The sequence below is a fragment of the Ruminococcus sp. zg-924 genome (assembly GCF_024433635.1).
Classification (GTDB): Bacteria; Bacillota; Clostridia; order Oscillospirales; family Acutalibacteraceae; genus UBA7067.
The window spans coordinates 1-57671 of the sequence record NZ_WNJZ01000002.1 but is presented as its reverse complement, the minus strand read 5'-3'; the positions used below and the strand labels follow the sequence as shown (position 1 = coordinate 57671).

The 57671-nt window shown below is 39.3% G+C and carries 59 protein-coding genes, 2 tRNA genes, 1 other RNA gene and 1 pseudogene; 22 read left to right on the top strand and 41 right to left on the bottom strand.

The window, feature by feature from the left end; all coding sequences use genetic code 11:
- Positions 1-181: 181 nt before the first annotated feature.
- The 6 genes from GMA13_RS01450 to GMA13_RS01425 all read right to left on the bottom strand — a co-directional run bounded on the left by GMA13_RS01450 (position 182) and on the right by GMA13_RS01425 (position 3413).
- Positions 182-1300 (bottom strand): nucleotidyltransferase family protein, encoded by a 1119-nt coding sequence (locus GMA13_RS01450; RefSeq protein WP_255882414.1) that lies wholly within the window; start codon positions 1298-1300, stop codon positions 182-184.
- Between the two features lie 122 nt (positions 1301-1422).
- Entirely contained in the window at positions 1423-2052 is a 630-nt protein-coding gene (gene upp, locus GMA13_RS01445; RefSeq protein ID WP_255882413.1) for a uracil phosphoribosyltransferase, read from the bottom strand.
- Between the two features lie 296 nt (positions 2053-2348).
- Positions 2349-2522, bottom strand: a complete 174-nt coding sequence (locus GMA13_RS01440) for a chorismate--pyruvate lyase (RefSeq protein WP_255882412.1) — start codon at positions 2520-2522, stop codon at positions 2349-2351.
- A gap of 121 nt (positions 2523-2643) precedes the next feature.
- Positions 2644-2720 (bottom strand) — tRNA-Arg (locus tag GMA13_RS01435).
- Between the two features lie 3 nt (positions 2721-2723).
- Positions 2724-2797, bottom strand: a tRNA-Gly gene (locus GMA13_RS01430).
- A gap of 208 nt (positions 2798-3005) precedes the next feature.
- Positions 3006-3413 carry a hypothetical protein gene (locus tag GMA13_RS01425; protein ID WP_255882411.1) on the bottom strand — a complete coding sequence of 136 codons (408 nt, stop codon included), beginning with the start codon at positions 3411-3413 and terminating at the stop codon, positions 3006-3008.
- Between the two features lie 184 nt (positions 3414-3597).
- Between GMA13_RS01425 and GMA13_RS01420 the strand changes: the two genes are divergently transcribed.
- Entirely contained in the window at positions 3598-4098 is a 501-nt protein-coding gene (locus GMA13_RS01420) for a pyridoxamine 5'-phosphate oxidase family protein (RefSeq protein WP_255882410.1), read from the top strand.
- A gap of 470 nt (positions 4099-4568) precedes the next feature.
- Positions 4569-5507, top strand: coding sequence for a calcium/sodium antiporter (locus tag GMA13_RS01415; RefSeq protein ID WP_255882409.1), 939 nt, complete (start codon positions 4569-4571; stop codon positions 5505-5507).
- A 195-nt stretch (positions 5508-5702) separates the two neighbouring features.
- Here GMA13_RS01415 and GMA13_RS01410 read toward each other — a convergent pair whose 3' ends face one another.
- Together GMA13_RS01410 and udp are read right to left on the bottom strand one after the other, a co-directional pair.
- Complete coding sequence (locus GMA13_RS01410; protein WP_255882408.1) at positions 5703-6437, bottom strand: N-acetylmuramoyl-L-alanine amidase; 735 nt, start codon at positions 6435-6437, stop codon at positions 5703-5705.
- 56 nt (positions 6438-6493) lie between these two features.
- Positions 6494-7261 (bottom strand): uridine phosphorylase, encoded by a 768-nt coding sequence (gene udp / locus GMA13_RS01405; protein WP_255882407.1) that lies wholly within the window; start codon positions 7259-7261, stop codon positions 6494-6496.
- A gap of 74 nt (positions 7262-7335) precedes the next feature.
- Here udp and GMA13_RS01400 point away from each other — a divergent pair, with 74 nt between their 5' ends.
- The 3 genes from GMA13_RS01400 to feoB all read left to right on the top strand — a co-directional run bounded on the left by GMA13_RS01400 (position 7336) and on the right by feoB (position 9962).
- Entirely contained in the window at positions 7336-7500 is a 165-nt protein-coding gene (locus GMA13_RS01400) for a hypothetical protein (protein WP_255882406.1), read from the top strand.
- A gap of 74 nt (positions 7501-7574) precedes the next feature.
- Entirely contained in the window at positions 7575-7814 is a 240-nt protein-coding gene (locus GMA13_RS01395) for a ferrous iron transport protein A (protein ID WP_370687035.1), read from the top strand.
- A gap of 108 nt (positions 7815-7922) precedes the next feature.
- Positions 7923-9962 carry a ferrous iron transport protein B gene (gene feoB / locus GMA13_RS01390; protein WP_255882405.1) on the top strand — a complete coding sequence of 680 codons (2040 nt, stop codon included), beginning with the start codon at positions 7923-7925 and terminating at the stop codon, positions 9960-9962.
- A gap of 113 nt (positions 9963-10075) precedes the next feature.
- On the opposite strand, the gene GMA13_RS01385 is transcribed toward feoB, so the two are convergent.
- The 4 genes from GMA13_RS01385 to GMA13_RS01370 form a co-directional block, all read right to left on the bottom strand.
- On the bottom strand, positions 10076-10663 hold the full coding sequence (locus GMA13_RS01385) for a hydrolase (RefSeq protein ID WP_255882404.1): 588 nt from the start codon (positions 10661-10663) through the stop codon (positions 10076-10078).
- Positions 10663-11220, bottom strand: coding sequence for a TIGR01440 family protein (locus tag GMA13_RS01380; protein ID WP_255882403.1), 558 nt, complete (start codon positions 11218-11220; stop codon positions 10663-10665). Before GMA13_RS01380 ends, GMA13_RS01385 begins: the two co-directional genes overlap by 1 nt.
- Before the next feature lie 69 nt (positions 11221-11289).
- Positions 11290-12993, bottom strand: coding sequence for a cell wall metabolism sensor histidine kinase WalK (locus GMA13_RS01375; protein ID WP_255882402.1), 1704 nt, complete (start codon positions 12991-12993; stop codon positions 11290-11292).
- Positions 12990-13661, bottom strand: a complete 672-nt coding sequence (locus GMA13_RS01370) for a response regulator transcription factor (RefSeq protein ID WP_255882401.1) — start codon at positions 13659-13661, stop codon at positions 12990-12992. The genes GMA13_RS01375 and GMA13_RS01370 overlap by 4 nt, the downstream gene beginning before the upstream one ends.
- Positions 13662-13814: 153 nt before the next feature.
- On the opposite strand from GMA13_RS01370, the gene GMA13_RS01365 reads away from it, so the two are divergent.
- The 7 genes from GMA13_RS01365 to GMA13_RS01335 all read left to right on the top strand — a co-directional run bounded on the left by GMA13_RS01365 (position 13815) and on the right by GMA13_RS01335 (position 21450).
- Positions 13815-15200 carry an ABC transporter substrate-binding protein gene (locus GMA13_RS01365; protein WP_255882400.1) on the top strand — a complete coding sequence of 462 codons (1386 nt, stop codon included), beginning with the start codon at positions 13815-13817 and terminating at the stop codon, positions 15198-15200.
- Positions 15201-15208: 8 nt separating this feature from the next.
- Positions 15209-16630 (top strand): ABC transporter substrate-binding protein, encoded by a 1422-nt coding sequence (locus GMA13_RS01360; protein WP_255882399.1) that lies wholly within the window; start codon positions 15209-15211, stop codon positions 16628-16630.
- A gap of 11 nt (positions 16631-16641) precedes the next feature.
- The gene (locus GMA13_RS01355; protein WP_255882398.1) at positions 16642-17493 is read left to right on the top strand and encodes a carbohydrate ABC transporter permease; all 852 of its coding nucleotides are present in this window, start codon (positions 16642-16644) and stop codon (positions 17491-17493) included.
- Between the two features lie 104 nt (positions 17494-17597).
- Positions 17598-18335 carry a carbohydrate ABC transporter permease gene (locus GMA13_RS01350; protein WP_255882397.1) on the top strand — a complete coding sequence of 246 codons (738 nt, stop codon included), beginning with the start codon at positions 17598-17600 and terminating at the stop codon, positions 18333-18335.
- Between the two features lie 8 nt (positions 18336-18343).
- Complete coding sequence (locus GMA13_RS01345; protein ID WP_255882396.1) at positions 18344-18757, top strand: hypothetical protein; 414 nt, start codon at positions 18344-18346, stop codon at positions 18755-18757.
- A 4-nt stretch (positions 18758-18761) separates the two neighbouring features.
- Complete coding sequence (locus GMA13_RS01340) at positions 18762-19895, top strand: ABC transporter permease (RefSeq protein WP_255882395.1); 1134 nt, start codon at positions 18762-18764, stop codon at positions 19893-19895.
- Positions 19896-20118: 223 nt separating this feature from the next.
- On the top strand, positions 20119-21450 hold the full coding sequence (locus GMA13_RS01335; protein ID WP_255882394.1) for an FAD-dependent oxidoreductase: 1332 nt from the start codon (positions 20119-20121) through the stop codon (positions 21448-21450).
- Between the two features lie 56 nt (positions 21451-21506).
- On the opposite strand, the gene GMA13_RS01330 is transcribed toward GMA13_RS01335, so the two are convergent.
- Positions 21507-21920: a potassium channel family protein gene (locus GMA13_RS01330; RefSeq protein ID WP_255882393.1), complete on the bottom strand. Its 414-nt coding sequence runs from the start codon at positions 21918-21920 to the stop codon at positions 21507-21509.
- Between the two features lie 1163 nt (positions 21921-23083).
- Here GMA13_RS01330 and GMA13_RS01325 point away from each other — a divergent pair.
- The 7 genes from GMA13_RS01325 (at position 23084) to GMA13_RS01295 (ending at position 26981) form a co-directional block, all read left to right on the top strand.
- Positions 23084-23395, top strand: a complete 312-nt coding sequence (locus tag GMA13_RS01325; protein WP_255882392.1) for a DUF1292 domain-containing protein — start codon at positions 23084-23086, stop codon at positions 23393-23395.
- A 6-nt stretch (positions 23396-23401) separates the two neighbouring features.
- Positions 23402-23589: non-coding RNA, 6S RNA (ssrS, locus tag GMA13_RS01320), on the top strand.
- 84 nt (positions 23590-23673) lie between these two features.
- Positions 23674-24036: a sulfite exporter TauE/SafE family protein gene (locus tag GMA13_RS01315; protein ID WP_255882391.1), complete on the top strand. Its 363-nt coding sequence runs from the start codon at positions 23674-23676 to the stop codon at positions 24034-24036.
- Positions 24006-24416 carry a sulfite exporter TauE/SafE family protein gene (locus tag GMA13_RS01310; protein WP_255882390.1) on the top strand — a complete coding sequence of 137 codons (411 nt, stop codon included), beginning with the start codon at positions 24006-24008 and terminating at the stop codon, positions 24414-24416. Before GMA13_RS01315 ends, GMA13_RS01310 begins: the two co-directional genes overlap by 31 nt.
- Positions 24417-24483: 67 nt before the next feature.
- On the top strand, positions 24484-25452 hold the full coding sequence (locus tag GMA13_RS01305) for an NAD(P)H-dependent glycerol-3-phosphate dehydrogenase (RefSeq protein ID WP_255882389.1): 969 nt from the start codon (positions 24484-24486) through the stop codon (positions 25450-25452).
- A 112-nt stretch (positions 25453-25564) separates the two neighbouring features.
- Entirely contained in the window at positions 25565-26065 is a 501-nt protein-coding gene (locus tag GMA13_RS01300; RefSeq protein ID WP_255882387.1) for an RNA polymerase sigma factor, read from the top strand.
- Between the two features lie 97 nt (positions 26066-26162).
- Complete coding sequence (locus GMA13_RS01295) at positions 26163-26981, top strand: hypothetical protein (protein WP_255882386.1); 819 nt, start codon at positions 26163-26165, stop codon at positions 26979-26981.
- A gap of 100 nt (positions 26982-27081) precedes the next feature.
- Here GMA13_RS01295 and hpf read toward each other — a convergent pair whose 3' ends face one another.
- The 3 genes from hpf to GMA13_RS01280 all read right to left on the bottom strand — a co-directional run bounded on the left by hpf (position 27082) and on the right by GMA13_RS01280 (position 30204).
- A complete protein-coding gene (gene hpf, locus GMA13_RS01290) occupies positions 27082-27627 on the bottom strand; it encodes a ribosome hibernation-promoting factor, HPF/YfiA family (protein WP_255882385.1) in 546 nt (181 codons plus the stop codon).
- Between the two features lie 175 nt (positions 27628-27802).
- The gene (locus tag GMA13_RS01285) at positions 27803-29278 is read right to left on the bottom strand and encodes a GH25 family lysozyme (protein WP_255882384.1); all 1476 of its coding nucleotides are present in this window, start codon (positions 29276-29278) and stop codon (positions 27803-27805) included.
- Between the two features lie 38 nt (positions 29279-29316).
- The gene (locus GMA13_RS01280; RefSeq protein ID WP_255882383.1) at positions 29317-30204 is read right to left on the bottom strand and encodes a DUF5640 domain-containing protein; all 888 of its coding nucleotides are present in this window, start codon (positions 30202-30204) and stop codon (positions 29317-29319) included.
- A 369-nt stretch (positions 30205-30573) separates the two neighbouring features.
- Here GMA13_RS01280 and GMA13_RS01275 point away from each other — a divergent pair, with 369 nt between their 5' ends.
- Together GMA13_RS01275 and GMA13_RS01270 are read left to right on the top strand one after the other, a co-directional pair.
- On the top strand, positions 30574-32289 hold the full coding sequence (locus GMA13_RS01275; RefSeq protein ID WP_255882381.1) for a phospho-sugar mutase: 1716 nt from the start codon (positions 30574-30576) through the stop codon (positions 32287-32289).
- Positions 32290-32384: 95 nt separating this feature from the next.
- Positions 32385-33380, top strand: a complete 996-nt coding sequence (locus tag GMA13_RS01270) for a DUF4003 family protein (protein WP_255882379.1) — start codon at positions 32385-32387, stop codon at positions 33378-33380.
- A 69-nt stretch (positions 33381-33449) separates the two neighbouring features.
- On the opposite strand, the pseudogene GMA13_RS10545 reads toward GMA13_RS01270, so the two are convergent.
- The 25 genes and pseudogenes from GMA13_RS10545 to infC form a co-directional block, all read right to left on the bottom strand.
- Positions 33450-34280, bottom strand: a pseudogene (locus tag GMA13_RS10545) (carbon-nitrogen hydrolase family protein).
- Between the two features lie 121 nt (positions 34281-34401).
- Positions 34402-34866, bottom strand: coding sequence for a CD1247 N-terminal domain-containing protein (locus GMA13_RS01255; RefSeq protein ID WP_255882376.1), 465 nt, complete (start codon positions 34864-34866; stop codon positions 34402-34404).
- A gap of 15 nt (positions 34867-34881) precedes the next feature.
- Complete coding sequence (efp, locus tag GMA13_RS01250; protein ID WP_255882375.1) at positions 34882-35439, bottom strand: elongation factor P; 558 nt, start codon at positions 35437-35439, stop codon at positions 34882-34884.
- A 103-nt stretch (positions 35440-35542) separates the two neighbouring features.
- Positions 35543-36637: an aminopeptidase P family protein gene (locus GMA13_RS01245; RefSeq protein WP_255882374.1), complete on the bottom strand. Its 1095-nt coding sequence runs from the start codon at positions 36635-36637 to the stop codon at positions 35543-35545.
- A gap of 8 nt (positions 36638-36645) precedes the next feature.
- On the bottom strand, positions 36646-37077 hold the full coding sequence (gene aroQ / locus GMA13_RS01240) for a type II 3-dehydroquinate dehydratase (RefSeq protein ID WP_255882372.1): 432 nt from the start codon (positions 37075-37077) through the stop codon (positions 36646-36648).
- A gap of 13 nt (positions 37078-37090) precedes the next feature.
- Positions 37091-37585 carry a YqeG family HAD IIIA-type phosphatase gene (locus GMA13_RS01235; protein WP_255882370.1) on the bottom strand — a complete coding sequence of 165 codons (495 nt, stop codon included), beginning with the start codon at positions 37583-37585 and terminating at the stop codon, positions 37091-37093.
- Between the two features lie 73 nt (positions 37586-37658).
- On the bottom strand, positions 37659-37835 hold the full coding sequence (gene rpsU, locus GMA13_RS01230; RefSeq protein WP_022263647.1) for a 30S ribosomal protein S21: 177 nt from the start codon (positions 37833-37835) through the stop codon (positions 37659-37661).
- A gap of 123 nt (positions 37836-37958) precedes the next feature.
- Positions 37959-40367 carry a leucine--tRNA ligase gene (leuS, locus tag GMA13_RS01225; RefSeq protein ID WP_255882369.1) on the bottom strand — a complete coding sequence of 803 codons (2409 nt, stop codon included), beginning with the start codon at positions 40365-40367 and terminating at the stop codon, positions 37959-37961.
- 25 nt (positions 40368-40392) lie between these two features.
- A complete protein-coding gene (gene rsfS / locus GMA13_RS01220) occupies positions 40393-40761 on the bottom strand; it encodes a ribosome silencing factor (protein ID WP_370687034.1) in 369 nt (122 codons plus the stop codon).
- Between the two features lies 1 nt (position 40762).
- Positions 40763-41332, bottom strand: a complete 570-nt coding sequence (yqeK, locus tag GMA13_RS01215) for a bis(5'-nucleosyl)-tetraphosphatase (symmetrical) YqeK (protein WP_255882367.1) — start codon at positions 41330-41332, stop codon at positions 40763-40765.
- Positions 41333-41355: 23 nt separating this feature from the next.
- The gene (gene nadD, locus GMA13_RS01210) at positions 41356-41955 is read right to left on the bottom strand and encodes a nicotinate (nicotinamide) nucleotide adenylyltransferase (RefSeq protein ID WP_255882365.1); all 600 of its coding nucleotides are present in this window, start codon (positions 41953-41955) and stop codon (positions 41356-41358) included.
- A 1-nt stretch (position 41956) separates the two neighbouring features.
- On the bottom strand, positions 41957-42262 hold the full coding sequence (locus tag GMA13_RS01205; RefSeq protein ID WP_255882363.1) for a YhbY family RNA-binding protein: 306 nt from the start codon (positions 42260-42262) through the stop codon (positions 41957-41959).
- A gap of 19 nt (positions 42263-42281) precedes the next feature.
- The gene (gene rdgB, locus GMA13_RS01200; RefSeq protein WP_255882362.1) at positions 42282-42878 is read right to left on the bottom strand and encodes an RdgB/HAM1 family non-canonical purine NTP pyrophosphatase; all 597 of its coding nucleotides are present in this window, start codon (positions 42876-42878) and stop codon (positions 42282-42284) included.
- 20 nt (positions 42879-42898) lie between these two features.
- Positions 42899-43816, bottom strand: a complete 918-nt coding sequence (gene ftsY, locus GMA13_RS01195) for a signal recognition particle-docking protein FtsY (protein ID WP_255882361.1) — start codon at positions 43814-43816, stop codon at positions 42899-42901.
- A gap of 17 nt (positions 43817-43833) precedes the next feature.
- Positions 43834-47403 carry a chromosome segregation protein SMC gene (smc, locus tag GMA13_RS01190; RefSeq protein ID WP_255882360.1) on the bottom strand — a complete coding sequence of 1190 codons (3570 nt, stop codon included), beginning with the start codon at positions 47401-47403 and terminating at the stop codon, positions 43834-43836.
- Positions 47404-47428: 25 nt separating this feature from the next.
- On the bottom strand, positions 47429-48427 hold the full coding sequence (locus GMA13_RS01185) for an elongator complex protein 3 (protein WP_255882359.1): 999 nt from the start codon (positions 48425-48427) through the stop codon (positions 47429-47431).
- The gene (gene rnc, locus GMA13_RS01180) at positions 48424-49107 is read right to left on the bottom strand and encodes a ribonuclease III (protein WP_370687033.1); all 684 of its coding nucleotides are present in this window, start codon (positions 49105-49107) and stop codon (positions 48424-48426) included. The genes GMA13_RS01185 and rnc overlap by 4 nt, the downstream gene beginning before the upstream one ends.
- A 17-nt stretch (positions 49108-49124) precedes the next feature.
- The gene (plsX, locus tag GMA13_RS01175) at positions 49125-50111 is read right to left on the bottom strand and encodes a phosphate acyltransferase PlsX (protein WP_255882357.1); all 987 of its coding nucleotides are present in this window, start codon (positions 50109-50111) and stop codon (positions 49125-49127) included.
- Between the two features lie 10 nt (positions 50112-50121).
- Entirely contained in the window at positions 50122-51441 is a 1320-nt protein-coding gene (gene trmFO, locus GMA13_RS01170; protein ID WP_255882355.1) for a methylenetetrahydrofolate--tRNA-(uracil(54)-C(5))-methyltransferase (FADH(2)-oxidizing) TrmFO, read from the bottom strand.
- A 3-nt stretch (positions 51442-51444) separates the two neighbouring features.
- The gene (topA, locus tag GMA13_RS01165) at positions 51445-53529 is read right to left on the bottom strand and encodes a type I DNA topoisomerase (RefSeq protein WP_255882354.1); all 2085 of its coding nucleotides are present in this window, start codon (positions 53527-53529) and stop codon (positions 51445-51447) included.
- A 14-nt stretch (positions 53530-53543) separates the two neighbouring features.
- Positions 53544-54782 carry a DNA-processing protein DprA gene (dprA, locus tag GMA13_RS01160; RefSeq protein ID WP_255882353.1) on the bottom strand — a complete coding sequence of 413 codons (1239 nt, stop codon included), beginning with the start codon at positions 54780-54782 and terminating at the stop codon, positions 53544-53546.
- Positions 54775-55563: an RNA methyltransferase gene (locus GMA13_RS01155; protein WP_255882352.1), complete on the bottom strand. Its 789-nt coding sequence runs from the start codon at positions 55561-55563 to the stop codon at positions 54775-54777. The genes dprA and GMA13_RS01155 overlap by 8 nt, the downstream gene beginning before the upstream one ends.
- A 72-nt stretch (positions 55564-55635) precedes the next feature.
- Positions 55636-55989: a 50S ribosomal protein L20 gene (rplT, locus tag GMA13_RS01150; protein WP_255882351.1), complete on the bottom strand. Its 354-nt coding sequence runs from the start codon at positions 55987-55989 to the stop codon at positions 55636-55638.
- A 36-nt stretch (positions 55990-56025) separates the two neighbouring features.
- A complete protein-coding gene (rpmI, locus tag GMA13_RS01145) occupies positions 56026-56223 on the bottom strand; it encodes a 50S ribosomal protein L35 (protein WP_255882350.1) in 198 nt (65 codons plus the stop codon).
- A 21-nt stretch (positions 56224-56244) separates the two neighbouring features.
- Positions 56245-56769 carry a translation initiation factor IF-3 gene (infC, locus tag GMA13_RS01140; RefSeq protein WP_255882349.1) on the bottom strand — a complete coding sequence of 175 codons (525 nt, stop codon included), beginning with the start codon at positions 56767-56769 and terminating at the stop codon, positions 56245-56247.
- A gap of 346 nt (positions 56770-57115) precedes the next feature.
- Here infC and GMA13_RS01135 point away from each other — a divergent pair.
- A partial coding sequence (locus GMA13_RS01135; protein ID WP_255910252.1) for a helix-turn-helix domain-containing protein occupies positions 57116-57671 on the top strand: 556 nt, incomplete at its 3' end.

The window sequence follows — 57671 nt, the reverse complement described above, 5'->3', positions numbered from 1 at the left end:
ATACTATAAAAAACATAGAAATTGATTTTTAAGGATAAATTACGCATACAGCTAAACCAATATTGGCACAAAAAAGTTCTTGTGAAAAAAACGACCTCCAAAAGTTAGTTTTTGGTCTAACTTTCGGGGGTCGGGTCAAACGTCTGTCGGTATCATTATATTTATAATGTATTTTATGATTTCATAGTTTTTTCACCACATTAATTTCATTCTTTAGCATTTTATGTTTATTAAATATACCGTTGTAGGCTCTTACAAGAAAGCATATGGGAATCAGAAACTTGTGCCTGTAAAAAAAGGGATAGAATTCCTTGTAAAATTCCATTGGCGGAAACATTCGTGATATAACATACTTTACTTTAACTTTAGTGCTAACTTCGCCGTTATCACCGAACTCCTTTACTCTATTATTTATTAGTTTTTCATATTTTCCGTAGGTTCCAGATAAAATTGAACATTTAATGAAGGACTCTTCTGATTCAGTAAGGATATCAAGCTGCATATCATTCAGTTTTTTGCAAAGCTGACGTTGAGCTAATTCAAAATCAGAAATTTTGAGCTTCTCAGTTTGAGAATCAATATATTTAAAATTTAGTTCTTCTCCAAATTTTTTCAGATAAACACAGCAATCAAGAATGGAACGAAGACCCGTTCCGGCAGCGGAATGGTGCTTGTATTGATGTGCTATCATATATGTATAAAAATCATCAATACCAAGATGATATCCGTTTTCTGAAGCGTCATCCTTTATCAACAGTTTGTCTAAACACACATAATAGCTGTAAAAAGGCTCTTTGATTTTGCTGAAAAGTGTTCTATGAAATTCAAAGTTATATACCGGTGCTTTATTATAGCAATCATGGTTCCCTCGTCCAAAGGATACCACAGTATACCCAAGCTTTATCATAAAATCTTTTATTTCATTAGCAAATGTTTTGTCATACCAAATATCATTGTCTGCCATCTGGCGCATACCAATCTTTGGGTAAAGCTCCTTTAGGTATACACCCTTAAGCGGCATATGCTTTATTCCGTTTTCATTCATAAACGATGTTATCTTACTTCGTTCTGCATCAAGAAGGAGATTTTTTCTTATAGCCTTCCCCTTTGCTTGAAGCCATTTTTGTTCAGATATTCCAACTTTTTCAAGAGCATAACATACAAGCGCTGAAAGGCTGTTTGACTGACACAATGTAAAGAGCGAATCAAGATTTATTTTTTCAACATACTCTCTGCTCGGCGTAATATTATTCAAAGCGCAAAGCGAAAGATAGAGCATATCATAGCAAATTTCAGTCATTTTTAATTTCTCTTTCCTTTAGATTTTATACAAGAACCCATTTCATTACACAAATGAAACATAACAAGGAAACAGTACTGTCACAATCATCAGCTAATTGCGACAGCCTACTTGCTTTCATATTATTTTGTTCCGAAAATTCTATCTCCTGCATCACCCAAGCCCGGAACGATATATGCGTTTTCATTAAGATGATCGTCAAGATATCCAACGTATATATCAATGTCGGGGTGAGCCTTCGTTAATGCTTCAAGACCCTCAGGAGCCGCAATTACACACATAAATTTTATGTTCTTGCAGCCTTTTGCCTTAATGAAGTCAACTGCTTGTATAGCTGAACCACCTGTGGCAAGCATTGGATCGGGCAGAATAACTAAACGCTCGTCAATATTTTCCGGAAGCTTACAGTAATATTCATGCGGTTCATGAGTGTCCTCGTCACGGTACATACCTATATGACCCACCTTAGCAGAAGGTACAAGCGCAAGTATTCCATTTACCATTCCCAATCCCGCTCTTAGGATAGGAACAATTGCGAGTTTTCTTCCTGCAAGTTTCGGAACCTTTGCCGTAGCAATTGGCGTTTTTACTTCTACAAGCTCTGTCGGCAAATCTCTTAATGCTTCATATCCCATAAGCATTGCAATTTCTTCAACAAGAACTCTAAAATCTTTTGTTCCGGTTTTTTCATCTCTCAACAGAGAAATCTTATGTTTAATAAGTGGATGGTCTGCAACTACTACTTTTCCCATTATAAATCCTCATTCTGTATTATTTTGTTATTCTCAGTATCTGCTCTGGGCATACCAACTATATTTCCAAGCAAGCCTAAAACAAGAACAACAACGAACAATCACAAAATATTGATAACTTGCGAACTGGCTGAAAGCATCACAGCGATTGTAATTCTGTTATTCTTTTAGCCTTATTAATTTAAGAAATAACATAAATCACTCTTTTATTCATACACACTAATTGTACCTTACTTCAGTTTACTTTTCAATATTTTATGTATAATATTGATAATATCATAAAAATTTGCAATTGCTTAATCAATTATGGTATAAACAAGATTCTCCCATTTCAGATTTGTGCTTATATCAATATCTTCCGGCAACAACGCTCTGGCTATTATCATTTCTTCATTATCTAATATATCTGTCCTTATTAGATAAGCATAATCGCCGTCAATTCTGTTTACCCTGTAATAATATGGGCCCATAGTATCACTCCTTATTTATAAGTTTGTTATTAATCACATTTTATTAACGACAAATGCAAATTAAAACAAAATAAAAAACACCCAAAAGGCGATATCAAAGCCATTTTTCGGGTGTTTTATTTGGCGCGCCAAAAGGGACTCGAACCCCTGACCTACTGCTTAGAAGGCAGTTGCTCTATCCAGCTGAGCTATTGGCGCATATGGAGCGGATGATGGGAATCGAACCCACACGATCAGCTTGGAAGGCTGAAGTTCTACCACTAAACTACATCCGCAGTTATATATTACCTAAGCAACGATAGATATTATATCACAGTGATCATGGAAAAGTCAATACCTAAAAGGAAAAAAGTGGGCAAATATTTCAATAAGAAATTAAAGCCTATTGTAATAAGGTTTATAACAAATAAAGCCGCAGAAACAGAAAATTAATCACATCAAACAATTAATGCTCTCCCCTGTTACTACGGCAATAATTTTATATTAAAACCATACTCTCATTTTGAAATCCTGCTTACATCTCGGACACGAAACAGTATGCTTGCCCTTTTTTCTCGGAAGGCGAAGTCTTGCCTTGCAGTGAGGACAGGTGTGAAAGCAATACGTTTTACTCTGCATTATTCTTGTTCTGATTGAAGTGAAGAAATATTTAATGTGATTAAATATTTTGTCAAAAACACGAGCTTCCTTTTGTCTTTGCACTATGTTACGTGAGAGCGTTCTGTAAACTGCAAAAGCCGCAATAAGCAAGGCAATGATTGTTACAATTACTGACCTTGTAAAAATATTTACCATACACAGCAAACAGTAAAGAATAAGTAAAAAGTAGCAGAATTTATCAATTCCGTAGCGTCCTTGAAAAAACTGAGCGATTCGATACATAAAGTTCATTGTGTTACACCTCTTTGAATCTAATTATATCGAATTATATTCAAAAATAAAGTTGAATTTTGAAAGTTAATACAAAATTTTCAAAAATTTAATACTCGTTGCGATTAAGCTAATAAATTATTGACGGATAATCGGTTTATGATATAATATAAAATCAAAGAAGCAAAATGAAAGAGGAGATTTTATGTTTCGTGAAATGAGAAGAAAAAAGCAGGAGCTTTCTTATGACGAAAATATACATATATTGAATAAAGCTACCTCCGGCGTGTTAGCGCTTGCCGGTGACGATGACTATCCATATGCTGTTCCGCTGAGCTATGTTTACAGCGACGGAAAGCTATTCTTCCACTGTGCAAAAAGCGGATACAAGCTCGACTCTATCAACCGAAACAATAAAGCGTCTTTCTGCGTTATTGCACAGGATATATTCGTACCTGAAGAATACGCAACCCTTTACCGCAGCGTAATCGTATTTGGAACAATTCGTATTATAGATGACGATAAGCAAAAGCGTGAAGCTATTGAAAAGCTTGCTATAAAATATGCTCCGCAGCACGATTTTCAAACACGTGATGCAGCAATAAAAAAAGATTGGGATCCGTTATGTATGCTTGAGATGACAATAGAGCATATCTCCGGCAAAGAGGCGCTTGGACTTGCAAAAGCAAGGCAGGATACAAAGTAAAACTCTGCCACTATTTGTTATACTGAGAAAGTTGAAAGAATGAGAAAATAATTTACTTTTGATTGCTTGAATTTACAGCAGTATGGATAACTGTCGCTTACTGTTTTATAATGTTGCCAAAAGTGGATTATGCTCTATTAACCTCTCTATTTTTGTGCGCAACATTATATTGTCAGCGATGATTATATGTCATCCCTCCGATTTTACGAGGTTATAGTATGTAATGGAACTGTTTGGCAACAAGCTGTTCCATTTTTTTACAAATTCCGTGTCAGATTAGTGAAAACCAAATGTATTTATCCGCCTTTGAATTTATTAAGAAAATCAAGGTAGGGTGCGAAGAATGGCGTGTGATATTTGTACCTTTAATACACTATTTTAATTAACTTTGACGTTTAAATAGACAATAAATTTAGTTTATGTTATTATATGAATAATTTGGAACTAAAAAACAGGAGTGAATTATAAGTATGGAAATAGTCTTTCAAATTTTTCTGCTCATAGTCGGCTTTGCTATGCTGATTAAGGGTGCAGACTGGTTCGTTGACGGTGCATCGGGAATTGCAGATAAGCTCGGAATCCCACAGATTGTAATTGGACTTACTATCGTTGCTATGGGAACAAGCGCACCAGAAGCGGCAATCAGTATATCGGCAGCCGTTAAGGGCAGTGCCGATATTGCCGTTGGCAATGTTCTCGGAAGTAACATACTAAATGTGCTTTTAATTCTGGGTATCACCGCAGTTATAACCCCAATAGCCGTCCAGAAGTCTACAATAAAATATGAAATTCCTTTTGTAATACTGATAAGTATTCTTTTCGGGATTTTAGGTCTTACCGATAACTTTATAGGTCGAATTGATGGAATTATTTTGCTGGCGCTATTTATTGCATATCTTGCATACCTTTTCTTTATGGCAAAAAAGGGAAAGCATGAGTCTGAGCAGGAAAAGCCTAAGGAAAGTACATTAAAATTGATAATCTTTGCATTAATTGGCGTAGCACTTATTATTTTCGGAAGCAACATTACTGTTGATGCGGCAACCTCACTTGCAAAGATTTTTGGAATGAGCGAGCGTCTAATAGGACTCACAATTGTAGCGTTCGGCACCTCACTGCCTGAGCTTGTCACAAGCGTTACAGCCGGGATTAAGAAGAAAGCCGATATTGCAGTAGGCAACATTGTAGGAAGTAATATTTTCAACATCCTGTTTGTTATAGGAATATCATCATTGATTACACCTGTTGCGTATCAATCAAACTTCTTGATTGACAGCATAGTTTGTGTTGCAACGTCAGCACTTCTTCTTGTTTGTGTTCTTAACAAAAGTAAGAAACTCAAACGCTGGGGCGGAATTATTATGCTTGCCGCCTACGCAGGATATTTTGTTTATCTTTTGTGCGTATAAATTTCAGGGCCTCCGATTTGCCTGTCTTTAACAGACAGAGTAACATCGGGGTCCTTATTTTTTAGCGGATCATACGGAAACAGAGCTAAGGCTGAATGTTAGTCTTAGCTCTGTATGATTTGCCCGGAATGGGCAGTAAATAGGGGGTGAGAGGTCGGCTACTCAATTAATGGGTAGCCTCCTACTCGAATTAGATTAATTATCTACTTTATTGTTTTGTTGGTTATAATATTTCATAAAGCCGTCAAAAATTGCTTTTGCAAGCTTGCTTTGGTATTCATCATTTTTAAGCAGTTCAAGCTCGTTACTGTTCGACAAGAAGCCACACTCAACAATAACAGCAGGATTTGTTGCGTTATATAATAGATATATATTTTTGTCGGCACTTTTACACTCCCTCGTATTATCAGGCTGAAGCTCAGACACAACAGCACTTTTAATGCACTGTGCAAGGTCGAAGCTCAAGAGATTGTTTTTAGAATAAAATATCTGCGTGCCGCTGTATTTACTCTGCGTAAATTTATTTTGATGAATACTTATTATGACATTATCAGGTGAGGAGTTAAAAATTTCAAGTCGATTTTTCATGTCGGATTTTTTACGCTGTTTTAAAGTGTCAAGTCCCTCATCACAAATTGATATGTCCTCGTCTCTTGTTGTAACAACCTTAATTCCATTTTTTTCAAAAAGTTTTTTGAGCTTTAAGGCTATTGACAGATTAATGTCCTTCTCAAGCGTTCCGTCAGGTGCAACAGCTCCCCCGTCTTCACCGCCGTGACCACTATCTATTACAACGGTAACAATGCCATCAGCCTGGGTATCAGCCATTTCTGACAAAGTATTAAACGCCGAAAAGGTCGAGATAAAAAACGCTACTGCACACACAAGCAGCAGAAACACACAAAGTAGCTTTTTAAAGCTTATTACCATAATACCACCGCCAGAATTTGAGTGGTAAAGTATATGATTTTAATCGTGTAATTATACTATCCATTTGCTTTGTCGGAAATAATAATACTCTCCATTGCCTTAACAGCGGCAATTATTGCAGGCTGTGTATCGGGGGATTCCTCATCGGTATAGCCGTTGTTTGCCCGTTCTTGATTCCATATGACCTTTAAAACAGCACCTGCTCTGATTTTACGGATTGAAGATACAACAAACAGAGTTGAACATTCCATTTCAGACGCTAAAACTCCGCATACCTTCCAAGCGTCCCATTTATTAAGAAGCTCACCGGATATAGCTGTGCTCTCCGGAGTGTGCTGACCGTAAAATGAATCCTTCGACTGAACCACTCCAACCTTATATTTATATCCTCTTATTTTGCAGGCTTCAGAGAGTGCTGAAGTAACGCTGTAATCTGCCGCAGCAGGGAATTCTATTGGTGCATATTCCTTTGTTGTTCCGTCCATTCTCACTGCGCTTGAAGCGACAACAAGCTCACCCGGAGCAATATCAAGCTGTATTCCGCCGCAGGTACCAACTCTTATTATAGTATCGACACCGATATGATTCAGTTCCTCAATTGCGATAGCCGCTGACGGACCACCTATACCTGTTGAGGTTACAAGCACTCTCTCACCCGACAAAGTGCCGCAGAATGTTTTAAATTCACGGTTTTGTGCTACAAAGCAAGGATTATTCATATGTGCCGCTATTGCTTCAACACGCTCAGGAGCACCGCAAATTATTGCATATTTTGAACTGTTTTCTTTTGTTAAGGCGATGTGATACTGCCTTTCTTTGTTCATAATATCATCTCCGATATGAAATATTATAGCATAATTTTTAAAATGTTGGCAACATTATTTACGAGGTGATTGAATTGACAAATTTAGAAAGCTTGGACAGCTCGGCAAGAGAATACTTCTATTCGCTGCCGCAGCTTATTCAGGAGCAGATTATTGAAAGCGGAGTGACTTTTTCATCAAAGCAAGAGCTTGAAAGCTACTATAACTCTGTTACAGAAAAAAAGAATATGAACAATTAATGATTCAGCTTTGTGTCAGCAATTTCTTCTGAGCATATGATGATAAAGAATATCAAAGAATAGAGATGATGATATTGGACAAAGAAGTCAGATTGCTCAGTTCTTTAAAAAAAGGGGAAAAATGCACTGTAAAGGAATTAAGAATGGACGGAAGGGAAAGGCGCAGGATGCTCGACCTGGGTCTGATCAATGATACACAGGTTGAAGCGGTTCTTGTAAGTCCCGCCGGAGGTCTGACCGCATATTATATCAGAGGAGCGCTGCTCGCAATAAGAAATGAAGATGCATCAAAGGTAGTAGTATCAATAAAATAAAATATTGCATTGCCCACAGTGTGTTCGCTGTGGGCTTTTTTGTAACATTTCAATAGTCAGGTGAATACTCTATTATAAGAGATTTCAGAAAATAACGGAGGTGTTTCCTTGACCAATAATCAATACACCGTTGCCTTCGCAGGTAACCCAAATGTCGGCAAAAGCACGGTTTTTAACAATTTAACGGGGCTTAATCAACACACCGGTAATTGGACGGGCAAGACAGTGTCAAATGCTTTTGGATGTATGCGATACAAGAACATTACCTACACATTGGTTGACTTGCCCGGTACCTACTCGCTGCTGTCAAGCTCTAAGGAAGAAACCGTTGCTCGTGATTATATTTGCTTTGAGCATCCTCAGCTTGTTGTGGTGGTGATTGATGCAACCTGCATTGAGAGAAATTTAAATCTTGTTATGCAAATTCTTGAAATAACCGACCGTGTTATAGTTTGTGTAAATTTAATGGACGAGGCAAGAAAAAAATCCATCTCTGTCAACATAAAGGAACTCTCAAGTTTATTAGGCGTTCCTGTGGTAGAGTCCAGCGCTCGAAGCGGCAAGGGCATGAGTGAGCTTAAGGAAATGATATATAAAATGACGGTGAACGAGAAGAAAACCTATGTTGAAAACATTAAATACAACAAAAAGATTGAAAATGAAGCTGAAAAAAACTACAAAAAAATAAGAAGTCACTGCATTAGTAACCGTGAGGCGAGATTTTACTCATTGAGACTACTTGAAAATGACGAAGAATTCAATTTATGTCTTGAACGACAATTAGGAATGAAGCTTTACGATAATGCTGTACATAGAGCAAGTTACAGGGACGAAATAGCACAGACAATTGTAAAAAAAGCAGAAGAAATATTCCTTAAAACTGTTACATTTAATAGGAATGACTATAACAAAAGCGACAGACGACTTGATAAGCTATTCACCTCAAAGCTTACAGGCATACCAATTATGCTTTTGATGCTTGGAATAATATTCTGGATTACAATAGTGGGAGCAAATTACCCGTCGCAATGGTTGTCTTCTTTATTCGGCAATATAAATGAGTGGCTCAGAAGCGGCTTAAACTATATAAACTCACCCGCATTTTTAACATCACTAATTTGTGATGGAATATTCAAAACCACATCTTGGGTTGTATCGGTTATGCTTCCGCCGATGGCAATATTCTTTCCTCTATTTACTATACTTGAGGACTTCGGCTACTTGCCGAGGGTTGCTTTTAACCTTGATAAATACTTCAAAAAATCAGGTGCACACGGCAAGCAGTCGCTTAGTATGTGTATGGGATTTGGTTGCAATGCCTGCGGTGTTACCGGATGCAGGATAATTGACTCGCCAAGAGAAAGATTGATTGCAATACTTACTAATGCGTTTGTTCCATGTAACGGGCGGTTTCCTGCACTGATTGCACTTATTACGATTTTTCTTACAGCTCCGATTATTATGCCGTTTCAGTCTGTATTCTCTGCTATAATTCTGTTAGGGTTTATCGTCTTGTCGGTTCTGATGACTATGGCAATGTCAAAGCTTTTATCTGTAACATTGCTTAAGGGCGAAAGCTCATCATTTGTTTTGGAGCTTCCTCCCTACCGTGTTCCTCAAGTCGGCAAGGTTATAGTTCGCTCGGTTATGGACAGAATATTGTTTGTTCTGTGGAGAGCTGTTGTAGTTGCGGTGCCGGCGGGAATGATAATATGGCTGCTTGCGAATATAAGCGTTGGCGGCAATTCGCTGCTAAACCATTTCACAAGCTCACTTGACGGGTTTGCACATATATTCGGATTGGACGGAGTAATACTTGCCGCATTCATTCTCGGATTTCCGGCAAACGAGATTGTGATACCGATAATGATAATGGCTTACACCGCAAATTCATCATTAACTGAGTACGAAAGTCTGTTAGAACTACACAGCCTGTTTACTGCTAACGGATGGACAGTAGTTACGGCAATATGCGTTATAGTGTTTCTGCTGTTTCATTTCCCGTGTTCAACAACCTGCATAACAATTTTCAAGGAAACCAAGAGTTTAAAGTGGACGGCATTGGCGTTTTTACTGCCAACATCAATCGGTCTGTTGCTGTGTATGATAATATCATCACTCGCAAGAATAATTATGTATGCGGTGTAGCTATGAATTGCTCTTTATTTATATAGTTTAAATCGTTTTTTAGGGTAAAAAATTAAAACAATAAACGGCATACAGACTTGTTCACTATCTGTATGCCGTTTTTATATTCTATATTAGTTATTTACTACCGAAGTATTCTTTTCCCTTAGGTATGTAGACTCCAAATCTGCAAGATGGAGCTTTACGGCAAGCGGATACTTCTGATACGCTAAGCCTATTGTAAAGCCGCCGTTATCCTCAAAACCGCCCATATGCCAACGGATAGCCATAGCTTCTTCAATACGCAGCTTCATAAAGCGTTCAATAAGGAACACTGACTTTTCGCCGTGTCCGTAAGGGAAATAATCGTCAACCGCATAAAATGGTACCTTTTCCCAGTTGCCTGTTTCCTCGTTTTTTACATTACGGGTTGAAACCTTGTAGTATTGAGCCTTACATAAATCATGCAATAAAGCGCAAATCGTGAAGCTTTCAAGACTATCGGTTTCCTCATCAAAATGCTTTTCAACAAGCACATCGTACACGCTTAAGCTATGCATTACAAGTCCTTTCGGGCAGGCGCAATGAAATTTTGTACTTGCCGGAGCGGTAAAAAAATCTGTTTTGCAAAGCCACTCTAAAAGTTCTTTTGCTCCATGCCGCTTGACATTCTCGGAAAAGATACGGCAAAATTCTTCTTTATAGTCTAAATTTTTATCCATCACAATAAATCCTCGTCATACTTTGCTCTTACTCCACCAATAAACGGCGGTCTTGTTCTTGCACAAACAAGATGTGCGTGTCCTATTTTATTTATTGAAATTCTTACAGGCACAGCTGTTCTCTTAAGGTGCATACCAATTAGTACATCTCCGATGTCAATTCCGGCGGAAGCCTTAATCTCCTGCACAGCAACAGGATGCCCAAAGCGTTCATATGCTCTTGTAGAGAAAGATCCGCCTGCCTTCGGCTGAGGTATAACATTCACCTTCTCATAGCCGTATAGCTTTGCACATTCATTTTCAATTATCAGCGCTCTGTTTAGATGCTCACAACACTGTGTTGCAAGAAAAAGCCCATTTTCCTTTACTATCTCATATATTGCGTCAAACACAACGCTTGCAACCTCAATGCTTGAATTTGTGCCGAGCTTGCTGCCGATAATCTCACTGCTTGAGCAGCCTACTACAACAATATCGTTTTTTTCAAGCTTTGCAACCTCTAAAAGCTCTGTTACAGCCTGTTTTGCCTGCTGTGCTATTTCATTTAATTCACTCATATTAACACCAACCTCGCATAGTTCTTCTGCTTTATTATAGACCTTTTTCTCCGCTATATCAACCTAAAATTAATACTCAAACCAAAATGTAATTCTCCCGTTGCTGTACGCTGCGCCGTTTTTAAATTTATGCAGCTTAAAAATGCTCTTTACAATTGCAAGACCAAGTCCGTGACCCGGAGTTGCGCTATGCCGAGCTTGTCTGTGGTACGGCTGCCAAAGGTTATTAATTTCTGATTTACTCATCTCATCGGAAGGGTTGCTGACAGAAAAGCGTTTGTCAGTAATTTTGATTTTTATATCATTTTTATCGTTGGTGTATTTTACAGCGTTATCGACAAGGTTTTCTATTGCTGATTTTATCATTCGTTTATCGGCATTAATATATACTTCTTTTCCATATTCAAGGCTTATACTGCTGTCCTCATAGCTTTTTACAACATCATTAGTCAAAGCGTTAAGGTTTATTTTCTCTATATTCAAAGTATCATAACCGCTATCAATTCTTGAATAGTCGAGCATTTGTTCGACAAGTCCATTTACAGCTGAAGATTTTTCTGATATCACACTTGCATAATGAGATTGCTTTTTTGTATTAATATTTTCAACCAGATTTTCTGCATAGCCGCCGATGATGAAAAGCGGAGTTTTAAGTTCATGTGCCATTGCGTTTGTAGTAAGTCTGAGCTTTTCCTCCTGTTCAATCTGTTTTTTAATAGTATGCCAGATTATAGCGGCAAGAATTATTCCTACTATAACAAAGATAGCAAATATGTATATTAATATAAAGACTATGCGTTCATAGCAGTTATCAAGCACATTGAAGCGCTTTGCATAGTAAACCGTATATATATTTTCTTCATTGTTTTCCGTTTTCAGACTAAAAGAGCTTGTATTACAGTATATGCTGCTAAAAGCGTTATCGTCGTAAAGTATACCCCCATAACCAAAATTGGACGAATCAAAAGTTTCAATTTTTATATAGGCATTCTTGCCACTATCAATGTCATCTATGTTAAAAGAATAATAATATGTTTTGTCTGCTTCAGTAGAATTTGTTTTAAGCGTAAGAACGTGGGAAAGAAGATTTTCCCTTCTGTAATTTCCGAACACAAATTCCTTATCAATAACATTCCTTTGCATATCGCTGTTCCTATATAGAGTTAAACCGTCCCTGACAAATGGGTTAAGCTCAAATCGCTCCACTACCTTATCCTGAACATACCATACGTTTTCTTCAGTAGTTTCAACAATTTCTACGCTTTTCGGTATTATATCACCCTTACTAAAATAATAGTCAATGCAAAGAAGCTCATAGTATTTACCGTCATCTGTCTTATCTTGTGATAGATATGATGTAATTTTTTTATACTGCTCGTCCGTCATAGAGTGTTTAAAGTTTTCAAAAACAATACAGCCTAAGCCTTTCTCAAGATGATAAGGATAACTTGAAAAGTCAACAGGCAGGGCATTTTTTGTTTCAACAACCGTTTCTCCGTTTTGGTTAATAACAATCACCTGTTCATCGCCTGAATAACGCTTGTTTACGTAATACTCTGCATAATAATTATCGTCTTTGAATGAGTCCTGCAAAAGCAGGAGTGTGTCGGAGTAATCGGAATATGCGCTTGAATATAAAAGATGTTTTTCAGTATTATAAGTTACGATAGCGAAAATTACCGAAACTGCAAAGCTAAGTATAAAAAGTGATAACGAAACAGCAATATATAATCTTTGTTTTTGTTTTTTGATTTTCTTTTTATATATGTTCATTCTATTTTATATCCTCTTTTAATCACTGTCATTATTATCCTTGAATTGTCCTTAAGAGCTTTTCTTAAATTTTTAATATGAGTGTCAAGCACACGTTCATCTATAATTTCATCATATCCCCAAGCGTGGTTTATAAGCCCTTGCCTTGACACAATCTTTCCCCTGTTTTCAAGCAGGGTTTTAAGTATTGCATATTCCTTAGCTGTCAGACTTATTTCTTCACCGTCTGATATAACTGAGCCATTATTAGGATTTAACGATAGTGTTCCTGCTGTAAGAACAGAAAAGCGAACAAGCCCCTTTGAACGCTTTATAAGAGCGTTGACCTTTTGATAAAACACAGGCAACGAAAACGGCTTTACTATATAATCATCACAGCCTAAGGCAAAGCCCGTCAGCATATCCTCCTGACTGCCTCTTGCAGTAATAAACATAATCGGCACATCGCTTTGACGTCGCACCTCTCGGCATATTTCAAATCCATCAAGGCTCGGAAGCATAATATCAAGCAAAAGCAAATCATAGGCATTTTCATATGCCTTTTCAACACCTGTTTGACCATCATATGCAACATCAATTTTTATTGTGTCCTTGCTTTTTTGGGTAAAGTAATCGCACAGCATTTCACAAATGTTTTTATCATCCTCGACAAGCAGTACATTATACATACACATAATCACCCCTTGTTATATTATCATATCCGTCTGTGCTTTATCTGAAGTTTCATATTAAACATTTTATATCACTTATTCGCGGTTTTCAATAAAAACACAGATAAAATACAGATGGAAGATTTATGATAAATTTAAGAGGTGAAGATAATGAAAAGACTTATTAGTAAAATTCTTGCACTGTGCCTTATGGTAACTTCAGTTTCCATTACAGCCGCCTGCAATGATGGAAGCATTGAAAGCGATAAGCTAAGGTATTATCAAGCAGATGGCGAATGGACACAGTTAGATGAAGATATTATTAAGCGATATAATATTTACTGCCAAAACAATTATGATGAATCGTATCAGATTGATGTTGTAAAGTTTGAGGACAAAAACGATATGTATACAAAAATGTCAGCCGAGCTTATGGCAGGTAAAGGGCCGGATATTTTTTCACTTGGGCAAACATTGCCATTTGAAAAGCTGATTAAATCAGGCGCGTTTGCAGATATTAACGAGCTGATAAAAAATGATTCATCAAATGAAAAGCTTGATTTATCGGAATATAACCAAGCCTTGATGAAAGCAGGACAGTACGAGGGAAAGCAATATATTATCCCGGCATTTTACTCTTTAAATGCGCTTATCTCAACTGACAAAACATTATCTGAATACAATTTGCCTGTACAAAACGGAATGTCTCTCACATATTCCGATATACCAAATTTCTCTGACGATTACTTTAAAAAGGCAAACAAAAAAAGCTTTATGTATAGCTACGCTTTTAGCTTTTTAAATTCGCAAAGACAGCTTTTTGACAGGTTTATTTACAATTACGTGGATTTTGAAAATAATGAAGTCAATTTTGATAATGATGATTTCATCAGCGGTATTGATTCAATAATTCAACTTATGGATTGTTTTGCCGAGGAAGATGAATACACTAATGATAACTATCTTTTTGATTTTTACACCGGCGGCTCTTTTAAGACTCTTGCACGTTCAAATTACAGAGAAGAGCTTAAAGGAAATAAAAAGGTATTTTATAACGGATTTAATAAAAACAAAAATGACGTAACTGCTATTATTCAACTTGGGGTTGCCGTTAATGCAAACTCAAAGCATCAGGATAAAGCGCTTGCTTTTATAAAATATCTTTTAAGCGAGGATTTTCAATTGTATTACTGCGGTGACAAGAAAGGGTCGGATTACGCTGGGTCAAACGTGATTTCTCACCCTGTAAATAATAAAGCATTTGAACACTCTGTTGATGCAGCTTCATCGTTTACATTTTTTAGAGAATATGAAAAAGACGGCGTCATGGAATATGAAGAATACGAAGTAAACGGACTTAATAATGAGTATATGCAAAACTACATTAAGTTCACAAAGAAAATTAACAACTGCATACCATACTTTGAGATTTCGAACAGCTACTTTTCAACGAAAGTAGTAGGAGATATTGTTGATGATTATCTCAACGGCAAGATTAATAAAAACAAATTTATTTCAGAGCTTACATCTGCAGTCAAAATATTTATGACGGAATAGGAGGATTTATGATTAAAAAAATTCTTTGTATATTTATATCAGCATTTTTGTTACTGTCCGGTTTTTGGGGCTGTGTAAATTCTGACAGCAACGAAAAAATAGACAATATAACATACTACACTGTACAAAACTACTCGTCATTAGGCGGCGGTTGGATTTATGAATATAACAAGCAGTGTGAAAATGAAGAGGACAAAATTGAAATTGTTGAATTTGAAAACAATGAAGCATTAAAAAACAAGCTGACAACCGAACTCATGACAGGAGACGGTCCGGATTTAATAGACGAAAAGACTATCCAAAACGCAGACTTATCCATTGAAAAGCTGATAGAAATGGGCGCTTTTATGGACTTAAACGAGCTTATTGGTTCTGACACAGACGAAGATAAAATAGACTTTTCAGACTATAACCAAAAGGCTCTTGAAAGTGGTTTTATAAACGGAAAACGGTTCTGTATTCCGTTATATTACACTCCAAATCTTTTGCTGACAACGCAGCAGAAATATTCAAAATATATTAACAGGAATACTCCTGCATTATCCTATAATGATATGCTGAATTTATGTGACGAAATAAGCAACAATCAGGAAATATGGTTGTTCAGTTTTTGGGACACTTATTATTTACAAGGGCTTTTATTGGACTATATAGACGACAATTTAGATTTACTTAACAAAACATCAAACTTTGATACTTCCGAGTTTGATGAAATGATATCAAGGTTTGATAAGCTTATTATGCAGGAAGGCAAAGATAAGAAAGGCAGCGAAGAAAGCGAGCAATATATAAACCTTACGGAAGAGGTTGACCCAAGCAGCTACATATTTGAATACGGCATATCATTTAGCCCTTACGATATGTATTCAAGCATTGTTTTCTCCGAACAAAGAGGAGAAACTCCGCTTCTCTTAGGCTGTGTAACAAATGACACAAGCATACTTTCGGCTAATATATCGAAATCAATTTTTGTAAACAGTAATTCTAAAAAGAATGAAAAATTGCTCAAGGCTATAAAATATGCACTTTCAGAGGAGTGTCAAAATAATCAGGTTGGAGCTGAGATTGAAAAATATAACCCAATGTTTGCAGCATATACAGGGTCGCTGTTTCCTGTTAATCTTAATTCGTTTAATAAGCTTATGAATAATGCTGACAGCTTTAAATATAATTCAAAGGATTCATATTATGTTGGTGATGATGACGGTATACCTGATAACGACAAGGAACAAGCAGAAGTGTCCGAAGAGAGCCAAAAAATGGTACATAACGCATTAAGCAATATATCGAAATACGAGCTTGACACCTATTGGTATTACAACACTTCTGTCATAGGTGATCTTATAGAAAGCTATATGAACAGTGAAATAAGAGTTGACAAGTTTGTCAGCGGATTAAAGTCAAAAACGAAACTTTATCTTGAAGAATAGACGGTGTTCAGATGATTAGAAAACGTAAAAGCTATTTAATTGCATTTCTTTTTATACTGCCCTCTCTTTTAGGAATTGCTGTATTTTATATTGTGCCATACATAATCTGCATTATTAAAAGTATGTATATTGGAAACAGCTTTGTCGGTCTTGCAAATTACGCTGAGCTGTTTCGCAGTAATACATTTTTGTTGGCGCTTAAGAACACAGGAATATTTACACTAATTGCAATACCTCTGCTTATGCTGATTTCATTTGTTCTTGCGCTGTTTCTCAATTCATTTAAAAAAATATCGTCATTTTTCAGAAGCTCTTTTTTGATTCCCGTTGTTGTACCTATTGCATCATTAATCTGCGTTTGGCAGGTAATATTTGACGATTACGGTGCTATAAACGCTGTATTAAATTCTTTAGGATTTGACGCAGTTAGCTTTTTCAATTCCGGATTTTCCATGGTAATGATTATTCTTATTTACATATGGAAATACTGCGGTTTTTGCGTAATTTTATTTACAGCAGGACTTGCAAACATACCAACCTCGTTGTATGAAAGCGCAAAACTTGACGGAGCAAGCTCGTTTCAGATTGTTAGAAAAATTACAATACCGATGATAACACCTACCACGTTTTTTGTGTTTCTAATGGAGATAATCTACTCATTCAAAATCTTTCGGGAGGTTTTTGCGCTGTTTGGAGATTACCCTAATGAAAATATATATTTTCTCCAAAACTTCATAAACAACAATTATTACAACCTCAATTATTCACGCCTTTCCTCTGCGTCTGTAATTTTGTCTGTGTTTATCATAATTGTTCTGCTCGTTTTCTTCCTGTTCGAGAGAAAACGTAATTTTTCGGAATAGGTGATCCTGTGAAAAAAATTAAGCTCACTTTTAAATATACGCTCTTGGTATTTATAGCACTTGTGTTTTTATTTCCCGTGATTTATATGCTTGCGTGTTCTTTTATGTCAAGCGGTGAAGTAAACAGAATGCTTGATTTTACAAACGGTAAATATAGGTCACTCAGCCTTATCCCTCAGATGTTCTCACTTGAACAGTATTATCAGGTGTTTTTCAGAAGACCTGAGTATCTGCTGAAATTCTGGAATTCAGTTATAATCACCTTTCCTACTGTTTTGGGACAGGTAGTTGTATCATCTCTTGCAGCGTTTGCATTTGGCAAGCTTCACTTTCCGTTCAGGGACAAGCTCTTTTTTGTTTACATAATTTTATTGATTCTTCCGCTTCAAGTAACGCTTGTGCCAAATTACATTGTTCTTGATAACCTTAATCTGCTCAATAATTTTCTTGCCGTTATTCTTCCCGGCACATTCTCAGCCTTCGGTGTGTGCTTATTAAGACAAAGCATAAAGTACATTTTCGATTCAAGTATTGAGGCGGCTTTGATTGACGGAGCGTCATATTTTAAGATATTTACAAAAATTATTCTTCCTCAGATTAAGGGTGGATTGATAACGCTTACACTGCTTTGCTTTATCGACAACTGGAATGTTGTTGAACAGCCGCTGATTTATTTTAAGGACAGCGGTATGTACCCGCTATCAATAGGACTTTCTGATATAAGCAATTCGGACTACGGTATTATTTTTGCTTGCGGCGTTATGTTTATGATTCCGCCGATGCTTATCTATTTTTACGGACAAAGTGATATAGATTTCCCCTTTGTTCAAATTGACAAGTGAGGTGCATTATGAAGAAAAACAGATTAAAGAAGTATTCAATAAGAGCAGGAATTGCATTTTTAATTATAGTTGCTGTACTCACCTATTTATCAAGCACTATTGACAATATGCTTCTTCCAAAGGTTAAATCTACCGATATTATTGTCGGAACTCTCAGCGGAGAAAATGACGGCAATATGAAAACAAAATATCTTCTTCCGCTTTCATCTGTTACCGAGTTTGACGAGTCGGGCAGTGTTTTCGTGTTGAATACAGATGACAATGGTAAAACAAAGGTAAATGAAATATCCGTAACGATTACCGCTTCTGATGATTTGTACTATGAGGTTACATCAGGTAGTCTTTTCTCTGATATGCAAGTTATATATGAAACCTCAAAGAGCATATCGGACGGCGACAGGGTTTATGTTGAGGAGGGATAGCGTTTTGATTAAAAGAATTTTTTGCGCTGCTGTGCTATTGTTCTTAACACTCCTTATTCTATCCCCCGGCTTTTACTTTGCCGACAACGCACAGACACAGCTTACAAATGTTACACAGCTTAATTTCAATCAAAATGCTGATGCTTTGCCGCTTAACATAGGTAATTTTGAGAGCTTATCCAAGAGAATAAATATGGATTACATAAGCTTTTGCTCTGAGCAGAACGAAATCAGCGTAAAAGGACAAATGGTAACACCTGTGCTTACGAACGAAAGCTATTTTATGATTTACAGTTACGGCGTTACAGGAAAAGGCATTACTCGGAAAAATATCACCACAAAAGAAAAAACTGCCGTAATTGGCAGCAATCTTGCGCTTAAGCTATTCTTAACAACTTACGCAGTGGGCAAGATAATCAACCTAAACGGTGAGGAATACAGAATTTGTGGTGTAATCAACGAGAATGACACTTTGATAAACCGTATATCAAGTGACGGTAAGCAAAGGGTGTATATCCCATACACCTGCTATAAAGGTTACGAAAAAATGAGTATTAACAGCATTGCTTATGAAAACGGCGCATTATCCGCACCTATGATTGAGCAGATGAACCTAAGCCAATATTACCCGACAAATTTTTCCGAATGCTCAAGGGTGATTGAGAGCTTTAAGCACCTAATTTTTCTGCTGTTGTTTACAGTGCTTTGTGTAATTACAATGAAAGTATGGTTTGCGGTGTGTAAATATCTGATTAAAGAGGTTCGGAACGATTTGAAAGAAAATTACATTCTAAGCTCTATTAAATCAATTCCGCTTAAATATATCCTGATGATTACCACTGCGTTGGGAATACCTACTATTCTGCTTACTGTATTTTTTGTTGCGGATTTCAGCATTTTTATTCCGTCAAAATACATTCCGTATGACAACATATTCGACTTTTCATACTATATTGAAAGAATTATAGAAAACTGTAACACACAAAATTCTCTTTCACTTACCGGCGATACTTTATTATTGAAGCTTTATGCAAACACATTTTCAGTATTATTGCCCTTGTTGATTATTTCATACATTTTTGTAATATCTATTACACACCTACTTATTCTAAAAATAAAAAATCACCGACGAACATAATTTTAAATTAGCATCAACATTACAAATTCTTTGTGATAACCAAAAACAAACCGAATACAATAAAGGCATTGACACATTCATTCCGAAAATTTCAATATTGCCTGATGTAGGCTTGAGAAGTAAGTGAATTAAGAAACATCTTTAATATGACTTTCGTCACGTTTGAATAATAATGCAATAAACAAGAAACATATTCATATACGAGCTAACGGAGGATTTATAATTGGATAGATATGACGCAATAATTGTCGGTGCAGGTCTGGCAGGATTATCCTGCGCTTATCATCTTTCAGAAAAAGGAAAAAAGGTACTTGTTCTTGAAGCACACTCATACCCCGGCGGCAGAACATCGTCATTTATCGACAACGGTATGCAGGTTGAATCGGGACTTCACAGGCATATAGGATATTATTCGGCATTGCCTAAGCTGCTCAAGAAATGCGGAGTCAATCTTAAAGACATAGTTTTCTGGGAAGAAAAAGCAGATATACTGATAAAGGACGAAAACAAAAAATTGGTGCTTGGACTTGCGCCGCTTTTAGGATTTACTAAAACACTGCGAGGCATTTTGGGAAACAATGATGTTCTGTCAGTAAAAGACAAGCTTTCATTATTACCGTTTTTTATATGTGGATTTACAAGCTATATTTTTTCAACACGTCTTGACAATTACAGCGTTACGCAATATGCAAACCGACACCGTGTAACGGATAAAAGCAAGCGACTAATTTTAGAGCCGCTTAGCAGCGGAATTTTCTTTATGCCACCGGAAAACTATTCGGCATATGCCTTCTTTGGGTTGTTTGCTCCCGGAATACCTAAGTTTTATAAAATGAGAATCGGTGCTTATCTTGGCGGTATGACGGACGTTGTTTGTATGCCCATTGTAAATAAAATAAAATCGCTTGGGAGTGATTTCCGCTTTAACGAGGAGGTAGAAAATGTACTTGTAAAAAATGGCTCAGTATGCGGAGTGAAAACAAAAAATGATAATGAATACTATGCTCCGCAAACAGTTATTGCTACGACAATTTCCTCGGCAAAGCATATTCTCTCTGCTTTTAAAAATGATGGAAGATTACAAAAACTTTTTCTTCTGCCCTCTATGTCTTCATGTACAATTCAGCTTGAGCTTGACAGTCCCGCACTAAAAAAGGACATTACTACTTTTGCACCGGGAACAGATATGGTAAGCTTTGCGGAGCAATCAAGGTCAACCTTCAGGCAGTGTAACGGCAGGTTGTCGATTATACTTGGAAACGCAAAGAGCTATGCAAATAAATCAAGCGAGGAAATTCTTACAGTTGTGCTTGAACAAATGAATCGCCTGGGAATTCATCTTGACGGACATATTCTTAATTATCGGAAGATATCGGAGGAGAACGAATTCTATTCGCTTGATTGCAACAATCAAAGTTTAAGACCTCATCAAAAAACAGAGATTGACGGACTAACCCTTGCCGGCGACTACACTTTGACGTCCTCCTTTGCAACAATGGAGGGAGCTGTAAAATCCGGTAAGAAGGCGGCAAAGGAGTGTCTGAGAGAATTATGAAACGCCGATACTCAATATGAATATCGGCGTTTCATAATTATTTTTAAGTTAATGCATTATCTAAGCTTTTTTATTTTATCAGATATTTCCTTAAGTTCTTCTTTAGAAAGCTCCGGAAGTCTTTCAAGCTTATCAACAAACAAAGAAACACTGTCGTCATGTTGGGACTGAACCACTTGATTGTAAAAACTAACAACAACTCCCGTTGCTATTGCTATTACAAACAGAGAATACACCGTGAGCAAAACAGAGATAATTTTTGAAATAAATGTAGTTACAATTATATCGCCAAAGCCTATGGTTGAAATTACTGTGTAGCAGTACCACAGCGCATCAAAATAAGATGTAATATTTGGTTCTGATAACATAATAAATAATGCAGAAACAAGCACAAATACAATCATTCCAAGCAGAACCTTGTCTGCCTTTGTTCGCCGCAAAATAACCAATAATATTCTGAGTTTTCTCACATATATCACCCCAACCATTTTATTTTAATATAACATAAAATGATGATAAAGACAAGAAAAACAAGTTGTGCTTAATCTATATTTCAATGAAAAGTTACTTGTTCGACTTTTTGATGAATTCGCTTTATTATGATAGAATTTAAGAAAAATCACAAGTTTTCTCTGCTATGAGCTGAAATATGCAGTAATCACAAGCGTATTTATTTTGACATCAACTGCCTTAAAAGGTGCCAAAGTCCCCTCTCAATCGGCGAAATATCGAACATATCCACACTTGTTCTCTGTATGGTGTTCACTCTTATCCGAGAAAGAATTGCCGCAATTATTGCAAACAAGAAGCAGCAAAAAACGCTCAACAGAGTTACAGGCGTTGTTCCGGTACTAACAAAAAACCGACCGACGAGAACGCCCCGTCGGTCATAAAAAATGCAATTATTAATCAAAGTTAAATAATCATTGGTCTCACTCTCTGTTTCATTCACATTGTTTATATCTGTAATATATTAGAAACTATTAAGTTTATGTAACCAATCTCTGCAATAAAAATGCGTTCGGCTGAGAATTGTATCACGCACAGCCATCAGTACGCTTTCAGGCGCCTTTAACGCTTTACTCAAATTCAAGCCGAATGCTTGAAAAAAGTGTATTTTCTGCCGTCTGAGCATCAACACATTTTGAGCTTTTAAAGCTTTGAAGTTCTTTATCATATTTTCGTTTATCCGAACATATGATAGATTAATAATCAAAATATTCAATTGTAATCAAATCACTCGGCTTTTCTTTAAATATTCCGAACCGTTTACGGTATAATTTAAAATGATGAACATTAAAGTTAAAAAAACAAAGCAATAATATTTTCATTTTTTTAATTGAATGTTACTTGATATTTCGTGTAATAATATTCTCAAGTCAGCCTTGTGAGCAAGAGCCCGCTGTTTCAACGAAGCTCAATGAATTTTCCGGTGTCAGTTCGCCCATAGGACTCAGCCCCTTTCCTTAATTTCAATTATATTATAACACAATTTTTTACATTGTCAATACTTTTTTTTAACTTTTTTTATTTTTTTAGTATGTTTTTTCTCTAAAAATTTTAAGATTTCTCTTGACTTAAAACGAATTAAAGGTTAAAATACATATATGAAATAGCGAAAGGGAATGATATTATGGATAATGAGTTTGAAGCAGATTTGCTTACCTTGATTGACGAGGACGGCAAGGAGCAACAGTTTGAGATTCTCGATATTATCGAGCAGGACGATAAAAGCTATTTTGCTCTCTACCCTGTTTTCGAATCACCTGAGGATGAGCTTGAATCTGACGGTGTATATTATATTTTTGAAACAGTTGAAGAGGACGGCGATGAGCTTTTAGTTGAGGTTGAGGATGAAGAACTCAGCCAGAGTCTTGCTGAAATATTTGAGGATCATTTTGAAAATATGTATGCTGACGAAGAAGCAGAAAGCGACGAGGTTTAATTTGCTCATTGCCTGCCTGATTCGTGAATTGTGCCAATATAACCCTACAACTTATTCTTCGGGAGTCCTCCTCCCTTGACGGATTGCAGACCTCCCATTTCGGTGGATGAAGGGAGCGTGAAAGCAAGGGGAGACACCCACCTGTCTTTTAGTAGGCAGGTTATAATTGCACGATACGGTCAGGCGGGTTTTTTCAAACGAACGGTCATTGCGTTTAGCAATGGCCCTTTTTATTGCATTAAAACATATTTAACGGTAACAATAATGTCGGTGATAGTATGAAGAAATGCAAAAAAAATAAATTGCTGACGGCAGTCGGAGGGCTTGCAACCGGTTTTTTTAACGGTTTGCTTGGTGCAGGCGGCGGAATGATAGCCGTACCCTTTTTATCACGCACCCTTGAAGCGAAAAAAGCACACGCAACCTGTGTTGCAATTATTCTGCCAATTTGCGTAGCAAGCGCTGTGGGATATTTAATAAGAGGAGCAGTTGCTATAAGCGATGTTATGCCATATGTGTTGTGGGGCTTGCTCGGTGCTGTTATAGGCACATTTCTTTTAAAGAAGCTTAATAACAACATAATAAGAAAGATATTCGCCGTGTTTATGCTATGGGCAGGGATAAGACTGATATGGAGATAGTCTGGGGTGGTGCTGCCGCCTTTATGGCAGGGATATTCAGCTCAATGGGAATGGGTGGCGGAGGAATAATGATAATTTATTTTGGATTATTCACAGCCATCCCGCAGCTTACCGCACAGGGAATCAACGTGCTGTTCTTCATTCCGATAGCTGCATTATCCGTAATAATCTATCATATTAAGGGTCTTATTGCTTGGCGCACTGCCCTCCCCTTTGCCGTACTTGGTGTTATTACGTCACTTGCAGGCAGCTATTTAGCAACTGTGATAGATGGAGGATTGCTTTCAAAAACATTTGGTATTCTCCTTTTAATCATGGGAGTCAGACAGCTTTTCAGCAAATCGAAAAAAATTGAACACAAAAAATCTAAAGATAAGTAATTTTTATATAGTATTCTATTCATATTCGTGGTATAATTTTAGTATAAAATTTTCGGACGGTGATAGTGTGAATATATCCGTATTGGGATGCGGCCGTTGGGGGTCTTGCATTGCTTGGTATCTTGACAAAATAGGCAACAATGTTTATTCATGGGGACTTACTGAAGCTCCTGATTTTCAACAGCTGAAAAAGGAGCATAAAAACGAATATCTGTCATACTCCCCGCAAATGACAGTAACAGACGACCTTGAAGCCGCCATAGCTCACGGTGAGATAATCGTTATTTCTATCAGCTCGCAAAATTTGCGTAGCTTTTTGCAGAGGGTAAATAAATTTTCTCTTGATGGTAAGATTTTTGTGCTGTGTATGAAGGGCATTGAGCAAACAACAGGCAAACGTCTTACAGAAGTTTTTGAAGAATACATAGACACAGACAAAACTCCGGTTGCTGTTTGGGTTGGACCCGGACATCCGCAGGATTATGTCAAGGGTATTCCAAACTGTATGGTTATCGACAGCAAAAATGTTGCAGTTAAAAAGATGCTTGTTGACCGTTTTAACAGTGAGCTTATCAGATTCTATATTGGCAACGACTTAATCGGAACCGAGGTTGGAGCTGCTGCAAAAAATGTTGTCGGTCTTGCCGCAGGTATGCTTGACGGACTGCACTATACTTCCTTAAAGGGCGCATTAATGGCAAGGGGTACAAGAGAGATTTCCCGATTAATCGGCGCTATGGGCGGAAACGAGATGTCGGCATACGGTCTTTGCCACTTAGGCGATTACGAGGCTACTCTATTCTCTCAGTGGAGTCATAACAGGCGCTATGGTGAAATGTGCGTACAAGGTGAGCGTTTTGAAAAGCTTGCCGAGGGTGTTTACACAACAACGGCTCTTCTGAAGCTTGGAGAAAAATACAACGTTGATTTACCAATAGCCAAGGCAGTTTATGAAGTCCTCCACAGCGACAAAAAGCCAATAGATATATTATCAAGCCTCTTCCTAAGAAGTATTAAGACTGAATTTGAAAATTGATTATCATAGCTATGCTCCACCTGAGTTCTTCTCAGGTGGAATTTTTTTAATATGAACCTTTTATATATTTGAGTTGTATATATAGTGAAAGCTTTCAGTTAGGGGGATAAAATTGAACGGTAATTTTGACGAGTACATAAGGCTATACAGTGCTGACCTCACAAGGCTTTGTGTGTCACTTTGCAGAAATACCTCAGAGGCAGAAGACCTGTTTCAGGAAACATGGTGCAAGGCGATTAATAATTACTCCAAATACAATAGCTCCCTGCCGTTTGATAAGTGGCTGTATTCAATATGTGTTAACACATATAAGAACACAAGCAGATTGTTTTACAACAGGTTTAAGGTCAGCTTTAGAAGCGAAGAGGAGCAAATAGCATTTTTCAATTCTATCCCCGACATCAGCTATGAAAATTCAGATGAGTATTTTGAATTGCACAAGATTATTTCCGCATTGCCTAAAAAGCAGAGGGTTGTGATTATACTGAAATATTTCAAAGATTACAGCACTAAGGACATTGCGCAGATTCTTGATATTCCCGAAGGAACGGTAAAATCACGATTATATTCTGCTAAGGCTTATATCAGAAGGAGGCTTGAAAATGAGAAATAAAAAAATGATTTCAGAAGATCGTCTTGATAAAATGCTGAAAAACTATTGCAACCGTCAACCGGAATATTGTTTTAATTTTAAAACGGAGGAAAAAGCAATGAAAAGAAAACCTAATTTCAGATATGCAGCCGCCTGCCTTTGCGTTGCAACTATGCTTTGCGGAGGATTTATAGCACTTCAGCATACTGTTTTCAGTGAGAACAGTGATAGTTCTAAAGCAGACCTTGGCTTTATTGTTACAGCATATGCGGCTGAACCCAACAGTTCAAACGGTACCAAGCTTAACAGCGTTGATGCTAAAATATCGCCGTTCATCCCAACGATTAATAAAGAACTCAGCAGCAGAGAATATGACTCGCAGGGAAAGCAAATTAGCGAAGACAATCCGCTGAGTGAAGGCGAAACGCCGACCGTTCTTAATGATGTCTGCGGATTAGGATTTGATAATATCAGCCTTGAAATTTCAGGTGAAGATATTGAAAGCTTTGATATAACATCAGACAATGGATATTTTAACTATGTTAATATGGATGCATATAGAGAGTATCACAATAATGAGGGAACAAACATTGACAAATATTTTAAAAAAGGAAATTCAATAATCGATATTCCGTTTGATAGCGAGAATCCTAATAATTCAATCGTCAATTGGTATCCATCCTCCGAAAAGCTCAACAACGAAATAGAAGAAACACTTGGTCTTAATGTTGAGGACTACTATAATGATTACGAAACCGCAAAAGCAGTATCCCCTGAAATAGATATACGCCTTCAGTCAGCTGAGGATTTCACGAATTATTTTGGAGCAACAATCAAGATAACAGTTCATCACAAGGACGGTACTCTTGAAAACGGAAGAGTATGCATTACCTTTGACGAAAAAGGTTATGCCGGCGCTTCTATCACAAAAGCATAACATTTATTCGGACGCAACAAAACCGCAGCTTAAGCTGCGGTTTTGTTGCGAAAAAATTATGGAAATAAAAACATATGAAAAGGTTTAATGAAAATCAAAATTAGTTTTCTTCGGGTATCAACAGACCATATTTGCCGTCTGCTCTTTTATACACAACATTTATCTGCGATGTTTCCGCATTTGTAAACATAAAGAATTGGTGGTTAACCATATTCATTCTGAGTATAGCCTCATCAACAAGCATTGGCTTAGTCGGAATTGTCTTTACACGGTAAACATCATAGCTTTCTGCCTCTTCCCCGTCAACATCAGCATCTTCCGGCTCAGCTGCGATAAACTCATCAATAGAGCCGGCTTTAAGACGTTTTTCAAGCTTGGTCTTATTCTTCCTTATCTGTCTGCCAAGAATAGCAACACATTTATCAACAGCCTCGTTCATTTCCGCTGAGGTGTTTTCTGACCTGTATATCATTCCGTTGTCATTGATTGTAATTTCAACGGTCTGTCTGTTTTTTTCAACGGCTACCTTTACGGTTGCGCTTGCACTGTCGCTAAAAAGTCTGTCAAACTTTGACAGTTTCTTATCAACCATATTTTTAAAATTGTCCTTAAGATTCACTTTCTTAGCTATGTAGGTAATTAACATAAATATAACCTCCTGCATTTTATTTGCAAAAATCTTTTGCTGAGTATATTATATCATATAATCCACAAGAAATAAATAGGTAAATTGAAAAATTTGTATATTTTTTTGTTTTTTTGGCAAAAAATGAAGCTGCCTCAAGAAAAAATTGAAGCAGCTTTGTTTAAAGATTATAGTTTTACATATTTGCTGCTTTCTGAGCAGTTATCGCATCAGACAAATTAACTTTGCCGGACTTATCGTAATCGGCAGCAAAAAGCTGAATATCAGAAAAAGAATATGCCGCTAAAGCGTGTTTTTGAATTATTATAGCGTCAAGCAGACTTACCTTTCCGTCAAGCGTTACATCACCGTTTTTCACATTATATATATACGAGCCTTTCTCTACTCCACTCATAATTTTACGATAATCAGGGTCCAGATAATCTCCCGAAAACGATGTATCAGTGTAATAATAATAGCTCTTTCCGTATTTAACAGTGTTATCTGTAAAGGTGGTTTTGGTACCGCTGTAAAGCTTAAGAGCGTTTACGGTGTCTATTTTCCCACTTGAGCTGACATTCGCTCTGTAAAGGTTGTAGCTTGCACCGTTGACGCTGTTCCATTTTACAGTAGCCTTACTAACTCCTTGCGTTGCCTGTGAGGCAGTGGTTTTAGTATTTTTGAAAAGTTCGGTCTGGGTACTGAGCATATAAATTAGATTGACATCAACACCGCCTACATCGCCTGCACCCGGAACCGTTCCGTCTGACGCATACTGCCATACCTCAGGAACTATGTCTGTTTTTCCTATTGTTTCAGGTTCCTTAAACTGTGGTGTGTACGGCCACATTGCATACCATAAATCAACATCATTAGCCTTAAGCGTATCGAGATTCATATTATTGAACGACGCTGTGTTGCCGTATATCATAGTATCATAGCCGGCTGCCTTTATCTTATTGCAAAAAGCTAAAACAATATTAGTAAGCTCTGTGCTGTCCATTGTGTATATAAATTCTTCTTCAACGTCATATACAATAGGCAGACTTAGCTTGTTATGGCTGTCCGGGCAATAATCATTAAGTATCCTTAGCAAATAATCAGCCTCTAAAACAGCCTCATCGGTGTTCGTGGCATACGAATAGAAATACAAACCAAATGGAATGTCATATTTAATACAACCATTTATATTGTTTACAAGCTGACTATCTACTTGATACGGATAATCCTCCCATCCATATCCGGCACGGATAAATGCAAAATCAATACCTTGTTGCTTAACACTCTTCCAGTTAACAGGGCCGGTATAAATTCCGCTTTGAGAATATTCACCGTTCCAGCTTGACACGTCTATCCCCTTATAGAAGCCGCAACTTATCTCAGTTGTTGCTGAATACGAACCGCTTTTCGCTGTAACCGTTGCTTTTCCCATGGATATACCCTTAACCTCGCCAAGCCGGTTTACTGTTACAACAGAAGTGTCGGACGAACTCCAAGTGATATTTGTGCCTATTGCATCTATTTTTACAGTTGAACCAATCTGGACGCTGTAATGAGCCTTAGAGATTGAAACACCGGCACTGCTTGCAGACGCACTTGTAACAGAAATTGAAAAAACAAAAGTTAGCAGTGCTACAATCAAGACAATGAATTTGTATCTCTTTCTTAACATATTTTACACACCCAATAGAATTTTTGCGAATTACCGGTTTATTCGCTTACTTTTGTAAAGGTTACCGATTCATTTAATACAAGCTTATCTCCGTCAAAGGAGTATGTGGCTGTATCCTCTCTGAGAGTGTCAGCGTAATATTTGATTTTAATATTACCGTTTTCAGCAGAATAGCAGCCGTAAATATTCATACCGTTACCACTCATTACAAGGCTGTAATCATCATTAAAGATATATCTAAGTCCGTAGCCTTCTGTGTCCTCCCAGTTACCTACAAGCTTTGAATCAAGCTGAGCATTTTCTATTGGCTCAACAGTTGTTTCAACGTACGTTGCCGGAGCAAATATCAGAGAATTGCCTCTATCATCTGACATAATCAGCTTCATACCTGTTAGCTTATTGCCTTCAATCTTGTAGTTGTAAGTTACATTAACATAATTTGCAGGAATAGAGAGATTAATCTTGCTTTCATTATCCTCATTTGTAATCTGGTAAGTGCCTTCAAGCTCAATTGAGCCTGAACGCTGTGTAAGCTTCCCATCATCACCCAGAATAAAGTATGTCTGAATCTCAGCGGTATCACCTTCAGTTTCGATTACATATGTGCCTGCAACCGACGTATTAAAGAACAGTAAAAATACGACACCCACAACAATGGCTACAAGAAGAGTACAAGCCGAAATTATAATACACGGCATAACCAGTCGTTTTTTCTTTACCTTAACTGTTGCGGTACTTTCATCCGGAGCCGAAACACCTGTTATTTCTCCAAACTGAGAAACATATCCTGTGCTATTCTCCTCAGTCTGTGCATTTTCTTCCGGCGAAGCTGCGTTTGCATCAGTTTCAGCAGCTTGCGCCTCTTCCTGTGGCTGTGGTGCTTCCACTGCGTCGTTTTCTAAATTAATATTATTGTTTTCTTCCAATTTTAATTCCTCCTGTGCTTGAATTTATGCTATTAAAACAATATATATTTTATTTTACTATAAAATTTGGTGCTACACAAGTACAAAAAGCAAAATAAAAGAAAATTAACAAATTAAGAATATAAAAAAACACAAAAGAATTTATATCTAATGAATATACAAGTGCTTATTTATATGCACTAATACATTCAGAACTTGTGAATTTCCAGCACTTTTTACATCAAGAACCAATAACCGTTACAAAATTTCGGTAATTTGTAATTTGTAATTTTATTGCGTTTGTGATATAATTTGAAATAAATGGAAAACCATTTGTTTAAACAGAAAAACATACAAATAATATATATAATCTTGTCAGAGGTGGATTTTATGAATACAAATGAGCTTTACACATTATGGAAAAACAAGGCAACAGAAGATAAAGACCTTATTGATGAATTAGTTTCAATTGAAGGCAATGAGGAAGAAATATATGACCGCTTTTACCGTGCGCTTGAATTCGGCACAGCAGGTCTCAGAGGCGTTATCGGCGCTGGTACAAACAGAATGAACATTTATAGTGTTCGTCTTGCAACACAAGGTCTTGCAAATTACCTTAACAACAAATATTCACAATCAGCAGTTGCAATCTCGTATGATTCAAGAATTAAGGCTGACCTTTTCGCAAAAGAAGCTGCAAGAGTTCTTGCCGGCAATGGCATCAAGGTATTTATCTCAACAGAGCTTCAGCCGACCCCTGTTCTCTCTTTCCTCGTTAGAGAACTTAAGTGCAGCAGTGGCATTATGATAACAGCAAGCCACAACCCTGCAAAATACAACGGCTACAAGTGCTACGGCAGTGACGGCTGCCAGATGACAGATGACGGTGCAAATGCAGTTTATTCTGAAATACAGAAGCTTGACTGCTTTGAGGACATTAAGCTTGCAGACTTTGATAAGGCTTTGGCTGACGGCACTATCGAGTATGTAGCTGACAGCGTTTACGAAACCTATCTTGATAATGTTCAGGCACAGCAGATTCACAAGGACATCTGCAAGGACTCAGATTTGAAAGTTGTTTATACTCCGCTAAACGGAGCAGGCAACAAGCTTGTTCGCAAGATTCTTGACAGAATCGGCGTAAAGGACGTTCAGGTTGTTAAGGAACAGGAGATGCCGGACGGCAACTTTACTACGTGTCCATATCCAAACCCCGAATTTAAAGAGGCTTTGAAGCTCGGTCTTGATATGTGCAACGAGGTTAAGCCTGACCTTCTTCTTGCTACCGACCCGGACAGCGACCGTGTTGGTATTGCAGCTAAAGACGGCGACTCTTACCGCCTTATTACAGGTAACGAAACAGGAATTATGCTTACCGACTATGTTCTTTCACAAAGAAAGGCTCTCGGCACTCTGCCTGAGAACCCAATTGTTGTTAAGACCATTGTTACCAGCATTATGATAAATAAGCTTTGCAGCGAATACGGCGCTGAGCTTAGAAATGTACTCACAGGCTTTAAATATATAGGCGAGCAGATTCTCGGTCTTGAGCAGAAGGGCGAAGAGCGTAGATATGTATTTGGCTTTGAGGAAAGCTACGGCTATCTTGCAGGCTCATATGTTCGTGACAAGGATGCTGTTGTTGCATCAATGCTTATTTGCGAAATGGCAGCTTTCTATAAAAAGCAGGGCAAGACCCTTTCACAGGTTATTGACGAGATGTACGAAAAGCACGGCTACTATATGAACAATACGCTCAACTTCGCTTTTGAAGGTGCTGAGGGTATGAAGAAGATGTCTGAGATTATGACAGGACTCAGAGAAAATGCTCCGTCTGATATTGCCGGCTTTAAGATTATCAAGGTTGACGATTATCTTAACAGTGTAAGTGAAGATATACTCACAAGAGAAAAGACAGAAATTAAACTGCCGAAGTCAAATGTAATCGCATATTCCCTTGAAGGTGAGAACGCTGTTATTGTTCGCCCGAGTGGCACAGAGCCGAAGATTAAGCTTTATGTAACTGCAGTCGGCAAGACCTCAGAGAACGCAAAGGAGCTTTTGAATAAGCTTGCAAAAGCAGGCGAAGCTCTTATGGGAGTTTGATTGCAAATTTATAAAATTATAGCGGCACAGCAACAAACTGTGCCGCTTTTTCAGAATTTCCACTTATGTGATTTAAAGGTGAATGGAGAATAATTATGGTTGAAACACTGCTGGCTCGCTGTGAGCTTTTTGCACGAAATCTTGAGATGATGAAGCAAAGCTTCAAATGGGAGTCATCTCAGCTTTATCCACTTTGCGCAAATATATACACACAAAACGGCATTGAGCTTGAACCTAAGAGAATCAAAACCTCGAAGGACATAATTAAAGAGAATACAAACTTTTTCTCAAATTTCAGAAGCACTACAACAACAATACTGCTTGCAACGCTTTTGTCAATTGAGAACAATCCTCAGGAGGTTTTCACTGAGGTATATAACACATATGAAATGCTTAAGGAGGTTTTTTCCTCCTCCTCTTACCTTACACTTGCTGCCTATATGATTGTTAAGCTTTCCTCCCCTGAATATTACGAGAGCGTTACAAATCAAACCAGAGAAATATTTGATATGATAAAAAAGGAGCATTTCTTCCTTACATCATCGGAGGATTGCCTTATTGCTGTACTGTTTGCGCTAAATAGTAAAATTCACAACGATACTATATCAACATCACAAATACTGTTTGAAATGTTAAAGCCGGTAATAAGCCACGGCAACACAGTTCAGGCTATTTCCAATATTCTTGCATTAAGCGATAAAGACACAAAGCTACTCGCAGACAAGACAACGGCTATTATTTATGTGCTTCGCACTCACGGCTATAAGCTTACAAGCGGAGTTGACATGGCCGTATTTGGTGCTTTAGCTATATCGGATATCAGTGTTGAACAGATTGTCAAAGATATACTTGAAGTAAACGCATATCTTCTTACTGTTAAAGGATTTGGAAATGTGCTGACAGAATCAAAGATAATGGACCCTAAGCTTTTGCCGAAACGCAGACTTATTCACAGTGCAATTATTGTACTTAACGAATACGCAAAAAAAGCACGTGATAACAGCGATTCCAATACAGCAAGCGAACTTAATAGCGCAGAGCTGATGGCAACACTTTACTCTATTATTTCGTTTAGTCCGTCAAATGTATAAAGATAAACAACGCAATTAATCAAGGCTGTAAGAACGTTAATTTTCATCGTTCTTACAGCCTTTGTTATTTCACCGTATAAACGGCTCTTTAATTTCACCATTTAACAAATCAGAATAAGCATTCACTTTACGGAAGGTATTACCCAACATTTCAAGCTTTCGATAGTCACGAAGCTCTGCTAAATCAAAATCAGCATAAAATAAGCCTTCTGTTATTTCATCAGCGATAAGAAGTGTATTATCTACACATAAACCGTTTCTATCCCAACAGATTGGTGAGTATGCGCAAGAACACCCTGAATTTTTTCCGGTTGGATTTGCCATAGCAACTCCAACCATATTTTCATAGGCACGGGTAGAAAGCGCTTGCACTCTGGGTAACATTGAGGAGCAGTCGTTAGGAACTAAAATAATTTCTGCTCCCTTAAGCATTAATATTCTTGCGCTTTCAGGATATTACCTATCGTAGCAAATCATTACTCCAAGCTTAACGCCGTGAAAATCACATACTTTAAATTCATCTCCGTTCTCCAAGCAGGATTCATCGGCAAAATCACAAGTATGAACCTTTGAATATTTCATTAATATATTCCCAAGCTTATCTATTATATAAGCAGAGTTTTGAGGGTTGTTTCTCCCTTTTGTGAAAGCCGTTGCCACGACCCCTACTCCATACTTTTTTGCAGCACAACAAATCAGATTTATATATTCATTATCATCAGACAATGCTTGTCTGTTATTTATCGGCATTTTATAGCCGGTAATAAAGCATTCCGGCAGCAGCAATATGTCTGCTCTGTTATTTGCAGCCTCATTAAGCTTATTGATTACAATTGACGTGTTATCTTCTATATTCATTGGTTTTGAGCGCATTTGTAAAACTGCTACTTTGAAACTCATAATTTATCACCATAAAACATATTGAATTAAAAAACAAAACAAAACAGCACCAAATATGAGTGAACAAATTTGGCGCTGAAAAATTAAAATTTGTAAGTTTTATTTGAAAACTATGTTTCTCTTAGTCCTCGTCATGGTTATGACCGCAGTCCTCACAGCCGCAATCACACTCGTCCATTATATCAGAGAAGTCGAACTCCAAAGCTTCGCCGCATTTTGGGCAGCTTGTTTCGCCGCAGAGAAGCACATCCTCCTGAAGATTGATAACCTCGCCGCATGTTGGGCATGTTACTTCGTAGTAAACATCTTCGTCATCGTCAAAGCAATCACAGTCATCATACTCGTCATAATCATCGCAGTCACAATCACCGTAAAGCTCGTCCTCAACATCAGCAAGAGCCTCATCAATCTCGTCAACCTCATCGGTAAGCTCGCCTACGGCATCGTCAATATCCTCAACAGTCATAGCCATATCGCTGAGCAAATCGAGAATAGCCTTCATAACCTTTGTTTCGTCCTTGCTCTCGTCAAGCTTAAGGCCGTCAATCAAGCCCTTGATATATGCTGCCTTTTCAGTTAATGTCATAATTTTTCTCCTTAATTATGCACGGGACATATATTCGCCTGTGCGTGTGTCAATTTCAATCTTGTCACCCTCATTGATGAAGATAGGAACCTTAATTTCTGCTCCGGTTTCAACAATGGCCGGCTTTGTTACGTTAGTTGCAGTATCGCCCTTAACACCCGGCTCAGTCTCTGTAACCTCAAGAGTAACAAAGTTTGGCGGCTCTACGCCGAAAACATTGCCCTTGTATGAGAGAACCTTGCAAACCATATTCTCTTTAACAAACTTGAAGTTGTCACCGAGAACAGTGCTGCCGATCGGGGTCTGCTCGTAGGTTTCGTTATCCATGAAATAGTAAAGATCTCCATCATTGTAGAGATACTCCATATCCTTTCTCTCAATGAAAGCGGTCGGGTACTTATCGTTAGGGTTGAAGGTTTTTTCAACCACAGCACCTGTGATTACGTTTCTGATTTTTGTACGAACGAAGGCAGCACCCTTGCCCGGCTTAACGTGCTGGAACTCGATGATTGAAACAACCTGTCCATCCATTTCAAAAGTTACGCCGTTTCTGAAATCGCCTGCTGAAATCATATTAATATCCTCCTTTGTGTTCTTGGTAATTAACTAATCATACCAGTATCAAATTGATTATACTAAATTTTCACGAAAAAATCAACCATTTACACCCAATATCTTACAAAATAATAAGCTCTTTGGTTACATTTGTGAAGTTTTTCATTCCGTCTTGTGTTAATAAAACCATATCCTCTATTCTCACACCAAATTTTTCGGGCAGATATATTCCCGGCTCACAGGTAATAACCATTCCTTCACTTAATATCTGGCTATTATTCACGGAGACAGCAGGAAACTCGTGAATATCAAGACCTACGCCGTGACCTGTTGAGTGACCAAAGCATTCGCCGTAGCCCTCAGCTATAATTACATCTCTTGCAGCTGCGTCAACAGACGCACAGCTAACTCCCGGCTTAATTTGCGCCAGAGCCGTGGTCTGAGCATTTAAGACTATATTATATATCTTCTCCTGCTCATCGCTTACAGAGCCGACAGCGACCGTTCGTGTCATATCGCTGTGGTAGCCATCAAACAGTACGCCTATATCCATAGTAAAGAAGTCGCCGCTGTTGATAACAGTATTACCCGGCACTCCGTGCGGCTTTGAGGTGTTCGTCCCTGTAATAGTAATTAAATCAAAGGCTACACCGTCTGCACCCTTTTTTCTCATAAGATACTCAAGTTCAAGTGCAATGTCACGTTCAGTAACACCGGGTTTAATGTAATTAAGAATTTCAAGGTAGGCATCCTCAGTTATGCGCTGGGCCTCTTCGAGCTTTTCTATTTCGTCCTGTGTTTTTATTATTCGCAAATTATTAATAATTTTATCAAGATAATTTGTAAAGGAGCACTTTACCTCACAGGCTTTGAGCATACTTTTGTATAGCTCTGCCTGCGCAAGAGTTATGCCTTCGTTTTCAAAATATGTCTTCTTAATGCAATGCTTTTTACAGAGCTTTTCAAGAGTGTCGGAAAGCTTGGTGTATACGATAACATCAATATGCTTTATATTCTGTTTCGCAGCCTCGCCGTATCGAAAATCAACAATAAAATATGCGCTTGACCTGGTAATCAGCACAAGACCGGCTGAGGATTTGAAGCCTGTCAGATAGAGTCTGTTTTGATTTGAAAGTATTATAGCCGCTTCGCCGGGCTGAGTTAGACCGAAACGGATTCTTTTTATTCTCTTTTCAAGATAATCTATCTGTTCCATATATTACCTCACATCATTAGAAGAGCATCAATGGCAAGAAAATAAGTATACTTGCCGAAACCTGAAATTTGGCCAACGCACTCGGGCGCAATAACCGACTTATGCCTGAATTCATCTCTTGCATGAATGTTCGACATATGAGCCTCAATAAACGGAACGGACTTTACACAGTTTATTGCATCACGCAGTGCATAGCTGTAATGGGTGTACGCTCCGGCATTGATTACTACGCCGTCATATACTCCGAGCACAGAATGGATTTTGTCGATAAGAGCACCCTCGCAGTTGCTTTGGAAAACGTCAAGCTCCACTCCCTTTTTTTCGGCGTACGCCTTTACGTCAATATTAATGCTCTCGGCGGTTTCTACGCCGTAAATTCCCTTTTCACGAATACCTACCATATTGAGGTTCGGACCTAAAATTAAAAGAATTTTTTTCATTATATTATTCCTCCTAAAACGGATTAATATTATTGAGAATTTTTTTCTCAAACGATTTAAACATTTTTCTCCTCACTGTGACAGAAGAAGGCTCGTTGTTGCTGTCAATCGGAGAAACAAGCATTGTTTTAAACAGCATAAGCTTGCCTGCTAAAATATCGTTAAACACCTGATCGCCTACAACCATAATTTCGCTGTGGCAAGCCTTTGAGCGTATCCACGCACGCAGCATTCCTAACGGCGACGGCTTGAGCGAAAAATCAATCAAATCACAATGCAGTGCATCAGCAAACGGCTTTATTGCTTTTTTGAAGTTATTTGTGCACAGGAGAATAGTAATCCCTTCCGACTTCAATTTTGAAATAAAGGCTTTTGTTTTATCATCGGGCAATGCAGAATTGTATTTCCTTATTGTATTATCAACGTCTAAAATCAGGCATTTAACCCCAATTTTACTTAAAATTTCGGGTGTAAGCTCATACACGCTTGAAAGATGATATGTTTTCATAATATCCTCATATTCAAAAAAGCAGGCGGAAAGCCTGCTTTTTGATAGTAAGTATTAGCAACTAAAGGAAGCATTATTTGAATTTACGCTTACGAGCTGCCTCAGACTTCTTCTTACGCTTTACAGAAGGTTTTTCATAAGCTTCTCTTTTGCGAACTTCAGCTATAACACCGGCTCTTGCGCACTGCTTCTTAAATCTTCTAAGAGCACTTTCCAGAGATTCGTTGTCTTTAATTCTGATTTCTGCCATTTATCTTCCCTCCCATCCGCCATCCGGCAGGGGTTAATCGCATAATTGCAAAATAAATTATACAATATTTATCCTGCAAATGTCAAGCTATTTATTCACAAATCGACCGAAATTTACAGATTTTTATTTTGCCACAATGTTTACAAGCTTTCCCTGCACATAAATCTCCTTAATTATGTTTTTACCATCAATTAAAGGAGCTACCTTGCTGTCAGATTTTGCCTGTAACAAAACATCGTTCTTATCTGCGTCAACGGCAATTGTGAGCCTTGTTTTTATTTTTCCGTTAACCTGTACGGCTATTTCAACAGTATCGTCTTTACACTTACTCTCGTCATATTCAGGCCATGACTGCTGAGCTACCATTCCCTCGCCAAGCTTGCATACACTCCAGATTTCCTCTGTAATATGAGGTGCAAATGGGTTTAAAAGTATAGTAAATGTTGAAAGCTCTTTCTTATTAATTTTGCCCTGTGCAGCAATCTCATTCATAAGAGCCATCAGCGCTGCAATAGCTGTGTTGAACTTGATATTTTCAATATCGTCCGAAACCTTCTTAATTGTCTTATGGAAAGCGCTTTCAAGCTCACTGCTGTACTCATTGCCGTCAACAAGAATATCCTGTAAGGAGAAGAATCTCTCCAGGAAGCGGCGGCAACCTCTAATGCTTGCCGGATTCCACGGAGCAGCCTTTTCAAAATCGCCTATAAACATTTCATAAAGGCGCATTGTGTCGGCGCCGAATTCATTTACAATATCGTCCGGATTTACAACATTGCCTCTTGATTTACTCATCTTCTCGCCGTTCTCGCCAAGTATCATACCATGGCTTGTACGCTTTGCATACGGCTCCTTTGTCGGAACAACGCCCAAATCATAAAGGAACTTATGCCAGAAGCGGCTGTAAAGCAGATGAAGCGTTGTATGCTCCATACCACCGTTATACCAGTCAACAGGCGACCAATACTCCAAAGCCTCCTTTGAGGCAAGAGAGTCTTTATTGTGCGGGTCCATATATCTCAGGTAATACCAAGATGAACCTGCCCACTGCGGCATAGTATCTGTTTCACGGTGAGCCTTGCCACCGCATTTTGGGCAGGTTGTTTCAACCCAATCCGTAATGTTTGCAAGCGGAGATTCGCCGTTCTCTGTCGGCTCATATGACTCAACCATAGGCAGTCTAAGCGGCAATTCGCTTTCGTCAATAGGAACATATCCGCACTTATCACAGTAAACTACCGGAATAGGCTCGCCCCAATAACGCTGACGAGAGAATACCCAGTCACGCAGCTTGTAGTTCACCTTCTGCTTACCTACACCGTTTTCTGAAAGCCACTCAATTATTTTAACCTTAGCCTGCTCAACGCTTAAGCCGTCAAGCATACCGGAATTTACCATAACACCTGTTGCGCAGTCAGTAAATGCTTCGTTCTGAACATCACCGCCCTTAACAACCTCGATAATCGGCAAATTAAACTTCTTTGCAAATTCCCAGTCACGTGTATCGTGAGCAGGAACAGCCATAATTGCGCCTGTACCGTAGGATACAAGAACATAGTCAGAAATGAAAATTGGAATTTCATTGCCGTTTACAGGGTTGATAGCAGTAACACCGTCCAGCTTTACGCCTGTTTTATCCTTTGCAACCTCTGTACGCTCAAAATCAGACTTTCTTGCAGCTTCCTGCTGATAGGCTCTGATTTCATCCATATTCTTAAGAGTGTCACTCCACTTTTCAATAAGAGGATGCTCAGGTGAAATAACCATATATGTAGCGCCGAAGAGTGTATCAGGTCTTGTTGTATAGATAGTCAGCTTGTCGCCTGTTGAAGTTTCAAAATCAACCTCAGCGCCTGTTGAACGGCCAATCCAGTTCTTCTGCTGCGCCTTAACTCTTTCAGGGTAATCAACAAGGTCAAGGTCATCAATAAGTCTGTCAGCATATGCTGTAATTTTAAGCATCCACTGTGACTTAACCTTTCTTACAACCTCGCTGCCGCAACGCTCGCAAACACCGTTAACAACTTCCTCATTAGCAAGAACGCATTTACAAGATGTGCACCAGTTAACAGCCATTTCCTTTTTATAAGCAAGACCTTTTTTGAGCAGCTGAAGGAAAATCCACTGCGTCCACTTATAATATTCAGGGTCGGTTGTGTTTATTTCACGGCTCCAGTCAAAGGAAATACCAAGCGACTGAATCTGCTCTTTAAAGTGAGCAATATTTTTCTTTGTAACAATTTCCGGATGAATGTGGTTTTTAATAGCGTAGTTTTCAGTCGGAAGTCCAAAAGCGTCCCAACCGATAGGATAAAGCACGTTATAACCCTGAAGCCTGCGCTTTCTTGCAACTGTATCAAGCGCTGTATACGGTCTTGGGTGTCCAACATGAAGCCCCTGTCCTGATGGATAAGGAAATTCAATGAGAGCGAAAAACTTCTTTTTATCGCTGTTTTCCTCAGCGTGGAAAACTCCTGCTTCCTCCCAAGCTTTTTGCCATTTTGGTTCAATTGATTTGTGATCGTATTTCAAAAAAATCCCTCCGCTTAGTATTGTCTTAGTCTTGCTTTAAGATGTCTGAAATGTCAACATCTGTGCCGTCCTGCCACAATCTTTCAAGATCATAGAATTCACGAGCCTCCTCAGAGAAAACGTGAACTATAACGTCAACATAGTCAAGCAAAATCCAGCTGTCATTACGGTGGCCCTCAATATGACTTACCGAAATGCCTGCCTCGTCAAGCTTATATTCAACCTCTTCAGCCATAGCCTTAATTTGTGTGCTGTTTGTACCGGCAGCAATTACCATATAATCTGCCAAAGTTGAAACAGCGTCAATTTTAATGAGTCTTATATCATGACCCTTTTTTCCGTCAAGCGCCTTTGCGGCGATTTTTGCAGTTTCTAATGATGTCAAATTTTTCACCTCAAAATGTGTAGTTGATTGTTATATCGTTATAGCAGTCTATTGCGTTTGGGTCTATAATTCGCTCACGCTTAATTAAGTCTGAAAGCGTGAAGGAAAGACCGTAGTGCATAGCCTCCTCTAAGCTTTTTCTTGATTTTTTTCTCATAACGTCAACGTCGTCGTAATCACGTTCCTCACTTGTGAAATCGGCAACAAAAATTATCTTTTCAAGAATGCTCATTCCTGCCCTTCCGGAGGTATGATATCGTACGGCGTTTATGATATCCTGATCGGTAATTCCAAGCTCTGATTCAATATAAGCTGCACCCGAAAGCGAATGCCACAGCTTTGGAGATGACAGCTGTAATTTAGAGAGTATTATACCATTTTTCTCCATGATTTGCAACTGCTCTTCATGAGGCGTTTCCTTAGTGATATCGTGCAAAATTCCGGCAAGCTCCGCCTTTTCGGGGTCTGCACCATAGAGCTTTGCAAGCTTAATCGCTTCTTTTGAAACATTTTCACTATGGCTAAAGCGTTTTTCACCCATTCTTGACTTTACAATCTTTCTGTATTCCTTGAAAGTCATAATGATACCTCCCTGTCAAAACATCATATATAAAGACCGTTACGCTTGATATAGTCATAAACCTCGGGAACAACGAGGCTTAGTATAGATTCGCCGGACTTGACGGCGCTTCTTACCTGTGTTGAAGAAACAGTCATTACCCTGCCTTTCAGGATAACGCTTTCACATCCAAATCTTTTTAAAAATCTTGAATGGTTTTCAAGCATTAAAACATCGTCGCTGTTTCGTGATATGGTACAAATCTTTGCAAGCGCACATATCTGCTCCGGCTGATACCAGCTTTGGAGTGACATATACATATCCGCACCGATAATGAGATAAAGTTCACTGCCTTTATACAGTGTTTTCAATGCTTTGAGTGTGTCAACGGTATAGCTGCTGCCGCCTCTTTTTATCTCAATATCGCTCACTTTTATCTTGTTATTATATTTTTCAAGCAAAGCGCACATATTTAATCTGTGCTCGGCTGTAACCATTCCGTTTGCTGATTTATGCGGCGGAGAAAACACGGGAACAAGCAGCAGAGTATCAAGCTCAAGTGCTTCAATATACGCCTGAGCAAGCTGCAAATGCCCTATATGAGGCGGATTGAAGCTGCCGCCGAACATCGCAATTTTTTTCATATTATCTCTTTTTTGCCTTCGGTAGCTCTATTTTTGGTTCCTTTTCATTGCGCTTATACAAAACAAATTTTGTGCCGATAACCTGCACAACCTCTGCTTTGATTTCTGCAGAGATTTCCTCAGCAGCTTCTCTTGGAGTTATTCCGGCGCTTTCAAGCACTTTTCCCTTTACAAGCTCTCTCTTATGAATAGCGTCTGATGCCTGTTTTATAATCTGGTCGTTCATACCGCCCTTGCCTACCATCAGAATAGTGTCTTGGGTTGTAGCAAGTGAACGAAGATATGCTCTTTGTTTACTCGTTAACATATATTGTCCTCACTTCGTCTTAGTTTAATCTTTTTTCAAGCTCTTCCTTTAATGCTCTCAGAGCATTTCCCCTATGACTTATTTTATCCTTTTCAGAATCACTTAACTGCGCAAAGCTTTTTCCGCCTTCTACAATAAACACAGGGTCGTATCCGAAGCCGCCGTTTCCTTTGGGTTCAAAGGCTATTGTGCCGGGGCATTTGCCGTTTACCTCAATCATACTGCCGTCCTCTAAAACACAGCAGATTGAGCAAACAAAGGTAGCTGTTCTGTCCTTTTCGGGAACATCTTTAAGCTCACCAAGAAGCTTATTGATTTTGTCACCGTCGCTTGCGCCCTCTCCAGCATATCTGGCGGAATATACTCCGGGTGCTCCGTTTAGCGCATCAACCATCAAGCCTGAATCATCTGCTATTGACGGCATATTGCACCTTTTATAAGCCGCAAGAGCCTTAATCCTTGCATTTTCCAAAAAGGTTGTGCCTGTTTCCTCAACGTCGCCTAAGTCAACTCCCGCCTGCTTTGCTGTGAGAGCTTTAATTCTAAGTGGATTTAAAATCCTGTCAAGCTCTGCAACCTTGTGCACATTGTTTGAGGCTATAATAAAGCTTTTCATATTATATTTCCTTTCAGGGATTATTTATCATCTCTTGCAAATAAAGCTTTAGCGAAATCGTCGCTGTTAAACGGCTGTAAATCGTCAATCTGCTCGCCTACACCAATGTATTTAACGGGAACGTCAAGTTCCTCTTTTATTGAAAGCACAACGCCGCCCTTGGCGGTACCGTCAAGCTTTGTCAGAACAATTCCTGTGATACCCGCTGCATTTTTAAACTCACGAGCCTGATTTACAGCGTTCTGACCTGTTGTTGCATCAAGAACAAGAAGATATTCCTTGTCAGCTCCCGGAAGCTCACGGTCTATAATTCTGCTGATTTTTGAAAGCTCATCCATAAGGTGTTTTTTGTTGTGAAGCCTACCTGCTGTGTCACAGATAATAACATCTGCACCCTTAGCCTTTGCAGAGGAAATTGCGTCAAATACAACAGCCGCAGGGTCTGAGCCTTCGTTTTGCTTTACTATTTCACACTTGCAGCGATCCGCCCAGATTTCAAGCTGATCAATAGCGGCTGCTCGGAAGGTATCTGCCGCTGCAAGTAAAATCTTTTTGCCCTGCATACGCAGACTGTTTGCAAGCTTACCGATAGTAGTTGTTTTTCCAACACCATTTACACCAATAACAAGTATTACAGACGGCTTTGTGTTAAGCTGAAGCTCCTCTCCGCCACGTAGAAGCTCGGCGACTGTTTCCTCAAGAAGTCTGTGAATTTCGTTCGGATCTGTTATTCCCTGTTTTTTAACCTTTGTTCTGATTTCGTCCGTAATTTTTGTTGCGGTAGCCATGCCAACGTCGCCCATTACAAGCAGTTCCTCAAGCTCTTCAAAAAGCTCCTCGTCAATCTTGGTGAACGATTTAAGCATAGTGTCAATTTGACCTACAACCGCATCTCTTGTTTTTTTAAGACCTTCTTTTATTTTGCTGAAAAAGCCCATTTATATCATTCCTTTATCTATTTTACTCCCGTTGCCTGTGAAACCTCAGTGGAGTGCATTTCAAGAAGCTTTGACACACCCTTGTCCTGCATAGTTACTCCGTAGAGAACGTCTGCTTCTTCCATTGTACCTCTTCTGTGTGTAATCAAAATAAACTGAGTTCTGTCATTCATATTTCTCAGATATGAGGCGAAGCGGTATACGTTTACATCGTCAAGTGCCGCTTCAATCTCGTCCATTACGCAAAACGGAGCAGGACTTACCTTCATTATAGCAAAATACAGCGCAATTGCAACAAGAGCTTTTTCGCCGCCCGAAAGCGCTTCAAGATGCATAACGATTTTTCCCGGCGGGTGCACATTTATTTCAATGCCGCTTTGCAGGATATCGTCGGGGTTTGAAAGTTCCAGAAAAGCGTTGCCGCCGCCGAAAAGTTCTTTGAAGGTTGCTTTGAAGTGTTCGTTGATTTTGTCAAATCGTTCAACAAAAAGCTCCTGCATTTGTTTAGTGAGGTCATTTATAAGCCTTAGAATTTCGCTGCGTGATTTTTCAACATCGCTCACCTGAGCACTCAAAAATTCATATCGCTCAGATACCTCTTTATATTCCTCAATAGCGCCTACATTGACTGAGCCTAAAGCCTTAATTTTACTCTTAAGCTCATTTAAACGCCTTCTTGCCGCTGCAACATCCTCAAGCGGTTTTACGGTTTGCTCAGCTTCACGGCGAGTAAGCTCGTATTCCTCCCAAAGCTTTGAGATAATATCGTCATACTGCTTTTGGAGGTTCATTTTACGCTCCTCAAGTCGTGCAAGTTCACGGCCTGAAAGCTCCTTTTCGCTTATCTTTTCCTTTTCAAGCCTTCTTAAATCAGCGCTCGCCTTTTCAAGCTTCATTCTGTCCTGATTAAGCTCTGCTATTCTCTCGTTTTTCTCTTTTATTTCATTCGTGTATTTCTCTATTAAAGAATTAAGCTCATCAATCTGGTGCTGAATACTGATATTCTTTTCCTTTAGCAGCTCAATTTCAGAAAGCAAGCTTTTCTTTCTTGCCTCCTGCGTTGTGCCTGTACTTAAGGCAAGGTTTATTTCAGCCGTTAAAACCTCAATGTCCTTATCAAGCGACACTCTTTGTAGGTTAAGCGATTGAAGCTGCTCAGATATTTCCTCTCGCTTTCTTGAATACTCCTCGCCTGTGCCTGCAATTTCCTTCGACTTTTCTTCAATCTCACTAATCTGATTATTTATTTTTTCCAGCTCAGACGCCGCATTATCTGCATTATCAAGCAAAGCCTTGGCATTGCCTGTTCGTGTTTTAAGCTCTGATTCATATTCAGCAATGGTACGAAGCTCGCCGTTATACTCATTTTTGCAAGTGGTAGATTCGGCTTCAAGCCTTATCTGTTGTTCCTTAAGCTTCGCAATCTGAGCTTGGAATACAGTAATTTCAGCCTCGTCCTTTTGAATTTCGCTTACTGTTTGCTTATATTTCAGCGCAGCCTCGTCCTGCTTTTTTGTAAGCTCGATATCATGCTGTTTTAGGCTTTCGATCTCACTAACCCTACTTAAAAGTCCTGATTTTCTTGCAAGCGAACCACCTGTAAGCGAGCCGCCGGCGTTTACTACCTGTCCGTCAAGGGTTACAATCTTGAATCTGTATGAATACTGCTTGGCGATTTTAACGGCGCAGTTCAAGTCCTCAGCTATTACTATTCTGCCGAGAAGGGAGCTTAGGATACCGTTGTATTCCGGAGCACATGAGCAAAGAGCCTGCGCTATTCCGACAAAGCCCTCGCAGCGTTCAAGTCCGTTTTCGTTAAGGCTTTTGCCCTTAATTGTAGTCATTGGCAAGAATGTGCATCGTCCGCCGTCACGCTTTTTGAGCATATTAATAGCAGATTTTGCGTCGTTTTCAGTACCTGTTACAATATTCTGCATAGCGGCGCCCAAGGCGGTTTCAATTGCAACCGTGTATTGCTTAGGTACCTGAATAACTCTTGATACAGGGCCATGAATACCGCTGAGAGTTCCACGCTCGCTTTCCTTCATTACTATTTTAACACTGTGGTTAAAGCCTTCAAGGTTTTTCTCCAAATCTTCCAAAAGCTTTATTCTGCGACGATTTTCAAGTGTATCAAGTACAAGCTTGTCTGCAAGCTTTTTGTCTGCTTCAGCCTTGTTTTTCTTGGAATCTATTCTTAGCTTTAAACCGTTGCAGGAGTTATTGAGAGATACAAGCTTCTGTGCATATTCCTTTTCACGGCGCTCATAGCCTTCAAGCATTTTGGACAACTCAGATAGCGTCTTTTTTGCCTGCGCTATTTCAGCGTTCAGGCGACTGATTCTCTCCTCGTTTTCCGCCACAGATGATGCACTTGTCATATGCTTAACCTTGATATCGGCAGCCTGAGCAGTAAGCTTTGTGATAGAAAAGCTGAGCTGCTGCATTAGCTGTGAATTCTCACCCGTTACAAGGTTGATTTCAGCAAGCCGCCTGGCAAGCTTATCATACTCTTCTTTAAGCATATCAATTTTCTGTTTCTTTTCCTCAATCTGAGCTTTCTTTCCCTCTATATCCTTCTCCAAGTTTGAAAAGGAAGAATCAAGTGTTAAAATTTCGCTCTCTATTCTCTTTTTATTCTCGTTATTGTGATAAATATTGTTTTCAGCAACAGAGATAAACGAACGCTTTTCCGCCGTTTTCTCTTCAAGAGAAGATATTTCTCCTCTGACCTGCTCAATTAAGCCTGAGTATTCTCCGCCTTTAAGGTAATATTCCTCTGTTTGAGCCGATATTTTATCAAGTTCCTCCGCCGCAGATTCGTTTTGACTGCGTGCAATCTCTATTTTTTCCTCATGCTCACGAAGAACTCCTGCTGATTTCTCTAAGGTATCGAGCCACAAGGCTATTTCAATCTCTTTTTTCTCTGAGGAATATTCTAAGAATGCGGTTGCCTTTTCAGACTGCTTTCTCAGAGGCTCGACTCTATCCTCAAGCTCGGTTACAATATCACGCAGGCGCAAAAGGTTTTCCTCTGCGCTTTTGAGCTTTCTTTCAGCCTCAATCTTGCGGTAGCGGTAACGAGAAATTCCGGCTGCTTCTTCAAATATTTCTCGTCTGTCCTCACTTTTTGAAGCAACTATGCTGTCAATCTTGCCCTGACCAATCATAGAATAGCCGTCTCTGCCAAGTCCTGTGTCCATAAAAAGCTCATGGATGTCCTTAAGACGTACAGAGGCTCTGTTGATTAAATACTCGCTGTCGCCGCTTCTGTAATATCTTCTTGTAACGGCGATTTCGTCACCATCAAACTCAAGAGCACGATCCTTATTATCTATTGTCAGCGTAACCTCAGCATAGCCCTGTTTTTTTCTTTGATCGGTGCCATTAAAGACAACGTCCTCCATTTTTGAACATCTTAGCGATTTTGGCGACTGTTCACCGAGCACCCATCTTATAGCGTCGCTTATATTGCTTTTTCCGCTGCCGTTAGGTCCGACTACTGCCGTTATTCCCTTGTCAAAGCTTAATTTTGTTTTATCAGGAAAGGTTTTGAATCCCTGTATTTCGAGTGATTTTAGTAGCACTGTTTCACCTCTTTGCTAAACAATATCATTCAATCGGTGTTAACTTAAATTTACCGTCTTGTATCTGTTGGTTTTGAATTATACGTACATCATATCCTGAATCTCTCAAGCACTCTATATTCGCCTTTTTCTGACCGAGTGCCTTTGATAAGTAGGAAGGATTAACCTCTGCAACATATGAAGTATATCGCTCATTCTTAACCTCATTCAAGAATTTATCTACGAACAGCTTACTTTCGCAAAGCTCACGAAAAGCAGGATGGTACGGCCCTGCGATATATTCCTTTTTCAGAGATGGACTGTCGTGCAGACCAAGGCGTATAACCTTGATATTCATATTATCAAAAAAATCAAGAAGCTTTGCGCAGAGATTTACAGCCTCTTCAAGCGACTGGGGATAATATTTTCCCGTAAGGCAAAGTATCGCAAGCTCTGTGTACTTCAAAACAATAGTGGGATAAATTCGCATTGTATCCGGCTGTAAAAGCGACAACTGCTGTGCAGTGTATATATCCTTTTTCTCATCGCTTTTGTATAGTCCCGTCATCATCTGAAGTCCAAGTGAAAAGCCGTTTTGCTTTATAAGCTCGCAAGCTTCTACAACATTCTGCGCTGAGTGACCCCTCTTGTTAGCCTTAAGCACCTCGTCGTCCATACTCTGTGCGCCAAGCTCTATTGAGGTGACGCCGTACTTTTTGAGTGTATCGAGTATTTCCTGATTTATGTAATCGGGTCGGGTTGATATTCTTATTCCCTTGAACAGCCCTTGTGACACATATTGATACGCAGCTTGAAGGAGCATTTCCATATACTCAGGGTCAATTCCCGTAAAACTGCCGCCGAAGAAGGCTATTTCAGACTCCTTAGAATAGCCGCCGGAATAAAGCGATGTTTCAACAGCGGATATAACATCCTCTTTGGTCACGTTCGACGTGCAGCCTGTTATTTCATTTTGATTGCAAAAGGTACATTGATTAGGACAGCCTTTATGCGGCACAAAAATTGCTACGTTTGAGCGTTTCAATATCCCATCAGCTCCAATGCTTCTCTTGCTGCCTGCTGCTCGGCTTCCTTTTTACTCCTGCCGCCACCCTTGCCGACAACATTGCTGTTTAGGTGAACCTCGACGGTAAAGTGCTTATCGTGATCCGGACCGGATTCACCGGTAAGAACATAAGAGATTTTTTCTTCGGGGTTTTTCTGGACAATCTCCTGAAGCTTAGTTTTATAGTCAATAAAATTATGATTTCTGTGATTTTTAATATCGTCAACAACAAATCCAAGAACGAATTTTCTTGCGCACTCTATTCCGCCGTCAAGGTAAATTGCGGCAATGACTGACTCGAATGCGTCAGCCAAGATTGACGAACGGGTTCTGCCGCCGTTTTTACTTTCACCTCTGCTCAAAAGGAGGTATTTTCCCAAATTAATTGAACGGGCATAAACAGCAAGCGTTTTTTCGCACACAAGAGATGCTCTGAGCTTTGTAAGCTCACCCTCCGGTAAATCGGGACAATGTTTGAAAATATAATCCGACACAATTATACTTAAAACAGAGTCACCCAAAAACTCCTGTCGTTCGTTACACACAACCTCGCCTTTTCGTTCGTTAGCATATGAGGAATGTGTTAAAGCGATTTTTAAGTATTCTATATTTTTGAAATCATATCCAAGTGTTTTGCAGAATTGCTCCAACTCAATCACCTTTAATCTTTATGTAATTATAAATTTATATTAGCTGCAATTTCATTGACAACATTATTTTTGACGAACTCAACAATAAGACCAACTGCGCTTTTTATTGTACGAGCCTTTGAGCTGCCGTGAGCCTTAAACACAGGCTTTGTAACACCGAGTATAGGAGAGCCGCCATACTCATTGTAGTCAAACTGCTTTTTCATTTTCTTCATATCCGAAAGAACCATTGCGGCAGCAAGCTTGTTTTTGAGATTTTTGGTTAAAATACCCTTTATCATACCCATAAGTGCACCGGCTACACCCTCGTACATTTTTAAGATGATGTTACCCGTAAATCCGTCTGCAACAACTACGTCGCTTTCACCCTCAGGAACCCCTCTGCCCTCTACGTTTCCTATAAAGTTAAGATTAGACGCCTTTAATTGCTGATAAGCCTCCTGATACAGTGCAGTACCCTTGTGCTCCTCACTGCCGCAGTTTGCAAGGCCAATTGTAGGGTTATCAATTCCGATAACCTTATTCATATAAATAGAACCCATAACTGCAAACTGGGTAAGCATTTCCGGTCGGCACTCAACGTTTGCCCCGCCGTCAATAAGCATTGAACAGCCGCTGAGCGTTGGCAAAACAGGAGCAAACGCCGGGCGCTTAACACCCTTGATTCTCTTTATAATCATTGTTGCCCCCATAACAAGAGCACCGCTGTTTCCTGCTGATATGAACGCATCACCCTCACCCTTAGCAAGAAGTTCAAAACCGAGCGCCATTGACGAATTCTTCTTCGTCTTTATAACGGCAGACGGGTCATCCTCCATTGTAATCACCTCATCTGCGTTTACAATTTGCATATCATCAATTTTTATATCGTTCTGTGTGGCAACCAAACGAATCTTACGCTCACTGCCTGTAAGAAGAATATCTACACCATATTCATCCTTTGCCATACGTGCACCCTTGATTATTTCAAGAGGTGCGTTATCGCCGCCAAAGGCATCGATAATTATTTTCATAAAATTACTCCTATATATCAAGTCCGTTATCCAGTATAAAAGCCTTAAGGCTTTCAAAGGAACGGTTTGCATATTTTTCAGCTTTCAGCTTTTTATCTCTGATTTTTTCATCAAGCGCAGGTAAAATGCCGAGGTTTGCGCCCATTGGCTGAAATTTTGTAACACTTTCATCTGTAATGTATCTGCTCAATGCGCCTATCATAGTATTCTCAGGCAACGTTACGGTATCTAACCCCTTTAACAGTCTTGCGGCGTTAATACCTGCAATAAGTCCCGAAGAGGCTGATTCCATATAACCCTCAACTCCGGTAAGCTGACCTGCGAAAAACAAATTACGATTGCTTTTGCTGCTATAATCGGAGCAAAGTACCCTTGGTGAGTCAATAAAGGTGTTACGGTGCATAACGCCGTAGCGAATGAAGTCAGCGTTTCTGAGCGCAGGAATCATTGAGAATACTCGCTTTTGCTCAGGAAACTTCAGGTTTGTCTGAAAGCCGACAAGGTTATAAAGTGTTCCTGCTGAGTTTTCACGCCTGAGCTGAAGCACCGCCCAAGGTCTGTGACCTGTGTTCGGGTCAATTAGTCCAACAGGCTTCATAGGGCCAAAACGAATTGTGTTTTTACCACGCTGAGCCATTATTTCAATTGGCATACAACCCTCGTATACCCTTGGGTTTGCAACGTCAAAATCGTGAAGCGGCGCTCTTTCGGCTGAAATAAGCTCCTCCTCAAATTGTTCAAATTCCTCTTTATTCATCGGGCAGTTGATGTAATCATTCTCGCCGCCATTGTCATATCTTGAAGCGGTAAATGCGCACGACATATCAATGCTTTCCGCTGAAACAATTGGCGCAGCTGCGTCAAAAAAGCTTAATGCTCCGCCGAACAACTCCTTTATTTTATCCGATAATGCTTGAGATGTTAATGGTCCGGTTGCAACAACTGTGATATCTGAAAAAACAAGTCTTGAAACCTCACCCTCGATTATTTCAATGTTTTCATTATTCTTAATTTGCTCGGTTACAAGTGAAGAAAATATATCCCTGTCAACCGCCAAGGCTCCGCCTGCCGGAACCGTGCATTTGTCGGCGCACTGCATCAAGAGAGAATTAAGCATTCTCATCTCTTGCTTAAGCATACCTGCAGCACTTGCAAAGCGTGCCGCCTTTAACGAATTTGAACAGACAAGCTCAGCAAAATTGTCCGAGCTGTGTGCAGGTGACTTTTTCTGTGGCTTCATCTCGTAAAGACGAACCCTTATTCCCCGCTTTGAAATTTGCCAAGCCGCCTCGCAGCCTGCAAGACCTGCTCCGATAACATTGACTGTCATTAATTAATCTTCCTCTATCGTTTTCTGATAACCGCAGCCTTCCTTTGCGCAGAAAAGCGAGGGCTTTTTGCCCTTTTTCTTGTAAAGGATCTCTCCGCAAAGAGGGCATTTCTCGTTTACAGGCTCATTCCACGAAACAAAATCACAATCCGGATAATTGCTGCAACCGTAGAAGATCCTGCCCTTTTTGGTTTTTCTTACAATTACGTTGCCTCCGCACTTTGGGCATTTTACGCCCGTTTCCTGAACGAACTTCTTTATATTCTTACATTCAGGATAACCCGGACATGCAATGAACTTGCCATATCTGCCAACCTTAACAACCATTCTTCTGCCGCAAAGCTCGCAGATATAGTCTGTTTCGTCCTCTTTAAGCTGAATTTTTACACCCTGCATTTCTTCCTTAGCTTTTTTGAGTGTTTTATCAAAATCACCGTAAAAGTTATCAAGAACCTCTACCCACTGCTCCTTACCTTGCTCTACCTTATCAAGGTCCTGCTCCATCTGCGCCGTAAATTTGACATTTACAATCTTAGGGAAGCGTTCCTGCATTAGCTTTGTTGTAACCTCACCAAGCTCGGTTGGTTTAAATGTTTTATTCTCTCTTGTTACATATTCACGTTGAGTAATAGTTGTGATTGTAGGAGCGTAGGTTGACGGCCTGCCTATTCCGTTTTCTTCAAGCGCTTTAATTAAAGAAGCTTCAGAATAGCGTGCCGGCGGCTGAGTGAAGTGCTGAGCCGGAACAATCTCCTTAAGCTTTAGCGGCATATCCTGCTCAAGCGGAGGAAGCTGCTTTTCCTTTTCCTCCTCAACGTCCTTGCCCTCAACATAGAGAGTTGTGAAACCGTCAAAGTCCACAATATAACCTGAGGCTTTTAAGATATAATCGCCTGCCTCAATTTCAGCTTGAGTAGTTTTATGAATACAATCAGCCATCTGGCAGGCTGTAAAGCGTTCCCAAATCAATTTATAAAGCTTATACTGGTCAGAGGTGAGGCTCGGCTTAACGCTTGCTGGGTCAAGCGATACCATTGTCGGTCTTATAGCCTCATGTCCGTCCTGTGCGTTTGCACGTGATTTAAAGAATCTCGGCTTTGAAGGAAGATATTTATCTCCCCATCTGCCCTTTATATATTCAGTAACATCGTTAATTGCGTCATTTGAGATACGCAGTGAGTCCGTTCTCATATATGTTATAAGACCGACTGCGCCGTGCTCCGGAATTTCAACGCCTTCATAAAGCTCCTGCGCAACCTTCATTGTTCTTCTCGACTGGAAGCCAAGCTTTCTTGAAGCCTCCTGCTGAAGTGTAGATGTGATAAACGGCGGTGCAGGCGATTTTTTGCGTCTGCCGTGCTTAACCTTAGAAACCTTATACTCGGCATTTTCAAGCTGTGCAACTATTCTGTCAGACTGCTCCTTGTTTTCAACCTTTATTTTTCCGTTTTTATCACCGTATAGAGAGGCTGTTAGAATCTTACGGCTGCCTTTCGGGATAAGTTTAGCATCAATACTCCAATATTCTTCGGGCTTGAACGCACGGATTTCATTTTCCCTGTCAACAACAAGCTTTACAGCCACAGACTGAACACGTCCTGCCGAAAGTCCTCGTCTTATTTTCTGTGACAAAAACGGGCTGAGCTTATAACCAACAAGGCGGTCAAGAATTCTTCTTGCCTGCTGAGCATCAACAAGATTCTGGTCAATGGCTCTCGGATGGCTCATTCCGTTTTTTATTCCTGTTTGTGTAATTTCATTAAATTCAACTCTGTTTTGCTCACTTGTATCAAGGCCGAGCAGATATGCTAAATGCCACGAAATTGCCTCTCCTTCACGGTCAGGGTCGGTTGCGAGGTATACTGATTCGCTCTTTGCGGCTGCTTCTTTAAGCTCGTCAACAAGCTTTTCCTTGCCCTTTATTACAGCATATTTCGGCTCGAAATGCTTTTTTATATCAACGCTGAGTCTTGTTGCCGGCAGGTCACGCACGTGACCCTTTGAGGCTATAACACTGTATCCTGTGCCAAGATATTTCTTTATAGTCTTAGCCTTGGACGGTGACTCAACTATTACTAATTTTGACATATGTTAATCCTCCATTAATTGCGAATGTATCTTCCGCCTGAAACTGCCTGTGCAGCACCGAATATTTCAAGCTCAGTAAGTGACGCCATAACCGCTTGCGGCGGTATTTTCAGCTTGTCGGCAATTTCATCGACACACCTCGGCTTGTCACCGAGAGCGTCAAAAACAAGCCTTGCTTCATCTGATACACCGTCGGGACATTTTGGTGTTACTTGAGTTTGTTTATTATTCTGCCGATTGTTAAAATCAATATTCAGCGAAACGGCTTTATCAGGCTTGGGGGTATTTGCCGGTTTAACGGCAGTTCTCCTTCCTGCCACCGGAATATCGCTTACTTCATTTTCAGTGGCTATCACCGATTCGTGCTCTATCGTAAGCTTGTACCTTTGTGCATATTCTTCAACAATATCCCTGTAAGAAGTTACGGTTATAGCTCCCTGCTTAAGCAGTGCGTTTGTGCCCTGAGCACGAGCATTAGCAAGACTGCCCGGAACCGAGAAAACGTCCCTGTTTTGTTCAAGCGCAAGACGTGCCGTAATAAGCGATCCGCTTCTGACTCCTGCCTCAATCACAAGTACGCCGTTTGAAAGCCCTGATATAATTCTGTTGCGCTGAGGGAAGGAATAGCTTGACGGTGGGAAATCAGGCGGATATTCAGAGATGACTGCGCCCTTATTTGTTATTAGCCTTCTCATCTGAGCATTTTCAGACAGGTAGTTGTAGTTAATACCACAGCCGAGTACGCAGACTGTTACACCGTTGTTTTGAAGCACTCCTCTGTGTGAAGCGCAGTCAATACCAAGCGCACCGCCGCTGACTACGATAACACCGCACATTGACAAATCTCTGCCAAATGTAAAGGAATTGCGTATACCCTCGCTTGTGGCTGTTCTTGTTCCTACAACTCCAATTGTCAGCGTATTGTCAACATCGGGCATTTTGCCGCTGATATAGAGAACAACAGGCGGATTTGTAATTTCATAAAGGCGACTTGGGTAATCCTCGTCCTCAATTGATAAGATTGTGTAATTCAGCCTTTTGCATTTATCAACTATAACACGAGCGTCGTCAAGTGTATATGAGGAAAAGCGTTTTAATTGGTTTGGCGTAAAAAAACCGCTTTGACGTCGCATAAAAGCAGAGGCAGCGTATATCTCCTCAGCTGAGCCAAAAAAATCAAGCATCTCCTTAATTTTCTGGCAACTGTATCCGATACACTGCTGAAGCCAGACAGCGTAAAGAGGATTATTCATTCAAATTCCCCCTTACCATTTCCCACATCACAACAGAAGCTGCAACCGCAGCATTAAGAGATTCGGCGTTGCCTTTCATATTGATAGTTAGCCTTGAGTCGCAGAGATCTATCGCTTTTTGTGTAAGTCCGTTGCCTTCATTGCCTATGAGCGTACAGCAGGGTGTTGAAAAATCCGCCGACAATATTTCAATACCGTTTCTCGGCACTGCTGCATAGGTTTTTATGCCGTTATTATTTAGAGTTGTAAGCGTAAGATAGAAATCCTCTGCAATATAAAATTTCTGACGAAAAACTGCTCCCATACTTCCCCTTAACACCTTGGGGCTGAAAATATCGCAGCAGTCTTTTGACAGTATTACACAGTCTATTGCAAATGCCTCCGCACTTCTGAGTATTGTCCCCATATTCTGCGGATCCTGAACACACTCAAGAGCAACCGCCTTATTAAAGGCAAGGCTTCTTTCACCTACTTCCAGCATTTGACAAAGGAACATAACTCCCTGCGGAGTTTGAGTTTCGCAAACAGACTTAAAAAGTGAGTCCGCAAGAGAGTAACACTCAACACTTTTATCAAGTGAATCCACAAGCTCAGAATGCCTTTCAAGAGCAAACGTAGTAAAGAAAGCCGCCTTAATCTTTATGCCGCTTCTAAGCGCATCAGCACAAAGACGCACGCCTTCACACACAAAACATCCCTCTTTTTTTCTGAAAGAGGAGCTTGAATTAAGACGTGATATGTATTTTATGAGCTTATTGTCCTTGCTGTTAATCTCTCTCACGGTTATCACCAAACATTTTAACATTATGCGAAAAGAGCGTTTGGGGAGTTCCCAAACGCAGCTTTAGCTTTTTTATTGGGCGTTTTTAGCCTGCTCAACAAGCTTTGTAAATGCAGCCGGGTCTGAAATTGCAATCTCGGAAAGCATTTTTCTGTTAAGAGCTACGCCGGCTTTTTTAAGACCGTTCATAAATGTAGAATAGTTTGTATCATTCATACGGCAAGCAGCAGAAATACGGGTGATCCAGAGTCTTCTGAAATCTCTCTTCTTCTGCTTACGGCCAATATAAGCGTAGTTGCCGCTCTTCATAACAGCCTGCTTAGCCATCTTGAAGTGCTTGCTCTTAGCACCCCAATAGCCCTTGGCAAGCTTTAAAGTCTTTTTTCTTCTTTTGCGAGTCATCATCGCACCTTTTATACGAGCCATTATATATTACCTCCGTTGTAAACTTGTTTGCAGTGATTATTTATAAGGAATAAGTCTCTTAATCTGTGCTGTGTTTGTCTTGTCAGCTACAGTAGTCTGTCTTAAACCTCTTTTACGCTTTGTTGTCTTTTTGTTAAGGATGTGGCTCTTGTTAGCGTGAGCACGAATAACCTTACCATTTTTTGAAAGCTTAAAGCGCTTTTTTGCACCACTGTGTGTTTTAATCTTCGGCATTTGTATTTCCTCCTTGAAATTTTACTTAAGCGGCTTTGGAGCAAGGAACATTATCATACTACGTCCTTCGAGCTTTGCAGGCTTTTCGACATTTGCAACATCTTCACAACTGCCGGCAAACCTTTTCATGATTTCCGTACCAATTTCGGGATGACCCATTTCACGTCCTCTGAAGCGGATAGAAACCTTAACCTTATTGCCTGCGGCAATAAATTTTTTGGCATGAGAAAGCTTTGTGTTAAAATCGTGGGTATCAATATTTAAGGATAAGCGAATCTCCTTGATATCAATAACCTTTTGATTTTTCTTGGCTTCCTTTTCTCGTTTTGCTTGTTCAAAACGATACTTGCCGTAGTCCATAATTTTGCATACGGGCGGCTTAGCCTGCGGCGCAATCTTAACCAAGTCAAGATTTTGCTCAGCAGCCAGATTAAGCGCATTGTTAAGCGCCATAATACCAAGCTGCGTACCGTCAGAATTGATTACTCTCAATTCTCTGTCTCGAATTTCCTCGTTAATCTGAAGTTCCTGTTTGCTAATTGTCAAGCACCTCCAAAATGCACATTTAAAAGCATAAAAACAAAAGCGGACAGAACACTCCGCCCGCTACAATACACAGTCATAATAATACAAAAGTATTAAAAGAAACGTATTGACCCATAACAGACGGAACCGTATAGGTGAAAGCATTTCTGCCTTGCTTTATTGTTCGCTAAAGATTATACCAAACCACAAACGCAATGTCAATACTTTTTCGGAATTATTTTTAATCTCTGTGTGTAGGATTACAATTGATGTGTTACAAAAAGCAAAAAAAGTATAGCGAATAGAGAACCTCTGTGTTACAGTTAAGTTGCTAAACCAAAAAAGCAACAGGAGGAATCTATCCGCTATGAAAACTGTAACACAAACAATGAGGTATCGTCAAGCACTAATTTTATATGCAAATAAATATGGTGTAACAAAAGCAGCCATCAGATACAAAACAAACCGACAATATATCTATCGCTGGAAGAAAAGATATGATGGAACACTACAAAGTCTTGCAGACCGTTCACACAGACCCAATAGCCACCCGAATCAGCACACAGAATCCGAGCTGAAACTAATATCAGATATGCGAAGAAGAAACCCAAATGCCGGTCTTGTGGTGTTTTGGGTGAAGCTAAGGCAAAGGGGTTATTCTCGTTCAATAACAGGACTTTACAGAGTTTTAAAGAGAACAGAGCAAGGAGCAGTAAAACCACCAAACCCAAAGTATATTCCTAAACCATACGAAAAGATGTTGTTTCCCGGACAAAAAGTTCAGATAGATGTTAAGTTCGTACCGGATGCTTGTTTAGTAGGAGAAGCTAAAGGCAAGAAGTTTTATCAATACACAGCAATAGATGAATACTCAAGATTTCGCTATTTAGAGGCGTTTGAGGAGCACAGCACATATTCATCGA

Coding starts and splice junctions, on each gene's coding strand:
- GMA13_RS01450 (WP_255882414.1), bottom strand. CDS start 1,300: ATGACTGAAATTTGCTATGATATGCTCTATCTTTCGCTTTGCGCTTTG.
- upp (WP_255882413.1), bottom strand. CDS start 2,052: ATGGGAAAAGTAGTAGTTGCAGACCATCCACTTATTAAACATAAGATT.
- GMA13_RS01440 (WP_255882412.1), bottom strand. CDS start 2,522: ATGGGCCCATATTATTACAGGGTAAACAGAATTGACGGCGATTATGCT.
- GMA13_RS01425 (WP_255882411.1), bottom strand. CDS start 3,413: ATGAACTTTATGTATCGAATCGCTCAGTTTTTTCAAGGACGCTACGGA.
- GMA13_RS01420 (WP_255882410.1), top strand. CDS start 3,598: ATGTTTCGTGAAATGAGAAGAAAAAAGCAGGAGCTTTCTTATGACGAA.
- GMA13_RS01415 (WP_255882409.1), top strand. CDS start 4,569: ATGGAAATAGTCTTTCAAATTTTTCTGCTCATAGTCGGCTTTGCTATG.
- GMA13_RS01410 (WP_255882408.1), bottom strand. CDS start 6,437: ATGGTAATAAGCTTTAAAAAGCTACTTTGTGTGTTTCTGCTGCTTGTG.
- udp (WP_255882407.1), bottom strand. CDS start 7,261: ATGAACAAAGAAAGGCAGTATCACATCGCCTTAACAAAAGAAAACAGT.
- GMA13_RS01385 (WP_255882404.1), bottom strand. CDS start 10,663: ATGGATAAAAATTTAGACTATAAAGAAGAATTTTGCCGTATCTTTTCC.
- GMA13_RS01380 (WP_255882403.1), bottom strand. CDS start 11,220: ATGAGTGAATTAAATGAAATAGCACAGCAGGCAAAACAGGCTGTAACA.
- GMA13_RS01375 (WP_255882402.1), bottom strand. CDS start 12,993: ATGAACATATATAAAAAGAAAATCAAAAAACAAAAACAAAGATTATAT.
- GMA13_RS01370 (WP_255882401.1), bottom strand. CDS start 13,661: ATGTATAATGTACTGCTTGTCGAGGATGATAAAAACATTTGTGAAATG.
- GMA13_RS01365 (WP_255882400.1), top strand. CDS start 13,815: ATGAAAAGACTTATTAGTAAAATTCTTGCACTGTGCCTTATGGTAACT.
- GMA13_RS01360 (WP_255882399.1), top strand. CDS start 15,209: ATGATTAAAAAAATTCTTTGTATATTTATATCAGCATTTTTGTTACTG.
- GMA13_RS01355 (WP_255882398.1), top strand. CDS start 16,642: ATGATTAGAAAACGTAAAAGCTATTTAATTGCATTTCTTTTTATACTG.
- GMA13_RS01350 (WP_255882397.1), top strand. CDS start 17,598: ATGTCAAGCGGTGAAGTAAACAGAATGCTTGATTTTACAAACGGTAAA.
- GMA13_RS01345 (WP_255882396.1), top strand. CDS start 18,344: ATGAAGAAAAACAGATTAAAGAAGTATTCAATAAGAGCAGGAATTGCA.
- GMA13_RS01325 (WP_255882392.1), top strand. CDS start 23,084: ATGGATAATGAGTTTGAAGCAGATTTGCTTACCTTGATTGACGAGGAC.
- GMA13_RS01315 (WP_255882391.1), top strand. CDS start 23,674: ATGAAGAAATGCAAAAAAAATAAATTGCTGACGGCAGTCGGAGGGCTT.
- GMA13_RS01310 (WP_255882390.1), top strand. CDS start 24,006: ATGGGCAGGGATAAGACTGATATGGAGATAGTCTGGGGTGGTGCTGCC.
- GMA13_RS01295 (WP_255882386.1), top strand. CDS start 26,163: ATGAAAAGAAAACCTAATTTCAGATATGCAGCCGCCTGCCTTTGCGTT.
- hpf (WP_255882385.1), bottom strand. CDS start 27,627: ATGTTAATTACCTACATAGCTAAGAAAGTGAATCTTAAGGACAATTTT.
- GMA13_RS01285 (WP_255882384.1), bottom strand. CDS start 29,278: ATGTTAAGAAAGAGATACAAATTCATTGTCTTGATTGTAGCACTGCTA.
- GMA13_RS01275 (WP_255882381.1), top strand. CDS start 30,574: ATGAATACAAATGAGCTTTACACATTATGGAAAAACAAGGCAACAGAA.
- GMA13_RS01270 (WP_255882379.1), top strand. CDS start 32,385: ATGGTTGAAACACTGCTGGCTCGCTGTGAGCTTTTTGCACGAAATCTT.
- GMA13_RS01255 (WP_255882376.1), bottom strand. CDS start 34,866: ATGACATTAACTGAAAAGGCAGCATATATCAAGGGCTTGATTGACGGC.
- efp (WP_255882375.1), bottom strand. CDS start 35,439: ATGATTTCAGCAGGCGATTTCAGAAACGGCGTAACTTTTGAAATGGAT.
- GMA13_RS01245 (WP_255882374.1), bottom strand. CDS start 36,637: ATGGAACAGATAGATTATCTTGAAAAGAGAATAAAAAGAATCCGTTTC.
- aroQ (WP_255882372.1), bottom strand. CDS start 37,077: ATGAAAAAAATTCTTTTAATTTTAGGTCCGAACCTCAATATGGTAGGT.
- GMA13_RS01235 (WP_255882370.1), bottom strand. CDS start 37,585: ATGAAAACATATCATCTTTCAAGCGTGTATGAGCTTACACCCGAAATT.
- rpsU (WP_022263647.1), bottom strand. CDS start 37,835: ATGGCAGAAATCAGAATTAAAGACAACGAATCTCTGGAAAGTGCTCTT.
- yqeK (WP_255882367.1), bottom strand. CDS start 41,332: ATGACTTTCAAGGAATACAGAAAGATTGTAAAGTCAAGAATGGGTGAA.
- nadD (WP_255882365.1), bottom strand. CDS start 41,955: ATGAAAAAAATTGCGATGTTCGGCGGCAGCTTCAATCCGCCTCATATA.
- GMA13_RS01205 (WP_255882363.1), bottom strand. CDS start 42,262: ATGTTAACGAGTAAACAAAGAGCATATCTTCGTTCACTTGCTACAACC.
- rdgB (WP_255882362.1), bottom strand. CDS start 42,878: ATGAAAAGCTTTATTATAGCCTCAAACAATGTGCACAAGGTTGCAGAG.
- ftsY (WP_255882361.1), bottom strand. CDS start 43,816: ATGGGCTTTTTCAGCAAAATAAAAGAAGGTCTTAAAAAAACAAGAGAT.
- plsX (WP_255882357.1), bottom strand. CDS start 50,111: ATGAAAATAATTATCGATGCCTTTGGCGGCGATAACGCACCTCTTGAA.
- trmFO (WP_255882355.1), bottom strand. CDS start 51,441: ATGACAGTCAATGTTATCGGAGCAGGTCTTGCAGGCTGCGAGGCGGCT.
- topA (WP_255882354.1), bottom strand. CDS start 53,529: ATGTCAAAATTAGTAATAGTTGAGTCACCGTCCAAGGCTAAGACTATA.
- dprA (WP_255882353.1), bottom strand. CDS start 54,782: ATGAATAATCCTCTTTACGCTGTCTGGCTTCAGCAGTGTATCGGATAC.
- rplT (WP_255882351.1), bottom strand. CDS start 55,989: ATGGCTCGTATAAAAGGTGCGATGATGACTCGCAAAAGAAGAAAAAAG.
- rpmI (WP_255882350.1), bottom strand. CDS start 56,223: ATGCCGAAGATTAAAACACACAGTGGTGCAAAAAAGCGCTTTAAGCTT.